The following is a 57,671-nucleotide window of genomic DNA, read 5'->3' as shown; positions in this document are numbered from 1 at the left end:
ATAACTCGTTCCTTGGGGTTGTATCATGAGTATTGCTGCCCGTTGCGTGATTAGTCCGTCCGTATTGCTATTGTTGCTGTTGCCCGGCCCCACCTTGGCTGATGAGCTGGATATGCGACCTATCCAGCCCTATTTACAGGAAATTGATCGCGTTCAGCAGGATGAGGGAACCTACAGCCCGCAGTTAGGGCAACTACTCTCGCAGCTTGGGGTTGCCTACCAACAGCAAAATCAACATCAATTGGCCATTGATAGTTTTTCCCGTGCATTGCAAATCACCAAAATCAGTCAGGGTATTTATGCCCTGGCCCAAGTGCCAATCATAGAGAAAATGCATAGCAGCATGATGGCTCAGAATCGCTGGAAGGAACTGGATGATCTGCACCAACGAGTGTATTGGTTGGTGAACCGGAACTACCAGCCTGACGATCCACACCTGCTCCCCTACTTGTTCAACTATGCAAGTTGGCTGCTGTTTGTGCACCATCATGAGTTTCTTAACGAGACCTATGTCAGGCTGCTCCAATCCGAAGCCCTTTACCAGCAAACTCACGACATCATTTTGGCCAATTACGGCGACAAAGATCCACGAATGGTGCAAAGCCTGAAGGGATTGGTCATGGCTAACTTCTTTAAATCTCAGCTTGGACCAGCTCAGTTAGAGTTCAACTTCGACAGCCTGGATATGACGCGTCAGGGTAGTTTTTACATGGGCTTACCAGCCGTTGACTATCGCACTGAAAACTATCGTGAAGGCAAGCTGGCCTTAGAAAAGATGGTGGAAATTTATGATGCCCAAACCGAATCAGCAGCCATGCAGAATAAGGTGCTGGCCAGAGTGGGACTGGCAGACTGGTATTTGATGTTCGGCAAAACCACCCATGCTTTCGACACCTATCGCGAAGCCAGGGAACTGGCTCGCCAGGGACAGGAAAACAATGCCTTTCAACTTTTTGAGCGCCCGACATTACTGCCTGATTCAAAAATATTCCTTGGTGAAGATGGCCAATACCGGGAACCCGATCGCTTTGTCCTAGCCAGTTTTGACGTCAATGCCCATGGCAAGGCCAACAATATTCAATTGCTTGATTCTATCCCTTTGGATGCCACCGCGATGCGTTCCAGAGCATTGAAATTCTTGCGTACCGCCAGTTTTCGCCCACGCTTTGAAGAAGAGGAACCAATAGAAACATTGGGGGTTCGGCTGAAACTCAGCAACCCTTAGGAGCAGCAATATGTCGATTCTACACCCCGTCAGACGATACAGAATTTCGCTAATCAGTGCGGCATTGTGTTTAGCACTCACTGGTTGTGAGTCAACATCACAACCTACGCCGCCAACACCTCTGCCATCTAAACCCAGTCCACCAAGCCAGCCCAGCAGCTCATCTGGCCAGGGACAAAAGCAAAGCCAACAACAGGGACAAGGTCAAAATCAGTCTCCACCATCAATGCCTTCCAGTGGCGGTCAACCCAGCCAGTCCCAGGGACAATCCTCATCAAATGATGGCCAAGCGCAGCACAGCCAAAGCTCGGCTGGCGCAGAGGCTTCCCAGCAGGGCAATCAGGGGCAGCAGGACGGGCAGCAATCCGGAGCTAACAGCGACCCAAGTGGCAGCTCAGGAACTATGGGTCAGCAAAGCGAGGGGATGGGTAACGAAGGGATGCAACAACCTGAAACCGGCGCAGGTCAGAGCGAGCAAGACCTAGGCGGCAATGCAAATGGTAGTGAAGAAACCAGCCAGGAAGCCAGTGATGATATACAAGGAGAAGGACAAAGCGAGTCAGATGATATCGACTTTTCAGAGGAAGTAAGTGCAGCTTCTTCGTCTTCTTCGTCTTCTTCGTCTTCTTCGTCTTCTTCGTCTTCTTCGTCTTCTTCGTCTTCTTCGTCTTCTTCGTCTTCAGCTTCACAAGCCGCTTCAGCGAGTCAAGCGCCAAACTCCCAACAAAGTGACGCAACAGACGAGCAGCTTATCGCCAGAGCCGATGCCCGCCTGGAAGGAGCCATGGGCCAATATGACCAGATGATATTGCGTGAAAATAGTTACATTCGGGATCGCACAGCCAAACAAGGTGCCCCCATGCCCGAAGCAAGCGGAAGCGAGGAAGAAGGTGTTGAGTCAACGGAAGATCAAGGTTTTGGCGGTGAAAAAGCCAGTGAAGCAGGTAGCCAAGGAAACGACTCGTCCTCCAATGGCGTCCCTGCATCGGCTGGCTCTCCCTTGCCAGAAGGAGGTACCCCCTTACCAGGTATTGGCGGCGTACCGGCAGATATTCCCAATGCCAATGAGGATGACGTGGTCGCCAGACAAATCCGCGAAGCAGCTATCAAAGAACGTGACCCTGCCCTACGCGAACAACTTTGGAATGAATATCGAAAATATAAAGGCTTGCCACTGAAAAAAGCCACCAACGAGCAATCAGGGTAAATGGGGGAACTCGAATGAAACATTTAGTTCTGTTGTCGTTAGCTTTAGTCGCATTAATGACGGGTGGCTGTGCAACCTACCAAGTGAAATCGACTAACACGACACCGGTAGTCACCCAGCAAACCTTATTGAATGAAAACCAACTGCTGGATGTTGCCATAGTGCGCTTTGACCCGGGTGAAATGCCCGAGGAAGATGACGAAAACACCCTCTACTTTGCGGAAATACGTAAAGCAGAAAGCCAATATTTTCCTTTTCAGTTAATGCAGGCCATGCAAAAAAGTGCCGCGTGGGGGCCGGTTCGCATCGTTCCTCAAAACTCTGTGCCCCTGGATTTGAATGTAACAGGAAAAATACTCTCTTCAGATGGCGAGAAGTTACGTCTGTGGATCCATGCCTTCGACGCCAGTGGCCGAACCTGGCTGGAAAAAGAATATGAAAGCCAGGCCAGTCGCTACGCCTATGACCCCAAATATAAGCAAACCGGAGAACCCTTCCTTGACCTATACAACCGCATCGCCAATGACCTGCTGCAATACCGTCAGCAATTAAACGAGCAGCAGGTTGCCTATCTGCATGAATTGGCAGCCTTGCGCTTCGCCAGTGAATTTTCTCCTCAGGTATTTGGTGACTACGTAAAGCAGGACAGTAATGGCTACGTCAGTATCAACAGGCTTCCTGCATCCGGAGACAACATGATGCAGCGTCTGCAGGCCATTCGTGAGCGTGACCAAATGTACATAGATACCTTGCAGGAATATTACTCGCAGTACGCCCGTGAAATGACTGTGGCCTACAGGGCCTGGCGTGGCCAGAGTTATCAGGAAGTCATTGCGATGCGGGAGCTCCAGGAAGAATCACGTAAACGCATTATGCTCGGTGCGGCAGCCATTCTCGGCGGCGTATTAGGTGCTGGAAGCCCAGACGCTGTGGCGCGCGCGGCCTCTTACGTTGGCGTAGCTGGCGGTGGCTACATGTTAAAAAGCGGTATGGATAAAGCGGATCAGGCACAGATCCACGTTGACGCATTACTCGAATTGGGAGAGTCACTGGAAGCCAGCATCGCGCCGCAGAGTATCGAACTGGAAGATCGTACCGTCACACTGTCAGGCACAGTAGATGACCAATACCAGCAGTGGAAAGCGCTGCTCAGGGAAATTTATCAGTTAGAACGTGGACAATCCGAACCCTAGCCCTCACAAAGAAGAGGTAGTTATGCAGGATGAAAAACCAGACAACGACAACCCGACGTCACCACCAAGTTTCTCGGTAGAAAGAGTCGGCTCTCCCATTAATCCCGGTGGCAGGTCATATATTCTGCTGCCACTGGTGCTATTCAGTCTGTTGCTGATTGTTGCCATCTTCTATCTGCCGGAATGGCTGCCCAAGGCCAACAATACAGCCCTCCCCGCGCCGGAGCCAGTCACCAGTAAACTTGAAGATAGTCCGTTTCAAGATGCGCAATTAGCGAAAGCCAGGCGTGAAGCACAGGATGTCCTTCAGCAACTGCTAACCGTGCAGCAAGAGCTCGAAAACATAGCGGTGCAGCGCTGGGCCGAGGAGAGTTTTCAGCAAGCCCTGCAATTCGCCGCAGACGGCGATAGTTACTATCAGCAACGCCAGTTCACCCAGGCGCTGGCACAATACCAGACAAGTCTGGAGGCTTTGCAGAGCCTGCAAACTCAAGGACAGCAAGTGCTGGAAGCCGCCTTAAATGATGGACAAGCTGCCCTAGCCAATGACGATGTTGACGCTGCCATCCAAGCGTTTGAACTGGCCTATGCCATGGCGCCAGAACAAGAGGCTGCCGTATCCGGTTTACAGCGCGCTCAAAATTTACCAGCGCTACTCAAACTGCTCACCGCCAGCCAATATGCTGAAGAAGATGGCAAGCTGGACGACGCCATTGAGTTTGCTAACCAGGCCCATGGCCTTGATTCAATGCATCTGGGTGCCAGCCAAACCCTGGCACGCTTACAGCAGAACAAATTGGATCGCTTGCATCGCCGTTATATGTCAAGCGGACTGTCGGCCTTAGCCAACAACGATACACAGCAGGCCATCGATGCTTTCACCCAGGCGCTTCATCTTAAGCCCAAAGACCAGGACAGTCTGGACGCCATGCGCCAAGCGAAAAGCAAGCAACTGGCGCAGCGAATTGCTCTGCTGATGCAAGATGGCCAGACACTCGAGGCTAGCGAGCAATGGCCAGAGGCCATAGAGCGTTACAAACAAGCTGATGCACTGCAATCTGGACTGGTGCAGGTAAGGGTCGCCCTGCTTCGCGCTCAGGCCAGAGCCGAGCTGGATGAGCTGCTTAGCGCCAGACTGGCTGCCCCTTTGGCCCTGCGCGATGAACGTCATTATGCCAATGCGGCCGAATTACTGGATCAGGCCAGCCGCATAAAGCAACCCGGCCCCCGCCTCAGCGACCAGATAGATGATCTGCAGCACTTGCTCATCCAGGCCAGACAGCCTGTTACCGTTCAGCTTTTATCCGACAAACAAACTCAAGTACAGCTGTTCAAGGTTGGCGGACTTGGGGTTTTCGACAGCAAGCAAATCCAGCTCTACCCAGGCAAATACATCTTGCAAGGCACTCGTGCCGGATATCGGGATGTGATGCATGAGTTTGTTCTTCAAGCCGGCGAAGCCGCTACCACTATTAGTATTCGTTGTACCGAAAAAATAGGCAGCATATGAGCAATCTGCAGATAAAAAATGCCACCCTGATCACCCCGGCAGTTTTTGAGCCTGGCAGCCGGCAATCGCAGCCTCGACGTCGTATCTGGCGCCCCTGGCTGTGGCTGGTAGCCATATTGCTTTGTGTCTTGCTGGGTGTCGCTGGCTTTTTGCTCAGTGCCACCAGCCTGGATATACAAGTCAGTCCATCTTCCAGCCAGATTCGGCTGGAAGGCCCCTATCAGATGCAAATTGCCGGGCGCAGATTGTTAATGCCAGGCCAGTATAAGCTGTATATAAGCCAGTCGGGGTACACCCCTTATGAGCGCCAGCTCGATACCGCCAGCGAAGATCACTTTCGCCTAAATGTTGAGCTGCAGCCTCTGCCAGGTCGACTCCAGATTTCCAGCAATGTCAGTGCACAGGTTTATCTTGATGACCAATTACTGGGCAGCACCGATGAAACCTTGCTTAATGTGCCGCTTGGAGAACAAAGCCTTCGTTTTGAGGCGTCGCGTTATCAAAGTCAGTCAAAGGTTGTTGAAGTGCAGGGCTATGATCAGCTGCAACAGTTTGACCTGGAACTGTTGCCAAACTGGGGAACCCTGGCACTGGACAGCTACCCCAGTGGTGCCACCTTAAGTGTCGACGAACAACCTTATGGTCAAACCCCTTTGGATATTGAGCTGTTGGCTGGTAGTCATAAACTGCAACTCTCTCACCCAGGCTATCAGAGCTGGCAGCAGCGTATTGATATCCGTGCGGGTGAAAGCCTTGCTATTAGCCAGGCCAGATTATTGCCAGCATCGGCCTCCTTGCAGCTCACATCGACACCTGCTGGGGCAAGTGTCAGCCTGGACGGCTTATATCAAGGAAAAACCCCCCTTGAACTGTCACTAAGTGCAGGAACAAATCATGAGTTGTTATTGCTGCGAGAAGGGTATCAACCCACCAGGCGCGAGATTCAGGCGAGCGCGGGTAGCAGCCAGTCATTGGCGCTGAATTTAGCGCCCCTGCTCGGCAAGGTGTCGGTAAGTACTTCGCATCAGGATGCGCTGCTGTATATCAACGACATTCTGCTTGGTCGCGCCAACCAAACGCTGGAGTTAGCCGCCCATCCACAGAAACTGCGAGTGAGTCTGGCTGGCCATGCCGACTTTATCCAGACACTGACTCCCAGGGCCGGACAAACCATCAAGGTCCAGGCCAAGCTGAAGACCCTTGAACAAGCCCGGTTTGAGGCGCTTCCAAGCCAGCTGACATTGTTGGGCGATGCCAGGCTGAAACTCTTTCATCCCCAGGTGAGCTTTGAAATGGGCGCATCCAGGCGTGAACAGGGACGTCGCGCCAATGAAACCTTGCACAAGGTCGCCCTGGCCCGCCCCTTTTATCTGGGCACCACCGAAGTTACCAACCGCCAGTACCGGCAGTTTGCCTCCTTTCATAGCTCTTCTCATGCTGAAGGAGCCAGTCTGGATGGCGACAATCAACCTGTGGTCAACATCAGTTGGCTGGATGCAGCCCGCTTCTGCAACTGGCTTTCCACGCAGGAAGGGTTACAGCCTTTTTACCTTATCGAAGACAATCAATATCAGGGCTTCAATGCCACCGCCAATGGCTATCGTCTGCCGAGTGAAGCTGAATGGGCCTGGGCATCACGCTATCAGCAGGACCATATGCAGCAATTTAATTGGGGTCAGCAACTACCTCCGCCAGCCGGTACTGCCAATCTGGCTGGCATGGAAAGCGCAGCATTAGTTGGTGACGTACTGGCCGGTTATGAAGACAACTTCAAGGTCAGCGCGCCGGTGGCCAGTTTTCACGCTGACAATAAGGGCCTGTATGACCTGATGGGGAATGTTTCTGAATGGGTACATGACGTTTATCAGATCCATTCCGGACTGAATTTCAAGGCAGATACCGACCCTCTTGGTGCTCAGCAAGGTATCCACCATGTCATTCGAGGCGCCAGTTGGGCCCATGGTCGCTTGACCGAAGTCAGACTGTCTTACCGGGATTACGGTAGCGACGCCCGCCGCGATGTAGGTTTCCGCCTGGCCCGTTATGCCGAATCCCTGAACACAAACACGGAGATTAGCCCATGAGCAGAAAGCTGAAACTAATGCTGCTGGCGATGCTACTGAGTTGTCAAACCGGACAAGCATTTGCCCCTGATCAACCCGAGTTAAACCGCGAAGGCATCTTCATCCCCTCCGAGGAAATCTCCGAAGATGCCTCGGTTTCTTTTCCCACGGATATATGAGGTTCGCTATGGAAAATCGTGTCCCCCGTGAGTTTATCTACCAGCTTTTTAGCTTACTACTGGCCATTATCCTGGTGCATGGTACCTATGTATCTTTAATCAGGCCCAAGGCCGATGCGCTGATCCAACAACAAGCCGAACTACAAAGCCAGGGACAGACCATTCAGGTTCAGCGTTCCTGGTACGTAGTGCTAAAAGATTTTGAACAGGAAAGCTGTTTTATTCTGATGCTGTGGGCTTGCGCCATCATGGGCTTTAAGGCCTGGCAGTTACAAGGCGAGAAGCGTATGTTGTCGCGCCATTGGCTAGCTATAGAACAAGGCACTACCATCCTGCCTGCCGATGCGGTCAATCTGTGCAGGCCGCTGCAAGCTCTGCCTGAGCAACAGCAGCAACTGCTTACTCCCCGCACTTTGTTGAGTGCCCTGCAACGTTTTGCGGCTACCGGCGATGTCACCGCCGCCGCCGATGCCATCAAGGAACAATGTGATACCGAGTCTGACCGACTGGACAGTGAGTTATCGCTGGTGCGCTACATAGCCTGGGCCATCCCCTCTATTGGCTTTATCGGCACGGTAAGGGGAATAGGCGATGCCCTGGGACAGGCCCATAAAGCCATTGAAGGCGATATTACCGGGGTGACTCAGGCATTGGGGGTGGCATTTAACTCAACCTTTATCGCCTTGCTTATCAGCATATTCATCATGTTTATCAGCCATCAGTTACAGCTACAGCAAGAACGCGTCGTCACCCAAACCAAACGCTACGCGGATGAACACTTGCTGCGCTGGATGAAGCAACTGGATTGAGGTGCAAGATGGACATTCTGGCGATCAACGATATTGCTTTGAGCCTTCATCGGCAAGGGCAACACATTGAACATTTGTGCCTGGTTTGCGAGCAAGACAAGCAGTTATTGTTTGACCAACAGGCCTTAGCCAAGCAGCGCTTAGTTCCTGGGCAGTGCACCAGCAGCTACTGGCAACAACTCAGCCTTGAGCCGATAAAATCCGCAGAAGGAGTGCGCCACGCGGCAGACTTAGCTCACCAGCAACTATTGACCTTAGCTGAAAAAGTCGGCGCTTCCCCCGTGTTGGTTGCGGTACCCGCCAGCCTTACTCAGACTCAACTCTCGCTATTGCTGGGTATTATGCGAGAAACCCCCTGGCAGGTTACAGGCTTGATCAATACCGCCCTTGCCAGCTTGATCAATGGCGCCGAAACCGGCGCCCACCTGCATATCGCCTTGCACAGCAAGCAGTCAGTGATAACCGAACTCACAGCATCTGACAACCTCAGCCAAGGCAATCATCAGCTAGTGAGCGGTGTAGGCTTAGATCCATTATGTGAGCATTTGATGAAACACCTGGCCAGACGTTTTATTCAGGAACAGCGTTTCGACCCCATGCATCAAGGCAGTACCGAGCAGGCTTTGTATTTATGGGTCAGGCAGTATTGCAACGGTCAGCCACCATCACCGCTTCGCATTGCTGACAGATCTCTCACACTTGATAACACAGAGCTGACGGGCGTCATCCGGCAGTTCCTTACGCCCTTGTATCAACTGTTGGACAATAGCCCCCATCAGATTTGGTTGAGTCATCACCTGGCCCGTTTACCCGGTGTGGCGGCATCACTGCCAAAAGCCAGGCTTCTCAGCAGCAGCGACGTGCCTGCGATCAGTGAACTGACCTTGCCGCAGGCAACGTCAGGCGGGATAAGTCTGATTGATAGCCTTCCCCGCACAAAGTACAGTCGTCGGCCCCTGCCACGGGCAACGCATTTACTTTATGAAGACCATGCCGTGGCACTACAAGAGGGCCACTATGGCTGGCTGAACAACCAATTAATGCACTCTGCCACCGACATGGCATTTAGCATACATCAGGGTTCAGATGGCTTTGTTCTTAGCCCTTGTGACAACTGGCAAAGCTCACTGGCAGGCCATGACACTACTCTCAGTCCAGGTACAGAGCTACATCTGCGTAGAGGCAATACAGTCCATCCAATTCGTTGTATCCGGGTTATGCCATGAGCAGAAGAAGCCGTCGCCAAACTTCTAATTTCAGCCTGGCCTTTCTGGATGTGATGTCCTGCGGCTTTGGCGCTGCGGCGCTGCTGTTTCTGTTACTCAAACACGGCATTGATGAAAATCGCGAACAATTGCAGCAACAAGATGTGTCCGAGGTAAGGCTGCTCGAAGAGGAAATTCGCGTTGGCAAAGAAGATCTGGTCAGAGCCCGCAACATCATTTCTGATGCCGATGATGAACTGGCCCAAGCGCAGGGCCTGGCCAGACAAATCGAGCAAGAACTTAAACAACAACGCAGCATGATGGAGGCCATGGATCCGGAACAATGGAATGAGGCCATCAAAAAACTGCAGGAACAGCTGGCCGCACTGGAAAAAGAAAAACAGCAACTGCTGGCCGAACAGCGTGAAGGCGAAAACGTACAAAAGTTTGTTGGCGCCGGCGACCGCCAATACCTTACAGGGCTTCGCCTGGGTGGCCAGCGCATTCTGATCTTGCTGGACGCCAGCACCAGCATGTTGGACGAGCGGTTGGTCAATATCATACGCCGCCGTCATATGCAGGAGGACATTCAGCGCGCGTCCCCAAAATGGCTGCGTGCCCAGGACAGAGTCTCCTGGCTGGTATCCCAGTTTCCCAAAGACAGTCATTACCAGATTTACCTGTTTAACACCGATGCACGAGCGGCAATTAAGAATACTCAGGGTAACTGGCTGAAAGTCAGTGATCGTGACAGCCTGAAACAGGCCATGGACGGCATGCGCGCCGCTCTGCCTGCGGGCGGCACCAGCCTGGAGCGGGCTTTTTTATCTGCCGGTGGCCTGGATCCTCTGCCCGACAATATATTCCTGATCACCGATGGTCTGCCGACTCAGGGATTGCAAGCCAACAGCCAGAATACCATCTCAGGCATTGAACGCTTGGAGCTGTTTAAAAAGGCCGTACAAGGATTACCTCAAGGTGTGCCAGTTAATACTCTACTCAGCCCCATGGAGGGCGACCCCATGGCCGCTGCCGCATTCTGGCAACTCGCCCAACATACCGGCGGATCCTTTCTTAGCCCTTCGGAGGACTGGCCATGAAAAGCCGTCGCCAGATCACCGATATCTTTAGTATTTCGTTTCTGGATGTCATTTCCTGTGGCTTTGGCGCCATCATTATTCTGATGCTGATTGTGCGCAATGTGCCGCCAGATGTTATTGAGCAGGCCGAACTGGATCAGCAAGGCTTGATACAAGACTTGCAACGCCAGTTATTCGAACTGCGCGGCGAAACCCAGACGTTAAACCGCCAGATGACCGCTAAGCACGAGCAGTTATCTCTGGAAAAAGCCCGTATAGCTAGATTACGTACCGAAATGGAACTCATGCAAAGCCGCTACGCCAGACTGTCGGATGCCCAGCAGCTGAGCGCCAGGCAGAAGGGCGAACTGGAACTGGCCAGACAAAGCCTGACAGAGGAAATGCGTCGTCTGCTGGGCGATAACTATAAACGTAAAAACGATCTGATCGGCGGTATTCCCGTGGACAGTGAATACATCATTTTCATTATCGATACCTCCGGTAGCATGGTGAATTACGGCTGGCAACGCATGATAGATGAGATCATCGCCACCCTGGATATCTACCCTAATGTTAAAGGTATTCAGATCATGAATGACATGGGCGATTACATGTTCAGCAATTACAGACGCGAATGGATCCCTGACACCCCTGCCCGTCGTAGTGCCATTATCCAGCGCCTGCGTGGCTGGCATCCTTTCAGTAACTCGTCACCTGTAGAAGGGGTATTAGCTGCTATTCGCTCCTTTTATGCCCCGGATAAGAAAATCAGCATTTATGTGTTTGGTGACGAGTTTACCGGCCGTTCCATCAAACAGGTGGTAGACACAGTGTCGCGCATCAATCAAATGGCAGAAGGCAATCAGAAACGCGTGCGCATACATGCGGTCGGGCTACCCGTGCAATTTGCTAATCCGCCGCAGTACCAAATGACCGGCATTCGCTTTGCTGCGCTGATGCGCGAACTAACTCTACAGAACGGCGGCACTTTTATTGGTTTAAATGACTTTCGTCCCGGCTACTAAGCCCTGGTAACTATTGGCAACCTTGTGCCCTGAGGCACCCCAGGAGGAAAACATGACAAGACGGCTCGCAATACTGGCACTGTGTCTGCTGCTTGGCAGTTGCTCCAGCAGCTTTAGGGTTAAAAGTCAGGTTCCTCAGCCTTTGGTTCAACCAATGCCCCTGACCATGGGGACTTACTATCCAGTGGCGTTACGTAACTACCGTTACGAAGAAAACAACGAAGCACGTGAAGATTGGAATATCGAGCAAGGTGACGCACAAATGCAAATGTTCAGCCGGGTACTGAGCGGTATGTTCAAAAACCTGGTGGAACTGCCTGCCCAATCTGGCTCTGCCGACCTGATCCTTACCCCCGTTGTGGAAGAGTTTCAATACACAGTGCCTCGGGAAACCCGCGGCAAGATTTACGAAGTGTGGTTTAAGTATCACCTGCAATTACACGAAGGTAGCGGCCGTCTGGTAGCAGACTGGTTTATGACTTCCTATGGCAAAACCCCAACCGCCTTTTCCACCACAGATGCTGATGGGTTGGAGCTGGCAATTCAGATGGCCCTGCGCGATGCCGGTGCCAAGTTACTCATGGATTTCTCCCGGGTACCGGAGATCCGTCAATGGATGGAGCAAAACCTCAATAAACATACCCTAGCTATCCGAGGAGAGAAACCATGAACCCATTCTACCTGCTTCCCTTGCTACTCTTGGCTGGTTGCTCCAGCGTCACCATTGATGAATTTCGCAGCGGTAGCACCAGTTTAAACAGTGGCGAGTCTATTGTGATCCTCGGCAGGCGACATGCCAATAACTATGAAACCGAGCCGTCGCTGATTAACTGCTTACAGGAAACCATGGCAGATAAAGGCCTTAACGTTATCCCTGAGCAGGAGTTTCTCGATGAATTTTATCCGTTCTTTGAACCCCGTACCGCACCGCTCAATCTACCGGGCATCAATAAACTCCGTAGCTACGATAAGCTGGCACAGCGTATGGAACAGCGAAATCTTCGCTATCTGATTTGGGTAGATGGTAATACAGAGACCACCTCTAGTGTCGGCTCCATCAGTTGTGCTCTGGTGCCGGGAGGTGGGTGTCTGGGCTTTGGTAGTTGGGATGATGAGGCCGGCTACGAGTCGGTAATTTGGGATCTTAAACGCGAAGTTGTCGCGGGACGCATTCATACCAGTGCCAAAGGCACGTCCTATATGCCGGCAGTGGTAATTCCAATTCCTTTGCTGGCACAGGTTGAAAGCGAGGCCTGCAAAGGACTGGGTAAGCAGTTAAGCGAATTTTTCCAACCACAAGGAGAGCCGAGCCATGGCGTACAGAATTAGTCTGTTGTTTATCCTGGGGACCATCTGTTTAGTTAACGGTTGCGCTACTAATCCGGCTACGGGTGATGCCGAGTTCGTCACTATGTCGGAGTCCAGTGAGCTGGAAATCGGTCAGGAGATGCATAAGAAGATCCTGGAAACTCAGCCTATCTATGAAGACGAAAAAGTCACCGCCTATGTAAACCGGGTCGGCCAGGCACTGGCCAAAGTTGGTGAGCGCCCGGAGCTTACCTATCACTTTACGGTTCTGGACAATCCGCAAATTAATGCCTTTGCTCTGCCCGGTGGTTATATTTATGTCAACCGCGGCCTGCTGGCCTACATGCACAGTGAAGCTCAGCTAGCGGCCGTGCTAGCCCATGAGCTTGGTCATGTCACTGCGCGTCATGCCGTGCAACAAGACACCGCCCGCACCGGCGCCAAAGTGCTGACCGTGATGTCGGTACTGACTACTGGTAGCTGGGCTTTGGGGGATGCAGCCAGTTTATGGAGTAGTGCTGCTGTAATGGGCTACGGGCGGGAAATGGAATTGGAAGCCGATGGTCTGGGAGCCCGCTATCTGTCTAAAGCCGGCTATTCTCCTCACGCGATGATTGAAGTGATCTCCACCCTCAAAGACCAGGAAAAATTTACCCGTCATCTGAATGCAAAGTCCGGCCGTCAGCAAACCTACCATGGCTTGTTTTCCACCCACCCGCGCAATGACACACGCTTAAAAGAGGTGGTAGATAAAGCAGCCGAACTGGAGAAGCACACTCAGGTTGTGGCTAAAGACCCGGCAGAATTTCGCAACACCATGGAGGGGTTGGTATATGGCCCGAGTTACCGCCGTCCGGAACAGAATAACCCTTCAGAGGAAAACCGTTTTACTCACAGCCGTTTAGGTTTTTCTCTGGTCTTTCCGGATGAATGGCAAGTGACTAATGCCGGGCACACTATAGTGGCCGAAGCGCCGGATAAAAGTGCACAAATCCATATGGAAGTCACCCGTCGCCAGGAAGAATTACCACCAGGTAACTATTTACGTAAATACTATGATGTGCCGCTTTTGATGCGTTCTGAAGACTTTAGTCAGGCCGGTATGTTGGGACACACAGGTATCCGCCCGGCGGATGACAAACTCCCCCAACCCAGCCGGGTTGCCATTTTCTATCGTGGTTCGCTTATCTATATGCTCCAGGGGGAAGTAAACAAGCCTGCGCCAGATACGGATTACGACAAGCTGTTTATGGACAGCATCCATAGTTTTGCCCCGGCTCGCGGCACCGCGGCACTGCCCAAAGCCAAAACAATCAGCTATGTGCAGGCGAGCCCCGGCACCACCTTTGCCGACATCGCCAAGCGTATGCGAATCGGTCGCTACGCCGAGGAACAACTGCGCCTGATCAACGGCTACTACCCCAGCGGCGAGCCGCAGGAGGGGGAATGGTTGAAGATTATTAAATAAACAGTGGTCGGCAGCACCCGACAATAGGGAGGTTAATTGGATGCTACGGATGATCCGTAGCATCTAAACGGGCATCATCAGAAAAGTACTGGCGGCCTTTTCAAGCTAAGGGCCTCACTTTACTCCATCATCGCCTTAATATGCACTGTCACACTGCGGCCCAGGGCGCTCATTGCATAGCCCCCTTCCAAGGTGGAAAGCATCTTGCCGTTACAATGTTTGTTGGCAATTTGCTTTAATTCGCGGGTGATCCAATCGTAGTCGGTTTCCACCAGACGAAAATGCGCCATATCGTCTTCGTAATGCCCATCAAAACCAGCAGAAATCAAAATAAGCTGTGGAGCAAAGGCATCAATTTTGTCCAGCCACTGGTTAATCACTGCCTCACGAAAACTGTCGCCGTCTGTGCCGGGAGGCAGCGGCAAATTGAGAATATGCTCATTACCCGGTCCGACATTAAATGGGTAAAAGGGATACTCATAAGAGGAGCAAAACAATACACGTTCGTCGTCAAAAAAGATGTCTTCGGTGCCGTTACCATGATGAACATCAAAATCCACGATAGCGATGCGTTCCAGCTTGTACTTGTGCATCGCCCAATGTGCCGCGACGGCAATATTGTTAAACAGGCAAAAGCCCATGGCTTTATCCCGCTCTGCATGGTGACCTGGCGGGCGCACGGCACAAAAAGCCTGCCCTACTTTATCCTGCATCAACATGTCCACCGCCATCACATTAGCTCCGGCGGCATAAAGGGCGGCTTCCAGACTACGTGGCATCATGGTGGTGTCATCGTCCAACTGCACTTTGCCCTCTTTGGGCGTACAGGCAAACAGCTTGTCCACATAAGCCTTATCGTGCGCCAGATACAATTGCTTGCGGTTGGCCTTGTCCGCCTCTGCACGCAAAATGGAATAATCTAGTCCGGATGCTATGAGCCTGTCGTTGATAGCATCCAGACGCTCCGGTGATTCAGGATGTTCATCTCCAACATCATGCAGGGCGCAAGCCGGATGACTGATAAATACCAAGCTCATAAATCAGCCTTTAACGACAGTTTTAACATCACTTCTCCAGGATCTTCAGCGGGCATACGTTTAAAGTTGGCACTTTCAAACACCCGCAACATATTTTTATTGTCCGACCGCACATAGGCTTGCATGGATTCCAGGCCCCGCATACCGGCAATACGGATCATTTCGGCCAGCAGTTGGCGGGCCATGCCTTTACCGTGATATTTTTCACGGGTCACAAAGGCCACTTCACAGCTGCTGCCATCGTCATTAAGATAATACCGCCCTACCGCCTGAATTTCTGACACCGAGCCTTGCTGTCTGACGATACACAACGCTAAGTCGCGGCTCTGATCCACACTGACCAAACTGCAGGACTTTTCCCTGGTCATCTGGGTAGGATAATAGTTATATCGATAAAACAGGGTTTCCTTGGTGTGCGAGTAGAAAAACTCCTGCAAACGGCGTTCATCAGCCGGGTTTAAAGGGCGCAAGTCAAAGCTCACACCATCAATAATCAGGGTTTTAACACTGATTTTGCCAAGCTCAGGTACTTCACGGGGATAGTCTTTCTGATAATGCGGTACCCAATAGTGTTTACGCACCTGCTCCAGTAATTGGGCTCGAAACTTAGGATGGGCAACCCGAATCAACTCCAACGCTCGCTCACGAATACTGCGGCCTTTTAACGAGGCGACACCAAATTCGGTCACCACATAATGCACGTGCCCCCGGGAAGTGACCACCCCACTGCCTTGGGTAATATGCGGCACAATACGGGACACCTTACCGTTTTTGGCCGTAGAGGGCAAAGCGATGATGGGCTTACCACCTGGGCTGATAGCCGCCCCGCGAATAAAGTCCACCTGCCCGCCTATACCACTATAAAACTGATAACCGATGGAGTCCGCTACGACCTGACCGGTTAAGTCCACCTCAATGGCGCTATTGATAGCCACCATCTTATTGTTACGGGAGATATTTACCGGTGAATTGACATAGCCGCTTGGGTAGAACTCCACATGCGGATTGCCGTCAACAAAATCGTAAAGCCGCTTACTGCCAAGGCAAAAGCTGGTAACCGTTTTACCCGGGTGGAAGGTCTTCTTGCGGTTATTGATTACACCTTTGGCAATCAAATCGATGATGCCGTCAGTTATCAGCTCGCTGTGTACCCCCAGGTCTTTATGATGTTGCAAATATTGCAATACGGCATTAGGGATCTTACCTATCCCAAGTTGCAAGGTTGCACCGTCCTCCACCAACATCGACACATACTGGCCAATCCGTTCTGTGACAGGATCGGACTCAATATCTGGCATTTGTGGCAATTCCTGCTGGCGCTCAATACTGGCACTTAATTGCGAGACGTGCACAAAAGAGTCGCCACTGGTGCGCGGCATTAACGGATTGATCTGGGCAATAACGTACTTAGCTTTACGTACCGCCGCCTGCACCACATCCACCGACACACCCAACGAGCAGTAACCAAATTTATCCGGCGGCCCCACCATAATTAAAGCGGCATCCAGCGGCAAAATATCCGTTTCAAACAGGCTGGACACTTCGGACAAGAAGCACGGTGTATAGTCAGCTCGCCCTTCGGAAACGGCTGCCCGCATTTTGTCACCGCCGATAAAAAAGGTATTTACCTTAAAAAGATCATTGTATTTAGGTTCTACCCAGCGGTGATCGGCCAGGGTCAGAATATGCACAACTTCTATATCATGCAGGCCCTGGGCATTGGCTATCAGGTCGTCTATCAGCGCATTAGGCACAGCGGCATGGGAGCCGAGAAAAATACGATTACCGGATTTTAATAAAGTCTGCCAATCAGGCCGGTTCGGCAACGCGGTATACATATGTAACTCCTTTAATACCCGGGCGATGTACAAGCTATTTTGTCACCCAGCAAGCCTTCATGGTTTGATATAAACCAAAGCGCTTCGAGTTATCTGCAACTTGCCGTAACATTAGCAGATAGACTTGGTAGTAAATAGTAATTCCATTAAATAACAAAATCTTAGTTCATGGTATTAGCTGTTGTATGAACGGAAGCGAAAAATGAGTCGAGCAGGTAATCTGCCTCTTAGGATCTTAATCATCATCCCCACAACCTTGCTGTTTCTGGTTGGTGCCATGCTAATCGGTGGCATATTTGTGCATACCAGCCTGGATACAGGCAGAGCATTTGGTCATCAGATGGCAGAAGAGCGCAGCAAGCGACTAGCCAGCCAAATATTGCAACTAACCGAACAACTGCCCGCAGTCTTAACCTTAAATGCCGAAGGTATACTAGGTGGACGCCTGGATATTCAACAACCAGAAAGCCTGGCCCCCTGGTTGTATACACAAATCCGGCAGTTTGAGCGTATCTCTTTTATTTCTGTTGCCTTACCGGATGGACGCTATATTACCGGTGCCCGCGATCCAGGCGAAAACATCCAACCGCATATTGCCGCTAATTTCATTGATGGCCGATTAAAGTTAGCGGGTTATCAGGCCAATCCTGACGGTAGCCTTGGAGCCCGTAATTCAGAATTACTTGACTACGATCCCAGACAGCGTCCCTTTATGTTGGCAGCCCTCAAAACACCGGGCGAGTTGGCCTGGGGAAGCATATACCACTATGCCGGGATGCCAGACTTTGGTATCAGTATGTCGCTGGCGGTGCTTGATGCTCAGGGTAAGGTGATTGCCGTTTGCGGTGTGGATATGGCCTTGGAACGGCTCAACGAGTTTATGGCAGATATTCCTTTGGGTAACGCTGGAGTCGCCTATCTGGCCGATGCTGAGGGTAAATTGATTGCCACCTCGTCACCCACACTGCCCTTTGTCGACCCCAACAATCCATCTAACCGCCTGCATTTGGCAACTCACCCTAGCGCACTGCTGCGTAAAGTCAGCCAATACCAGGTGGATAATAGGCCATTTGTGGGAGCCCTGGATGCCGAGGATAGCCGCTATCTAACCAATATTCGCCGTATTGATCTTGGCCATGGCAAACATTGGCAACTGGGCGTGCTGCTGCCGGAACAGGAATTTGTCGGCAAAACCGAGCAAACCACCCGTCAAGCGCTGGGATTTGTGCTTATGACCTTAGTCTTGCTGGCACTATGCGGCGCCTTGTTAGGGGGCTTTATTGCCCGACCTATTGAACAAATTTCGCAACTGGCAAACAGCCGGGCCTTAAATGCATTGCGGCAGAATAGTTTCAAAACCAGTCAGATTCGAGAAGTGCAGCATCTGTCCGCCAGCCTTGCCCATCTGGGCGATGAATTAGCCGACGCCATAGATGAACTGGAAGACCGCGTCATTCAACGCACCCAACAGTTGCAGGAAGCCAACAATAAATTACAGCAACTCTCCATTCAGGACAGCCTGACCGGCATTGCTAACCGCCGGGCCTTTGACGAGCATTTGCGCCAACAATGGCTGAATGCCAAACGCGAAAAGCAGCCTTTGTCTTTGCTACTTATCGATATCGATCATTTCAAGGCCTTTAATGACAAATATGGCCACCCTGCTGGCGATCAGGCACTTATCCAGGTTGCTGAACAACTGGCTGAGCAGTTGCATCGCCCGAATGATTTAGTCGCGCGTTATGGTGGCGAGGAGTTTGCCGTAATCCTGCCCAACACCACAGTTGCAGCCGCCGCCCTGCTGGCAGAGCAGATGCGTCAGGCCATTGCTGGCCGACCCGCCATGATTGATGAAAAGCCTTATTTTTTAACTATCAGTATTGGCTTATCCAGTGTTATACCTACTGCAGAACACAATACCAAGGCACTATTACAACGTGCCGACCAGCATCTTTACCAAGCTAAGGCCGATGGCCGGAATCGGGTATCTACGGATGAACAATAGATGGCAACTAATCAGCCGGCCGACTACAAGTTAACAGAGCAAGACGATTCCAAAGCTGCGCAAAAACAGTCTTTCTGGCTGCTGTGCGCCGCATTAGTTCTGACTAAACTAGGTGATTTGCTCGCGTCCCCCAAGATAGTGCTGACCTGGTTACTCGGCAGCGTCGGTGCTTCACCGGCGCTTATTTCTATGCTGGTGCCTATTCGCGAGTCCGGCTCAATGATCCCACAAATCGCCATTGGCGCCTGGGTAAATCGTTTCGTACATCGCAAAGGGCTCTGGCAACTAGGCGCCCTGATACAGGGACTGGCCGTTCTGGGCATGATGCTGGCATTGTGGCGTCTAACAGGGAATGCCGCCGGCTATACAGTATTAGCGTTGTTGGTGCTATTCAGTTTGGCCCGCGCGCTCTGCTCGGTCACTATTAAGGACATACAGGGAAAAGTCATTATCAAACAACAGCGTGGACGCCTGTCCGGCTATGCCGCCAGCCTCGCTGGTGCGCTGACGTTTATCATTAGCCTGCTGTTTTTCATGGACGCTACGTCTATAAGTACCGGGGCCTATCTATGGTTATTGCTGACAGCAGGTCTGCTCTGGCTGATGGCTGGACTGTTGTTTTTTACCTTGCGGGAACCAGCCGGGGAGTGCAGACCGCCTGGCAACAACAAATTTTCCGCAATTAAAAACGCCTGGCAGTTACTCAATCAAGACCGAAGGTTCCGCCATTTTGTACTTTCCCGCGCTCTGCTGATGGGCTCTGCCCTGTCCGCGCCTTTTATTCTGCTGCTGGCCCAAAACAGGCAAGCCGAGACCAGCACCTTCGCCCTCTTTTTACTGGCCAGCAGTTTGGCCTCCAGTCTATCCGCCAGTATATGGGGGCTGATGGCAGACCAATCCAGCCGCCGGGTGATGCTGCTTGGCGGCGTATTGGCGGCACTAAGTTGCATGGCTGTATGGCTGGCAGAGCTTCAGCTCAATGATGCACCGGTTTGGCTGTATGCGCTGTTCTATCTGAGTTTGTCAATTGCCCACGAAGGGGTTCGTATCGGCAGGCAAACCTATCTGGTCAATATGGCCGGTGGCGTCAAACGTACTGACTATGTGTCGGTCAGCAACACTGTCATCGGCACACTCCTGCTACTGATAGGCGGCATCACGGCCTTTGTGGCGAGTATGTCGGTTCCGGCGGTTGTCTTGTTTTTGGGCTTAATGGGACTGGCGGGTAGTTGGTCTACCTGGCGAATGGCTGAAACTTAGTAGAGCAGATTAACCTTTTGAACTTGCAGCAGCTTTTGGGTTTTTAATACAAGACAGAGTGAAGCTGGTGTCGTTATTCTGCATAAGTGAGGGACAAGTGCGTATGGAACGGACCTGAACAGCGCTGCTCAAAAGGTCAACAGGCGCTAATCCTGCGCCTTAATTTTGGCCTGAATAAACTGGCTGTGGGGGATATACAGCAGGTCCGCAATACGGCGGATAATATGCTCTTCATGGCTATCCAGGTGCCCATCAGCATAGGCCAGCTGCCAGAGGTTTTCGAGGATCTGAACTTTCTGTGTACCGCTATATTGCTGGTTTAAGAGCCGGGTAAAACTGACTAAGTCAGCCGCCTGTTCCGCATGTTGTCTGGAATCCCGAACTAACGCCTGTGCTTGAGATTCAGATACTGAAAATTCCTTTTTCAACAGTTGAGTAAGAAACTGAATTTCACTCTCTTCAAACTGATTATCGGCACGGGCGACTTCGACATACAACACAGCAGTGGCAAGATCTATTCCTAGAGCTTGGCTGGTTGACGCTGGTTCCAACCTCAACTGCAACCATTTTTTGACCTTACTGATCATAGTGCCTGTCTAGTTCACCGAACACCTGCTTCTCATCAGCCAGGTTCATAAACAGAGGTTTGCAAATGTAGTAACCTTGCATGTAACGCACGCCTTTCTCCCGTAGGTAAGTAAATTCGCCTTCAGTTTCCACCCCCTCAGCCAGAAGCTTAATACCGAGACGCTCGGTAATTAACGCCATGCCATTAAAGATGGCTTGCTTGGCGGGATCTTTGTCAATACCTCGGATTAACAGCATATCCAGTTTAATAATATCAGGCTGAAACATCGCCAACAGATTAAGACCGGAATAGCCTTCGCCGAAATCATCTATCGCGGTCATAAATCCCTGCTTTTGGTAAGTACGAAAAATATCCAGAATTTTTGCAACATCGACCTTTTCGTGTTCAGTCACCTCAAAAATAATACTCTGATAAGGGAACCCATATTTTTGGGCTGCTTTTAGCGTCTCTCTCAGGCACGCCTCAGGTTCATAAACTGCGTTTGGCAAAAAGTTGATGCTCAACCGGGTATTACATCCCAGTTCTGAAGCAATTCGAATGGCGGTGGTACGGCAGGTTTGATCAAAACTATAGCGGTTTTTTTCTGTTACTTTAGACAACACTTGCCCTGCCCCCTCCCCATTAACGCCTCTCACGAGTGCTTCGTAAGCGAAAAGGGTACGGGTATGCAAATCTACTATTGGCTGAAAAGCCATAGCAATGTCAAATTCAAGCGGTACATCACAATCACATCGGCGGCAATTGTCCATACAATCAGGTTCTTGTGCTGATTATTTTACTTGAGCATAACAAAAGTTTTCGCCAAATTGCTGACAAAATTGTGTTGCAGCCTTGATTGATGCTTCTACAGATCCTCCAACTGTCCAGTCTCCAACAGCAGCCAAGCCCAATTCAGAATCAAACACAGGGGCAATTCGCGGTGCTTCAGATGCCAGTCTGGCATAGCGCCAAAAATGGGCATAACACTGTAATGTGTCTACGGCATCACGTTCGAACATCTGTGCTAACGCTGTTAGAGCCTTAAAACTGACCGCTTCACTACTCTCATCGCTTAATGAAGCAGATGCTTGATGAGTCAGATACATTACCCAAGTTTGCAGTTGTGACTGACGCTGAGGTTTAGCACTGTCCAATACCGCGAGTTGTAGCAATGAATCTGAGGAATAGACAATGGGCATAGCGTCAGGAAGTGCTGACTGCAGTTGCACTGCTACAGCCCAGCAAGGTTGCCAATGCCTCTCTTCCAAAGGCGCTAACAATACATAGGGAGCAAGCAAAGAGTAAGTTTGTGGCCAGGGCGCGGTGACTATCACCCAGTCAAACAAACCAAACTTGCATTGAGTACTATCCCATAGAATCCACCCTTTGGGAGTCTTCTGCAAATGTGTGATTTGCACCGACGTGGCCAATCTGCAGCCTGTAAGCCAATGATGGCATGCCGCATTCATTCCTGGCACCATCACATAAATTGGCGCGCTCTCTTTTTCAGAAACAAAGGTTTCACCTCGGTGGTAAGGCGTGACCATCCAACGCCGGGCAATACCCAGACTTTCCAATTCGCTTATAATGTTTAACACGGGTAGTTGTGTTGGACGAATAAACGGCGCTCCGAGGTCAAACTGCCCCCAATGCGTACGCTTACAGGTGGTTCTACCTCCACGGCCGCGAGACTTCTCAAACACACTGACTTTATGCCCTTGTTTTTGCAAAGAAGCGGCGATCAGGCTACCGGTAACACCAGCTCCTACAACTGCGATATCCATGGCAAGGATTACTCAACGTAAAAAAAGTATGTACGTGCCAGGCCAACAAAAGATCACGCTTTAACGACTGAACTGCTGCTCCAGCAACGCAGCCAAACGCGCACCAGCCACTTGCAGGCGCTTAATCGCCAATGCTTGATCCCGCTGTTGCCGGCCAGCATCCACGACGTTGGATTGATTGGCGTACACCTGCCTTGTCAGATTAAATGACTCAGCAATCCACTGACTTAATGGCGCAGATTGCCACTGGCTTCGCTGCACGTCATCACTGCCCTCCATCAAGCTGGCCGCCAGTTGTTCGGAGCGTGGCAAGCCTTTTAATACCAGGCCGTCCCAATAGTAATGCAGACTGACTTCATCGCCTTTTACTTTCACTTTAGTGGTGTTACCGCCTTTGTCATCGGCAAAACTCACATGCATAGGCTGGTGTATATCCCCTACCAGATGTACCACAAAAGCCAAGGCTTCAGCTTGCTTATCTTTATCACCATTTTGAAGCTGAGATTGCATCTCCTTCAATACACTGACAATGCAAGGGCGCGCACAATCCCGCGACATATCAAAAACCTCTGCATCGCGCGGTATATTCACATAATGCCAGGGGCCGGTATGCGCATAGGCAGGTAGTTTCTGTTCACGGATTTTGTCCGCCCATACTGATGCTTCGCCGATATCCTTAAAACCTTTGAGCTTTAGCAAGGCATCAACTTTCTGCTGTGTAGCCGGACTTAACTGTGCATAGGCCAGCAGTGCCACAGTGCGGTGGCCTTTTTCACCCCAGGCCAACGCTTGGCCACTAAGCAGTGAAAGTACCAGGGAGACTAAAGCAAGGTAGGTTTTCATTGTGACTCCAGCAAAACATTGTGACCATTGGCGGCATCAAAAAGCAGCGCATTGGTCAAATCCAGCGACAATCCCAGGCTTTGCCCAGCGCTAAATTCGCAATCCAGGGGCATACTGCTTAGCAACAACTCGCCACCGGGCAATTGCAATTCATACAGATAATCCGCGCCTCGAAATATTTGCCGTAGCACCCTGGCCTTAAGCTCAGAGGTAGGATCCGTTTTAACCTGATGCGGTCTGAGCAGCAGGCTCAATGATGTGCCACTGGCAACACTGACATTGCTCACTAATGGCCAATTGCCAACATCACCGGCTATCCGACCATCCCCCAAATACTCTACCTTCACTGTTGCGCCTTTGCCGATAAAATCAGCCACATGTAAGCTGGCTGGGCGACTGAACAAGTTGGCAGGACAGCCCCATTGTAATAGTCTGCCCTGATCCATTACCCCCAGCTTGTCAGCCATGCTGAAAGCTTCAGATTTATCATGGGTAACCAACAAAGCGGTAATGCCCTGCTGCTTTAAAATCTGCCTGACCTGAGTGGCCAGGCTGCCGCGCAGCTCAGTATCCAGGCTGGAAAATGGCTCATCCAGCAGCAACAAATCCGGCTTTGGCGCCATCGCCCTCGCCAGGGCGACACGCTGCTGCTGACCGCCAGACAACGCATGACTGTATCGCTCACCAAGCCCTTGCAATTCCACCAACGTCAGCAAACTTTCAACCCGCTCACGCTGCTGCACTTTAGGTAAACCACGAATGCCGAAGGCGATATTTTCTGCCACGGTTAAGTGGGGAAACAGGGCAAAATCCTGAAATACCATGCCTATCCGGCGTTTCTCTGGTGCAACGCTGGAGCCAGGGCTGCTGACATTTTTCTCATGTAAGTCGATACGACCTTCGCTGATGGGTTCAAAGCCGGCAATCGCCCGCAAAACAGAAGTCTTGCCACACCCCGACGCGCCGAGTAAACAACCGATTTCGCCAGCCAGCAAACTCAGGTCAAAGCCCTTTACTACCTTGTTGGTGCCATAACTGATGGCCACATGTTCGAGTTGCAACATTATGCCGTTTCCTTATTGATGGCTCTGGACAACAAAATAACCGGCAGCAACCCGGCCACTAAGATCAGCAGTGCTGGTGCAGCAGCGTCGGCCAGACGCTCATCTGAGGCTAATTCATAGGTGCGAATAGCCAGAGTGTCGAAGTTAAAAGGGCGCAAAATCAAGGTAGCCGGTAACTCTTTCAACACATCAACAAACACCAGTAACACTGCGCTAAGCAAACTGGCCCGCAGCATCGGCAGATGCACTTTGCTAAAGACCCCTGTCGGGCTTAAGCCTAAACTTCGGCCAGCCATATCCATGCTGGGTTTAACCCGGGCAAGGCCTGTTTCCACCTGATGCAGACTAACCGCCAAAAAGCGCACCGCATAGGCAAACAACAGCGCAAACACCGTACCAGACAACAGCAGACCGGTACTGATCCCAAAAGACGCTTGCAACAACGCATCCAGAGATTTATCAAACCAGGCGAGCGGCACCATAGTCCCTACCGCAATAACAGTCCCCGGCAGCGCATACCCTAGTTTTGCTACCGTCACGGGCGCATTGATAAGTGGATCGCTTTTCAGTCGCTTGGCATAAGCAAACAGCATGGCCAGTAATAAAATGATCAATGCCGCCGTCAGCGCCAGTGAGAAGCTGTTCCAGGCCAGTCGCCAAAAACGCGCGTCCAGTTGCTCAGGGCCTGTCAGCCAGGCCCAGTGCAGCAACATGGCAAGTGGCAGTAAAAAGCCCAATGCCAGGATCAGGCCGCAAAAGGAAAACAATAACCAGCGCGTCACCTCGGACGGCCTGGTTCGGGCCTGCGTCTGACGTTTATGGCCCTGGTAGTAATATTGAATTTTACGACGGGAGTATTGCTCCCAGAGCACCAGTCCCATCACAAACAACATCAAAAGAGCGGATAACTGTGCTGCTGCCAGATGATTGCCCATGCCAAACCAGGTACGGAATATACCTGTGGTAAAGGTGCTAACGCCAAAATATTCGACCGTGCCGAAATCGGCAAAGGCCTCCATCATAGCCAGGGCCGTACCACTTAGAATGGCAGGTCTGGCCATAGGCACTGCCACTTTCAGAAAATACTGTTGCGGGCTTTGGCCCATACTGCGACTGGCTTCCAACAAACTTTGCGATTGGTCACGAAAAGCGTTTCTGGCCAGCATAAATACATAGGGGTACAACACTAGGATTAGCATGGTGATGGCACCACCTAAAGAACGGATTTCAGGAAACCAATAGTCACCGTAGTCCCAGCCAAAGGTTTCCCGCAAGGCGGTTTGCAGCGGACCGGCAAAATCCAGCAGGCCGGTATAACAATAGGCAATAATGTAGGCAGGAATTGCCAGTGGCAGCAGCAACAGCCATTCAAACCAGCTGCGACCGGGAAATTGATAGTGATGGCAACACCAAGCCAGGGAAGTCCCCAGCAGCATGGCACCCAGCCCAACGCCGAAGGCCAGCATCAGGCTGTTGAGCACATAATCCAACAGCACAGTGTCTGCCAGATGCTGCCAAACCAGCCATTGTGGCTGGCTGAGGCTGAATGTGACTAATAAAATAGGGAGCGCCAGCAGTATGGCAGCCGTCAAGGTTATGCTTCGCCAGCCACTAAAAGGACTGGGGGATCTCAGTATTGCCAAACCTTGCTCTGCCTCTGAACTGCGTGGGCGCGCATTATCCCTGTTTTATCCGTTACTTCCAACCGGCGTGATTCATCAGCATCAGGGCGTCGGTATTACGCGCCCCCACTTTTTCCAGTGGGATAGACTCGGCCTTAAATTCACCAAAACCTTTAAGCAATTCGCTGGACTCCACATCACTGCGCACCGGATATTCACCGTTATGTTCGGCATACCATTGCTGCGCATCTTTACTCAGCATAAATACCAGTAACTTGTTGGCGTTCTCTGCATTCGGCGCATGTTTGGTGACACCGGCACCAGAGATATTCACGTGGGTACCGCGATCAGATTGATTCGGCCAGAACACCTTCACTTTCTTAGCGGCTTCCACCTGCGATTTATCCGCATCAGTTAGCATACCGGCCAGGTAGTAGGTATTGGCAATAGCAATATCACACTGCCCAGCAGCAACGGCCTTGATTTGATCACGATCGCCGCCTTTGGGCGGGCGGGCAAAGTTCTTCACTAAGCCTTTTGCCAGCTCCAGCGTAGCCTGCTCACCAAGCTGCTCAATCAATGCCGACACCATAGACTGGTTATAAATATTGGTGGATGAACGCACACAGATTCGCCCTTTCCACTTGGCGTCGGTCAAGTCTTCCAGACGATTCAGCTCTTCAGGTTTAACTCTGTCGATAGCGTACATAATAGGTCTGGCGCGCTTGGTCAGGGCAAACCACTGATTGTCCTGATCACGCAGATTGGCGGGCACCCATTGCATCAACTGTTCATTAGCCTGAGCGCTCTGCAGCAAATTCGATTCTTTAGCCCACTGCAGGCGGCCAACGTCGGTGGTCACCAACAAGTCTGCCGGGCTGAATTGGCCTTCAGTAGCAATGCGGGACAGCAAGGTATCAGCATTACCGGTGATTAGATTAACCTGGATACCTGTTTGCTTGGTGAAGTCATCCAGGACCGGCTTAATTAACGCTTCCTTACGTGCAGAATAAACATTCACTTCCTGTGCCGCCTGTACGGTGGTCACAGCAGATAACAAAAGGGCAAGGACAGAAACAGGTTTGAGCATAATTTCCCTCTTACGAAGATCAAGCGGCCAGTTCGGCACAGGATAAGACGGTCACTCTATCCTTTTTGATAACAATTCTCAATAACAACGAACGTCATCCACCGTCTCAGACTCTGCCTTGGCCGCATCAAACTCAGGCTTTGCTTTGGTACATAAAATACTGGCATTCCTGCATACCCAGCTTCTGGTATGTCGCCTGAGCAACAAGATTCTCCTTTTCCACATACAAGCGGAAGCCACATACATTACCCTGCGCTTTAGCCATGTCTTGCACCTTATGATAAAGCGCGGAGTAAATTCCCTGTCGTCTGGCTGCAGGCACAACGTATACGCTTTGGATCCACCAGAACAAGCTGTTACGCCAGTCGCTCCACTCATAAGTTACCGCCAGGCTACCGACGATTTCACCTTCGCGCTCTGCCACCAGATAAAAGCCGTAATGGGGGTGCTGAAGAATGCCGTTAACCCCCTGACGCAGCGTCTGTGCTTCCAGGGTCTTGTTTTCGGTTTCCAGCGCCATCGCCTGATTAAAGGCGGTTAATGCCTCAAGATCCTGGGCAACGGCCTGACGAAGAATAAAATCGGTCATCTGTATATCCTGACAAAAGGGCGCCAACGGCCCGCTATAAGTGCCGCGCATTCTAGCCGAAGCCCCAATGCAGGCCAAGGTTGGTCACCGCCAACATCAGTCCATCAAGCGTCTGGGCAAAGTGGCCCAGGTTGGTTAAGATCGCCCCATCAAATCAGCAGCAAGAATCTGACTATGAGCGACAATCCTCTGGTGTATTCCACCGCAACCGGGCGCATTGCCGAACCAACACCAGCTAAGCAAGCCCCCAAAGGCGACGGCATTATCCGTATCAAACGCGAAACCAAAGGTCGCAAAGGCAAAGGCGTGACGACGGTTTACGGCATGCAAATGGACGATAACGACATCAAACAGCTATGCAGCGACCTGAAAAAAGTCTGTGGCACAGGTGGTACGGTTAAAGAAGGCGTGATTGAGATTCAGGGTGACAATCGCGACAAGATAAAAGCATTGCTTGAAAAGAAAGGCTTTCAGGTTAAGCTTGCCGGAGGCTAACCGCCTTTCGTCAAGACATCGTCACTGAGGATCCCAAATGGAGCATATTTCCCGCAGCGAGCTGAGTATTTTGCTGGTTGAACCGTCCGATACCCAACGCAAAATCATCAGTGCTATGCTGGCCAAGGAACAAATCGGCCGGATCGAAACCGCCGGTAACGTTCAATCCGCACTGGAACATATTCATAAACACGGCGTTGATCTGGTGGTCAGTGCCATGTATTTCGAAGACGGCACAGGATTGGACCTGCTGAAAACCATCAAGCAGGACGAAAAAACCGCCTCGGTCGCCTTTATGCTGGTATCCAGCGAGTTCAGACCAGCCAAGCTGGAAGAGTTTAAACAAGCCGGTGTTGTTGCCATACTGCCCAAGCCGTTTGAACCGATTCACCTATCCCGCGCACTGAATGCCACACTGGATCTGATCAATGCAGAAGAACTTGAGCTTGAGCTGTTTGATATCCACGAAGTACGTGTATTGTTGGTAGATGACAGCCGCATGGCGCGCAACCACATTCGTCGCGTGTTAGAAAATATGGGTCTGAAAAAGATTACCGAAGCGGAAAACGGTGCCATGGCCCTCACCTTTCTGAAAGATAACGCCTTCGATTTATTGGTTACCGACTACAATATGCCGGAAATGGATGGTCGTGAGCTGTCTGAGTTTGTTCGCTATAACCCCGATACCGCGCATATTCCGATTATTATGGTGACCTCAGAAGCAAACAGCGCCCATATGAGTAATATTCAGCAGACTGGCGTGAATGCTCTTTGTGATAAGCCTTTTGAGTCGGCCGAAGTACGTAAAATGTTAAGCTCCCTGCTGGGGCAATAACGATTAAGAAAAAACCGGCCAAGGCCGGTTTTTTTATACCTAATAAACCTATTCTTGTCCGACCTCTTCAATTTACTTCGGCATAACCGTAAGATGTTCTAAAAACAAGGAATTACGTCATGCTCTCGACGACATCCCGTATCCTCAAAATCACCTTTTTGGGCCTGCTAAGCCTTATTCTGCTGGTTCTGCTCGGTACCTATTTGTTACTGCGCGCCAGCTTGCCGCAGTTGGATGGCCAGCAAAGCCTGCCAGATTTACAACAGGAGGTTACCGTCACGCGGGATGAAAGTGGCATGGCCGTGTTCACCGCTCAGAACAGACTGGATTTAGCCCGCGCAGTCGGATTTGTGCACGGACAGGAACGCTTCTTCCAGATGGACTTACTAAGACGTAACTCAGCCGGAGAGCTATCAGCCTTGTTTGGCGAGGCGGCAGTAAACCGCGATAAGGAAATTCGTCTGCACCGATTCCGCGACCGTGCCGAGCGTATCTTAGCGACCATGCCAGAGGAACACCAAAAGATAATCCAGGCCTATACAGAAGGTGTAAACCAGGGGCTGGAGCAACTTGGCGCCCGCTCGTTTGAATATTATCTGCTAAGCCTTGAGCCAGCCAAATGGCAACCCGCCGACACCATGCTGACGCTATACAGTATGTATTTGGACTTGCAACACCATGACGGGCGCAGAGACTTCAGCCTGAGTCTGATGAAGGCCCATTTACCTGCCGACTTATATGCATTTTTACACCCCGAGGGGAGTCAATGGGATGCGCCAATAGATGACAGCCTGCGCAGTACTAGTCCCCTGCCCTCATCAGGCTGGCCGTCTTCCAATAACCAGCAGTTAGTCATGCTGGACAATCAACCAGAAGACCGCACTATCGGCAGTAATAACTGGGCCGTCGGTGGAGCGCTGAGCCCCTATCAGGCGGGGATTCTGGCCGACGATATGCATTTAGGCCTGCGCGTTCCCAATATCTGGTTCAAGGCGCAGTTTAACTGGCAACAACATGGCCAGGCCCATCAGGTCACCGGCGTTACGCTACCAGGCACCCCCCTGATGGTGGTGGGCAGTAATGGTAAGCTGGCCTGGGGATTTACTAACAGCTACGGCGATTGGAGCGATCTTATCCGCCTCAAATTAAATGAGGCTGGTGATCAATATCTTACCCCTGCAGGTTATCAACCTTTTGACTATGTCAGTCAGCAGATAAACATCAAAGGGGCGCCCACCCAGACCATTCAGGTAAAAGAGACTATCTGGGGACCTGTGGTATCCGAAGATGAAGATGGCACACCGCTGGCACTGCGCTGGGTGGCCCATGATAATCAAGGGGCTAACCTTAATCTCATCGGCTTGGAACTGGCTGAGAATGTCGAGCAAGGGGCTGATGTAGGGGCAACGGCTGGTATGCCAGCACAAAACCTGATGATGGCCGATAGCCAGGGTAACATCGGCTGGACAATCTCCGGCCCTATGCCGATTCGCTATGGCTTCGATGGGCGTTACATCGCTGACTGGAGCGATGGCAGCGCCGGCTGGTCAGGCTATCGCAGCGCCGAGGACTATCCCAAAGTAATTAATCCCACCGAACACAGGCTGTGGACGGCGAATTCTCGCGTGGTGGGCGGCGACATGTATGACAAAATCGGCGATGGCGGCTATGCCCTGGGTGCTCGCAACCAACAAATCCGCGACGGGCTGCGTAATAAAGATCGTTTTAATGAGCAAGACTTACTGGATATTCAGTTAGACGACCGAGCGGTATTCCTAACCCCCTGGCGAGACTTTATGCTAAGCAGTGTGCTGCCTGGTAGTCATCACCCACAAAAAGCCCTGGTCAAAGAAGCCCTGCAAAACTGGACAGCCAGAGCCTCGGAACATGATTTGGGGTACTTGCTGGTGCGCCAGTTCCGCTTAAACCTCAGGGACAAGGTCTATCAGGATTTGAACCGCCTTATGCTGGAGCATTCAGGGCGTTTTAACTTCAATGCGGTACGTAATCAGATGGAAGCACCATTGTGGCAAATGGTCAGCGAGCAACCTGCCCACCTCATCCCCAGTGATTTTGACAGTTGGCAGGAACTCTTTAATGCCGCACTAACCGACAGCCTGGCCAAGCTTGACGCTGATTTCGGAGACTGGCGTACGCTGACCTGGGGGCAGTTTAACGCGGTGGATATTCGCCATCCTCTCAGTGCCTTTGTACCGCTGCTGGGCAACCTCACGGATATGCCTAAGGAGTTACTGGCTGGGGATAGCTTTATGCCTCGCGTCGCACAAAGCAGCTCAGGTGCTTCCCAACGTTTAGTGGTCGCACCAGGACACGAAGACAAGGCTATCTTCCATATGCCATCCAGCCAGGCTGGCCATCCTCTTTCCCCCTATTTTGGTGTGGGCCACGAAGCTTGGCGTAGCGGTCAGCGCACCGGGCTGTTACCTGGTCCTGCGCGTTACAACCTTACCCTGCAACCAATTGGGGGTTGACAAGGGGGCCTCTGCCCCCTTACATTCGGGCTCATGAGAACGATTAATTTTTCTTTTGCGCATTTTTTTACCTCACCTGAATCCGGGAGGTAGTTGGCTGCGCAAAAGCCGAATACAGAAAGCCTCCCACCAGGGAGGTTTTTTTTTGACTTTTTTGGGGCAAATCACACCCCGTTTATCAGCAACAGGAACCACAGATGACAGACTATCAGGCACAACTGGAACAGATACGACAACATATCAGCGCGTTAGATGCGGAGTTACTCAGCTTGTTGGCTAAACGCCAGCAATACACCAATCAGGTGGCGGAAACCAAAATCAAAGCGCATATGCAGGTCAGAGATCCGGTTCGTGAAGAACAGTTGCTGATCAAACTCATTAAGCAAGGTCAGTCGCTGGGGCTGACACCTCAGTACATTACCGCCCTGTTTCATGTGATTATCGAAGATTCTGTGCTTAATCAGCAGATGCTGTTAGCGCAAAAGGCTAATCCTGACAATGCCCAGCCCTTAAATCGCGTGGCATTTTTGGGTGACAAAGGTTCCTATAGCTATCTGGCAACACAAAAGTATTTTTCCCGCCGCTCCGGTGAACTGATGGAAATTGGCTGCCCCAGTTTCGATGCCATTATCCATAAAGTGGAAACCGGTGAGGCAGACTATGCAGTGCTTCCTATCGAAAACACCTCATCAGGCAGTATTAACGAGGTATTCGATGTATTACAGCACACTAGCCTGTCGATCATTGGCGAGCTAACCCACCCGGTTGAGCACGCATTGCTGGTCGCCTGTGATACCGATATCAGTAAACTTAAGACGCTATACGCTCATCCACAAGTATTCTCTCAGTGCAGTCATTTCCTGGCTGAGCTTGGCAATATTGAGGTTAAACCTACCGACAGCACCTCGGCCGCCATGTTGAAAGTCTCCGAGATGCAGGACCCTTGCGTTGCTGCCATCGGCAGTGCACCGGGTGGCGCTCTGTATGGCCTGACCCCAATTAAGTCCAACCTGGCCAACCAAAAAGAAAACCACAGCCGCTTTATCGTGGTAGCCAGAAAACCGGTTACCGTGCCGCTGCAGATCCCGGCCAAAACCACCTTGGTAATGAGCACAGTGCAAAAGCCTGGTGCTTTGGTGGAAGCCTTGCTGGTCCTGCGGGATAACCAGATCAATATGACTAAGCTGGAATCACGGCCGATCAACGGTAACCCGTGGGAAGAGATGTTTTATATTGATGTGGAAGCCAATTTGCAGGATGGCCCCATGCAAACCGCCGTCGAGCAGTTGCGTGGCATTACCCGCTCATTAAAAGTGCTGGGCTGCTATCCCAGTGAAGAAGTCACGCCAACCCGCGTTGCTGCCGCCAACGCACTACAGGGCTGATAGCCAATTGAAAGTCATGGTCAAAGGATATGACCATGACGCTAACTTTAAAGCTAAACCGTTAGTCTTGTGCAGCCGCTTTGAGTGTGTCACCCAGAGCATCATCTATGGCTTTGGCTTTTATAAAGGCCGGGCGGTCCATCAGACGCTTTGCATAGTCTTCAAATTCGGGACGCTTAGGCAAACTGTTAAACTGCAAGCCCCAAATCACATGGGAGCCAACATACACATCGGCGGCGGAGAATCTGTTCCCGGCCAGATAGCTGGAGGCTGATACCACCTTCGCCAGCACGTCGACGGCTTTATCATAGTTACCATAGCCCACCATGGCCTGCTGCTCGTCATTGACCTCAACCTTAAGCAAACGATTCACTATCGCCGCTTCGAGAGGACCCGCGGCAAAAAACAACCAGCGATAATAAGCCGCCCTGTCATAAAAAGGCGGGGCCAATGCTGCTTCAGGAAAGGCATCAGCAAGATAGGCGCAAATGGCAGGACACTCTGTCACTACTTTCCCTTCATGGACCAGAGTGGGTACTTTTCCCATGGGGTTGATAGCCAAATACGCTGGCGTTTTCATTTGCTCGCCATAATTCAAAACGACTTGACGATAAGCCACACCAGTTTCTTCAAGCATCCAACGCACTACTTGCCCGCGCGACCAGGGGTTGGTGTAAAACACCAGGTCGCACTGATTGTCTTCAACTAGCGGCATCTGCATTTCCTTTTCTTGTTTGAATGGCGAATACAAGATAGGCAATAGTCAGTGCCTATTCCAGTCAAAAACAGTCCGAATATCCCGTCGCTTTCTCACACCCCTTTAAATCAGCGCCGTTTTACTAACCGCCAGATACATAACCAACAAAACAGAAAGCGGGATAACCATTAAGGCCAGTGCTGTAACAAGGTAACTTGACGATAACCGGAAACCAAGGGAACACAGGCTTATAAAAAAGCACAGGAGGGGAAATACGTTAGTTAAGCCGCCGACCAGATAAACGACGCAGCGGCTCTGATAGCACCATAACTTGCAACTCCTGAGGCTCAAAATACCTTACAGGTTTATGTACAGCACTTTCCAATGAGGCAAATTCCAACGCCTGATTAAAACAGGGAAGCAATGCGTTGCTTTCTTCCCAGCCAGCTAATGCACTCTGCCATTTCGCCAGCAAAGTCACGCTTTGGCCATCCAAGCTTTGGTGCAGCGATGCAGAAACAAAGCCTGGCATAGCCCTGACTTCATCCTCTGTCGTGCGGGTTAAAAACTCCACCAGCCGTTTCTGATTTTCTGGAGTAACCCGGAATACATTAATCTGGGTGAATAGCTGATTAGCAGGAAAAAGAGATGCCATAGTGAACACTCCTCAGCGGGACATTGGAACCAGTGCTTGCCACCAGCGCTCGGTAGTTAAGGAACTTCCATTGCCAAGTACTTCACCTGGCAGTGGGGTGAGCAGTCGGACCTGCTGTTTATCAGCCAATTGCTGAATACGCTCCAGGGGCTCGTACCAGGCATGAAAAGCCAAATCGAAGGTTCCGTTGTGAATGGGCATCATCACTTTGCCTCTCAGATCAAAGTGTGCCATGAGACTTTGTTCAGGCGTCATATGTACATCGGGCCAATCAGAGTCGTAAGCACCAGTCTCCATAAAGGTGATATCGAAAGGACCGTATTTCCGACCTATTTCTTTAAACCCTTGGAAGTAACCAGAGTCACCGCTGAAAAACAAACTCTCGTTGTGTGTCTTTATAACCCAAGAGCCCCAAAGACTATTATTAGCATCACTCAAACCCCGTCCGGAAAAATGCCGGGTCGGTGTGAAAGCAATCATACCTTGCTCAACACTGTGCTCCTGCCACCAATCAAAACTGATGATTTTGTCAGCAGCCACGCCCCATTTTTGTAAGTCGGACTCAACTCCTCTGGGCACCATAAAGTGTCTTGTTTTGCTCTGTAACTGACAAATTGCTGCTTTGTCCAAATGATCATAATGGTTGTGCGATATCAGCACCCGGGCAATATCCGGCAGCTCTTCAATACTAATAGGGGTGGGATGAAAACGTTTCGGTCCCATAAAACTAAAAGGCGAGGCACGTTCGGCAAACACCGGGTCAATCAACCAAAATTCCCCGTAAACTTTAAGCAAAATGGAAGAATGTCCAAGCTTAATCATATGCAAAGCATCAGTTGGCAACTCGAGCAGTTGTGCACGGGACAACGGCTTAACTGGCAACACGATGTCAGGTGCAGCATGCACTTTCTTTTCGGTAAAAAAGCGCAGCATAATACCTAAAGTTCTGGCTAGACTGGTTGGTGCTACCGCCTCTTCATTAAAAAATTTGCCATCGCGGTAGTTGGCCTGAGAGACAGGCGACACCACTCCATCGGCAACGAGATGATTATTCAAAGCTCCCCCTCCTAAAACTAACGCAACTAAGAAACCTGCCGCACTGAACCGTTTTTTCATACAAAACCAAATGTAAACTACACGGTGTAGTTTAGGCTAGGTTTAGTAAAAGTAAACTGCTAAGTGCATTTTTTTTTGAAAGAGGTAAACTGTGAAGCATCAGATAAGGTGATGTATGAAACTATCGGATCAGAAACGACAACACATTCTGGAGGCTGCTGAACAATTGTTCTACCAACAGGGCATGGAACAAACCAGTATGGATCAGGTTGCACAGTTGGCGAATGTGTCAAAACGCACGGTGTACAATCATTTTGAAACAAAAGATGCCCTATTTCAGGCCATTCTAGACCGCATGCGCGAACAGATTGGCAGCACCAAAGCTATTACCTTTATTACTGATGAAGATATCCAGCCTCAGCTCCTGCACATTGCCCAGCAAGAAGCCGACATGCTTGGTTCAGAAAAGTTTTTACGCACGGCAAGAGTGGCCTTTTTGCATATGCTCAAGCAACCGGAACTAGCAAAACGCCTGAGTGGAAGTAAGGTTGGATGTATGAACTTTCTGGAAACTTTTCTGGCGCAGGCAGTCGCTGCCAACGTACTTAAAATTGACGATATAGAGTTGGCTGCCAAACAGTTTGTTATGCAACTGAAGTCCTTTCTATTTTACCCTCGCCTGTATGGATTTGATGAGCCAGATAACGCGCAGCGACAGCATATTATCAATGAGACCGTTGCTATGTTTTTAGCACGCTATCGAGCTGACAAGTAATGAAAGTGGTAGGGCGTCAAGGACGCCCTGGTGTAACTTAACTGCGATCATCATCGGCTTTAAGCAACAGCTTCTTACTTTCCACTAAACTTTTCTTAGCAAAATCACCAAACCACTGACCAATATGGAAAAAGTCTTTGATAAAGGCGGCTTTATCGCCGGTTTCCAACATCTTCAACGCTTGGTCTAAATGGTCTCGAAAACGTTTGAGTAGCGGCAGGCTCTGTTTGTTACTGAAGATAATGTCCGCGTATAAATTGGGGGACTGCGCAAATAAACGCCCAACCATTGCCAGCTCCAATCGGTAAATAGGCGAACTAAACTGAATCAGCTTTTCCAGATCGGGATTCTCGCCGGCCAGATGTGAGCCATACACATAAGTACAGAAATGTCGCATGACCTGAATAAATGCCATGGCATCGTCATGCTCCTGGGCAGTACTTTCATTCAGAATTGCTCCCCAACTGCGCATTTGCTCAAGTAGCCACCCATAGCGCTCTGCATACCGGCCATGACACACCACAATCACTTGCTTTACCAAACTGGGCACATCCGGCCCGAACATTGGGTGCAGACCCAGAACAGGCCCGTTATGCACGTCCAGCATGGCATGCAACGGACCTGACTTGGTACTGGTAATATCTGCCAACAAACAATGTTCAGGCAGCCCCGATAGTTTGCTAATCACTTCTTCGGTCAGCTTCATTGGCACCGACACCAGCACCAATCCGGCACCGTTAAAGATTGCGTCGGCATTCTGCCAGTCATCCTGTTCCAAAATGGCAACCTCGTAACCACTTAGCTGGAACATATCCACGAACACACTGCCGAGCGCACCTTTCCCCCCAATCACCACCGCTTTGCCAAGTTCAGGATTACAACAGCGATAACGTTGATGCTGAGTTTGATAAGACTCACGCATTATCCGCCTGAGCAGATCTTCCACCAGGGCGGGTGACAATCCCAGGGCTTCGGCCTCTGCCCGTCGCTTGGCTAACAACTCAGCCTCGCGGCTGGGTACGTAGATTGGCAAACCTACCTGGCTTTTGATCTCTCCGACTTGGCGAGTAATCGCCAGGCGCTTGACCAGGAGTTCCACCAGCTGACTATCCAGCTCATCAATTTGCTGGCGCAGAGGCGCCAGGGGATCGGCATGCTCGGTCATGCTTAGCTCGCTTGTTTCATTTTCTTCATGCGCATTGGCAATATGGTTATCAACTTTTCTCTGGTCTGTTTAAGCAGCTTATCGGTGCTGGCCCAGTCAATACAGCCATCGGTGATAGACACACCATAATCCAGCTCAGCGGGCTTCTTGCCGTCGCTGCTCTGATTGCCTGCATTCAAATGACTCTCCAACATAATACCGATAATAGACTGATTGCCTTCCAGAATCTGATTCATAACATTGGCGGCAACCAGAGGCTGACGACGATAATCTTTATTTGAGTTGGCATGGCTGCAATCCACCACTAATCCAGCGCTCAGCTTGGCCGCCTGCAGTTGCTGCTCGCATTCAGATACACATACCGAGTCATAGTTGGGCTGCTTACCGCCGCGCAAAATAATGTGACCGTCAGGGTTACCCTGAGTTTGAATAATGGCCACCTGCCCTTGTTTGTTAATGCCCATAAAATTGTGGCCTGAGGCCGCCGATTGCAACGCATTAATCGCGATACCCAAGCTGCCGTCCGTGCCATTTTTAAAGCCGACCGGCATAGACAGGCCACTGGCCATTTCGCGGTGAGTCTGGGATTCAGAGGTACGCGCACCAATGGCCGACCAAGCAAACAGTTCGGCGAGATATTGTGGGCTGATAGGATCTAATGCTTCGGTCGCCACCGGTAACTCCAGCTCGGACAACCAAATTAGTAGCTCTCTGGCTTTTCGCAGGCCCGCTTCAATATCAAAGGTACCATCTAAGTGCGGGTCATTAATCAGACCTTTCCACCCCACTGTGGTACGTGGCTTTTCAAAATATACGCGCATGACGATATACAGGGTGTCTTTGGTTTCTTCATGCAGTTGCTTGAGCTTAAGCGCATATTCTTTGGCGGCGTCGATATCATGTATAGAGCAAGGTCCGCACACCACCAGTAAACGGTGATCACGGCGATGAATAATATCAGCGATGGTGGCACGTGATTGCGCAATCACCTCAAGAGCACGCTCACTGACCGGCATTTCTTTAGCTAATGCATCGGGCGTAATCAGAACTTGTTCACCGGAAACGTGAACGTTATGAATGGAATCTTTTAACATGGCGGTCATTACCTGTATGAGTGTCTTTACAAATGATAGAGGAATTTTGGCACCAAAAAAGGTGCAAAACTGAAAAAATCAGCGGTATCGAGAGGTTTTAAACAAGGAGTGTAATAAAATGTTTACTTTCATGATTATTTTTCAAATAACAGACGATTGACTTTTTATCATTTCAAGCATCCTGTTGCAAGGTGAGATTGAAAGACATTCTCTGTACGGTGTCTCTGCCCATGTGAGTTTGTAACTTTATTGGCAGAAAAATCTGCCAAACGATCATCAATTTGTCACATGACAAAGATAGCCTTGCCGCCAACCCCTTCGCTTTAGCCTTACGAGATAACCAACTTGAAAAAGCTTAGCCTAATTATTTCCCTGCCTGTTCTATTTGGCCTACTGGTGTTGTTTGCGCTGAATATGACATCGCTTTATCAAACCCAACGTATCATTCAGCGTTTTGAGGATATGGAGCAGAACACTTTGTCTGCTGAGCGGCAGACTTCAGCGATTCTGGCCAGCTTTAAGACTCAGGTGCAGGAATGGAAAAACGTGCTTTTACGCGGTTATGAACAAAAGAATCTGGATAAGTACTGGCAAAGCTTTGTAAAACACGAAACACAGATTCAGCGGGAGCTGGATGATCTGGAACGCCACTATCGGCTGCCGCCTGAAATACTCTCTGAGATACAGGCATTCAGACTAGCCCATCAAACGATGGCAGAGCAGTACCGTCAAGGCTTAGCGCAATTTATTCAGGCCAACCACGATCCTAAATTTGGCGACAAGGTGGTAAAAGGCATGGACCGTGAACCTGCTGCGCGATTAGCCAGCCTGGAGGATAAAATTGCCGGGTTGGCCAGAAGCGAGTTATCGGCCATGAAAAGTACCACCGATGCCGCGATTAATTCCATTTTGTTACTCAGCCTGCTGCTGACATTCTCTACTGTTGCCTTAGTCCTCTATGTACTTCGCCAGCAGGTTATCCGCCCCACTAAGTCAATTACTCAAGGGGTCAAAGACCTCATGAACTGTCACTATGAGTCTCCAATCCGCTATCAAAGTCAGCATGAACTCGGGGCTTTAGCGGACGCCACACGTCACATGCAGGGCAAGATGCAAACCACTGTCAACCTGCTTAGCCAAGCACAACAAGAGGTAAATCACTCGTTTGACGCCCTTCAAGATGTTAGCAAAATCATCAGCCAAGGCGCCCATGATCAGCAGTCCGTCTCGCATCAGTTGCAGCAGGGTATGGAAAACCTTAATCAAATAGTCACCAAATTACAGACAGTAACGGATATGGTGTCCCATTCCAGTAATCAGGCCAAACACAACGCCGATCAGTGCTTCCACATTTTTGATAATGCCAACAAAGGGTTTGAGCGTCTGGTGATAGATACCGAGCAAACCAGTAAACTCATCGAAGCGCTGCAGAGCAAGAGTGCGGACATCACCCGGGTTGTCAGGGTGATTAATGAAATTGCCGACCAAACCAATCTGCTCGCATTAAATGCGGCGATCGAAGCCGCGCGGGCCGGTGACCATGGTCGCGGCTTTGCTGTAGTCGCGGATGAGGTACGCTCATTGGCGCTTAAAACCCAGAATTCCACCGCAGACATCCAAAGCATGCTGAGTGGCTTTCAACAGGACTCAGCCGACGCGGTGAGCGCCATGCTAAAAGGACGCGATCAATGTATTACCAATGCTGATGAAGCTAAGTCGGCTTTGCAGCGTCTCAATGAACTGGTCAGTGATGTCAGTGGTATCGAATCTGTCGTCAGCGATCTTAACCAGGCTGCGGAAGCCCAATCTGCGGTGTTAGTGCAGATGAATGCCTGTGCATCTCAGGTGGTTGAGTCATCAGAAGCCTATATTGCGCTATCTGAACGTACCGATGTGTCAAACGCGGTCAAGCATGCATCCAACAACTTACATCAAGTGGTGGAGGCCCTGACAACCCCACTAAAAGCGCCACAGGAATCGTCCCGGATAGTCAGCAGTGCGCTTCAGGTTAGCTTACGATAGGCATCACTGAGTTGCTGGCAATAGGCATGGTCCCCCCCTTTATCTGGATGGTGCAGGTGCATTAGTCGCCGATACTGACGCCGGATGGCAGCCTGATCTGCGCTGTCATCCAGTTCCAGTATGGCTAATGCAGCACGTCGTTCATCGGGGGATAACACCCCGCTCATACGCCGCCAAAAATCATCCAGCAAACTCGTCACATCCGCTTCGCTGGTCTGCCTGAAATTATCCCAGTTAAGATAGTAAGCGGCCAGACCATCGTGGGCAGTAATGTCTGCATTGCCGGGCTGATAAGGCTGCAACTGGATGCGCATCGCGCTGATAAGAAGCTCGTTTTGCTGACGAAGACGCAGGTGATTACGCAGCTGATATAGCTGATGAAACAACACAAAGTGGGTTTGGAACATGACCAGTGGATCTGACAGTGTCAATTCGCTGGCAAATATACAATGGGGGGCGGATTTAAGCAGACTGATTAAATCATATTCACTCAGCCCCTCAGGCGCCTGTTGCAACAACTGGTGCAACAGGCCGGCAAAATCGGCGGGCTGGCTCATACAAGGTGCCGCCTGATAAAATGCTTATAGTGCTGGGTAGACATAGCTGGATTGCAGGCCCAACGGCAGCCCGAGTCCCCAATAAATCAGCAGGAAAGCCGTCCACAGCAACATAATACAGATAGAGAATGGCAGCATCAGCGACAACACCGTCCCTATACCTGTGTCTTTTACATAGCGTTGGCAATAAACCACTACCAGCGGGAAGTAAGGCATTAGCGGCGTAATAATGTTAGAGGACGAGTCCCCCACCCGGTAAGCCGCCTGGGTCAGATCCGGTGAAATTCCCAACTGCATCAACATCGGCACAAAAATGGGGCCAAGCAATGCCCATTTGGCCGACGATGAACCGACAAATAAGTTAACAAAAGCAGTCAGGAAGATAAGACCCACAATGGTTACCATGGACGGTAACTGCAAGGTTTGCAGAACTTGTGCCCCTTCAATCGCGAGCAAGGCGCCAAGATTTGATTTACCGAAAGCATCAATAAACAAGGCACAGAAGAACGCCATCACAATGTAATAGCTCATACTGCCCATGGACTTACTCATGGCGCCAATAATGTCACGGCTGGATTTAAAGGTACCTGCCACCAGGCCATACACCACACCAGGAATAATAAACAGTAAGAAGATCAGCGGTACGATACTGCGCATCACAGGTGCTGAGAAGGACGCCAAATCGCCATCAGGCGCACGCAATGGCGAGTCAACCGGCCACAATACCGCCACCAGTAGACCAATACCGGCGAGCATCACCAGGGTTGCCGCGCGCAACGCTTTGCGATCTTTATCACTCAGCTCATCAAACTTTGGAATTTCCTTAGGATCGCCGTCCACCGGCGTGGCTTGCAGGCGAGGTTCAATCACTCTGTCGGTCAAATACCAGCCAATGCAGATAATCAGTAAGCTGGAGGCACTGGTAAAGAACCAGTTATTCAGGGGGTTAACCTGCAGGCTGGGGTCAATAATGTGGGCAGCGCTTTGGGTGAAGCTTTGCAATAACGGATCAATAGCTGAAGGCACAAAATTAGCGGCAAAACCACCACTGACACCAGCGAAGGCGGCGGCTATACCTGCTAAAGGATGACGGCCCATGGCATAAAAAATCACACCTGCCAATGGAATAACCAACACATAGCCGGCATCGGTAGCGGTGTGGCTAACAATTGCAACCAGGATAATAGAAGGGGTAAGCAGGAATTTCGGCGTGGAATCCAACATCCGCTTTAAACCAGCGTTGATAAAGCCGGAATGCTCGGCGACCCCAATCCCCAACATAGATACCAGTACTACACCCAAAGGAGCGAAGCTGGTAAAGATAGTTACCATACGTGACATAAAGTCAGCCAGGCTGGCGCCAGTTAGCAGATTTTGTACTTCGATGTTTTTACCGGTACGTGGATCCAGTGCATCGAAACTCATGTTGGACAGTAAGGCTGATAACACCCAGACAATAACCAGGCTGAGTAAAAATATTACTGCGGGGTCTGGCAGCTTATTGCCGACTTTCTCTATCTTATCCAGCGCCCGGCTGGTCCAATTCGCTTGAGCTGTCATTAAGTCACTCCGTTATTGTTGTTATGGGTACGAGTCCGTATTCCAAATTATCAGGCGAAGTTTGCCACAGTAGGTCGTTCAGGCAAATCAGACAAGGCAGAATCGGCGCTATTCGCGGTATTTTTACCCAAGATGGTGTAAAAACCTTGTGACATCACATTGGCAATCAAAGCTGTAAGCCCTTACACTAATAAAAACAACAATTAAGAGCCTAAGATTGAGTGGATCTGGCCCAATTAAGATAATTAGCGTCGTTTTTGCGATTCTGTTTGTTTTCCCTACTGCCGCCGTTAAAGCGCAGGCAAAACCAGACGCAGAAGACCCCCCCAAGAAACTTAGGTATTGCGTGGATCCCAAATGGATGCCCTATGAAGCCATAGAAAATGGCCAGCATGTGGGGATGTCATCGGAATATCTGGCGCTGATTGCACAGCAGTTGGGAATAGCGCTGGAGCTTGAACCCACATCCAGTTGGCGGGAGACGCTGGAAAAGCTGGAACGGGGCGACTGTCAACTGTCGCCTATGCTGAATCGTACCGAAGAACGTAATCAATATCTGACTTTCAGCCAAGTATACTTTTATGCCCCCAATGTCATGGTGGCCAGAAAAGATCAGCCCTTTCTGCAGAACTTTGAACATGTCGGTCCTAGAGTGATGGCTGTCGCCGCGGGTTATCGACTGCATGAATATTTACGTAATCATTATCCTAATATCAAAACCCTGGCGGTCAGTACAGAACGCGACGGTTTGCAGGCAGTAGCGGATGGCAGAGCTGATTTATTTGTTGGCTCGCTCTACTCTATCAATGCCTATATTCAGCAAGATTCACTGCACGACTTGAAAATATCTGGCTGGGGAGGCCCGCAAGATGAACTGCGTATTGGCCTCACCCATGACGTAGCTAATTTACTCCCCGCCATTAACCAAGCGCTGTGGACGATAAGCGAAGAGCAACACCTGCAGATTCAAAACCACTGGAACAACCTACGTATAGTTGAAAACAGCAACCGTCGTCTGGCATGGCAAATTGGTCTTGTCACCCTAACGGCGATTCTAATACTCACCCTGTGGAACTTGTGGATCCGTCGCTACAGTCTCAAGTTGGCCGAACAGAATCAGCAACTAGAGACACTGCGTCATGAACTTGAAGAAAAAAATGCTGAACTGACCTACCTGTCTAGTCACGATCCGCTTACCAAACTGCACAATCGCCATTATTTTGATCACCGCGTATTACAGGATAATCGTAACCCTGAGCAATTAAGTCGTAGTTTGATCTTGCTGGATATCGACCACTTCAAAAACGTCAACGATACTTACGGCCACCAAATTGGTGACAGTATCTTGCAGGAACTTGCTGACGTGTTACGCCGCTGTGTACGGGAACATGATCTGGTGGCTCGCTGGGGTGGTGAAGAATTTATCATCCTCTGTCACAATGCCGCCCTTCAGGATGCTGTCGCACTCGCCAGGCGTATAACCGACACCTTGGAAGAGACCCGATTCAGTCTGGACTTAGCTATTAGTTGCAGCTTCGGGATTGCCGACTTGAAGGCCATGGAGCCCATGCAGCAGTGTTTTGAGCGCGCAGACAAAGCGCTGTACAACGCCAAAGCCCTGGGCCGCAATCGCATTTGTATTAGTGAGGAAAGTTGACCATGACGATTTGGGTCGATGCCGACGCCTGCCCTGTGGTGATCAAGGAAATAATCTTTCGTGCTGCTGAGCGCACCGCTACGCCAACCTGGTTGGTCGCCAATCAGCCCATCCGTACGCCACCTTCTAAGGTCATTCGTGCCATTCAGGTGGCCAGCGGCTTTGATGTGGCAGATAACGAGATTGTCCAGCGGGTTGAAGCCGGGGATTTAGTCATTACCGGCGATATACCACTGGCCGCCGAAGTCATGGCCAAAGGTGCGGAGGCCATCAATCCCCGTGGTGAGGTATACAGCCGGGATACCATACGCCAACGTCTGAATATACGGGATTTTATGGACACCATGCGCAGTAGTGGCGTCCAAACCGGCGGGCCGCCGCCTTTAGGTGCCAGGGAAAAACAAGCCTTCGCCAATGGCTTAGACAGCTATCTGGCCAGACAGGTATCGCAAAAACGCCCCCAGTGAACCTGAGAGGCCAGGCGCGCTGTTGTAAAGCACGCAGCGCTTCCCTATAGTCATCGCCAGGAAAGCTAACCATAAGGAAAATAATATGCGGTTATTTAGCCGTTCAGTCCTGCTTATCAGCATGCTCAGTCCCTTAGCATCAGCCAGCCAGGTTATAGCAGAGGCTCCAAAGGTCTCCATTACCAGTCAGGATGCATTTTTTAGTCATCTGAAAGCGCTGTGCGGCAAAGCCTTTGCCGGCAAAATTGCGGTGGACAACCAAGGGCCGGGCAGCATGGCTGGAAAGCCTCTGACTATGCATGTGCGAAAGTGCAGTGATACTGAATTACAGATCCCTTTTCACGTTGGTGACGATGCCTCTCGCACTTGGATAATCACCAAAACCGGCGCGGGACTGTCGCTCAAGCACGATCATCGCCATAAAGACGGCACTTATGATGAATCCACCATGTATGGTGGACACACAGTCGATGCAGGCTGGCCACAGGTACAGTCTTTCCCTGCCGATCAATATTCCAAGGAATTGTTCGTTAGTCAGGGCATACCACAGTCCATTGGCAATACCTGGCAGATGTATATTTACCCCGAGTTTTTCACCTACCGTCTGGTGCGGGAAGGTCGTGAATTCCGCGTCGACTTTGACTTAACTCAGGAAGTCCCTGTTCCAGAAGCCCCTTGGGGATACCAGGACTAGCAGTTGGATTTTCCAAACCGTTAGCGTCTGAGGTATTCCACCGAAAAGGTGCGTTAAGAGGTAAGGACGCAGAGAAAATTCCATTTAGGCAACTTCTGGAATTTTCCTTGCGTTTTAGGACGTCCGCGAGGACGCTCCACATTGGCTTTGTGTTTCTCTCGGTAAGCAACGGAGAATAGCAGGTTTAGTTGAGCAGAAAACTTTCCAGTTCATCAAGTTCCTGCTGCCATCCTTGCACATTCATTTGCTGTTGTTTGTGGGATAAGAAACCGGATTCTTTTAGCTTTAGCTGTGTTCTCTGCTCTGCTTCCTCGAGCCACCATTCAACCAGCGTAGATGTTGCTTCATTAAAGGGTAGGTCCGGTTCAGCCATCCAGCGCCAAGCCAAATAATGCGGGGCATCAACCTGCTCAATACGCATGGCATAACGGCCCGCACAGATCTCAGGGGGCCATTCAAACCAACCTACACTACCTGTTTCTAGTTGATATTCGGCTTTTGAACCGAACCAGCAGGATACTTGTGTTGGATCGCTGATCGCCGCCCAGACTCTCTCAATAGGCACATTGAATTTCAGCGCCCGGTTAATACTGTCAATCTTGCTCATGCTGTTCTCCCAAATAGACTTTGAGGCGGGACAGTCTGTCATCCCACTGTTCTGCAAAAGGTTGTAACCACAGCGCCACTTTTTCCATAGGCCTGGGGTTAAGTTCATGGATACGTTCTTTACCTGCATACCGGGCACTCACCAGCTTGGCCTTAATCAGCATGTCCAAATGTTTAGTCACCGCCTGACGGCTGATTTGCAAGCCTTCGCCTAGTTGCTTGATAGACAAGGGGCCACGCTGCCACAACGCTTCAATAAGTTGGCGACGTACGGGATCGGAAAGGGCAGTAAAAATATCCATAGCACAACCTTATGCAACCATTTGGTTGCATGTCAAACCCATTCAGAAGTTAATTTTGATGAAAACTCTATTGGTCTGTTAAAAAGTAAAAAGCCCGGCGAGTGCCAGGCTTTTTCAGTAAGGTATGTCAACGGAAGATTAATCTTAATTAAGCTTTTCTTTGATACGTGCAGACTTGCCGCTACGCTCGCGCAGATAGTACAGCTTGGCGCGACGTACCGCACCGCGGCGCTTAACTTCGATAGAAGCTACAGCCGGGCTGTGAGTCTGGAATACACGCTCAACGCCTTCACCGCTGGAGATCTTACGTACGGTAAATGCAGAGTGCAGACCACGGTTACGCTTGGCGATAACTACACCTTCGTAAGCCTGAAGACGCTCTTTGTCGCCTTCCTTAACGCGTACCTGAACGACTACAGTGTCACCTGGGCCGAAAGCAGGAACGTCTTTTTTCAACTGTTCTTCTTCAATACGCTTGATGATATCTTGATTGACTTTGCTCATCATAACCTCTCATCCTGGATTAACTGTCGTCATGCTGCAAAGGCGCTTGCTGCTGGGCAATTTCATCTTGAAACTGCCTCAATAGACGCTTTTGCTCCTCAGTCAGAGCCAGGTCGTTTAACAATTCAGGGCGTCGTTGCCAGGTTCTCCCCAGCGACTGTTTTAATCGCCACTGCCTAATTTTTTCGTGGTTGCCAGACAATAAAATCTCTGGCACCAGGCGACCGTCGAGGTTCTCCGGACGGGTATAGTGCGGGCAATCCAACAGGCCATCATTAAAAGAGTCCTGCTCAGCGGATTGCTCATGTCCCAGCACACCGGGAACAAATCGCGCTATCGCATCCATCAACACCATGGCAGGGAGTTCCCCGCCACTGAGTACGTAGTCACCGATAGACCATTCTTCGTCAATCTCGGCTTCTATGACTCGCTCGTCGATGCCTTCGTAGCGGCCAGCGACCAGAATCAGGTTTTCCGTTTCGGAAAGCCGTTTGACCCCTTGCTGGTCCAGCTTTCTGCCTTGGGGTGATAAATAAATCACCTTAGGCTTATCCCCTGCCGCCTGTTTGGCTGCATGGATAGCGTCTGTCAGCGGCTGTACCATCATCAGCATACCGGGTCCACCACCATAAGGCCGGTCGTCCACAGTACGATGCTTATCAAAAGTAAAGTCTCTCGGATTGAAACACTCTACCTGTAGCAAGCCGGATTTGACCGCCCGGCCAAACACACCCTGCTGGGTGAAATTGTCGAACATGTCAGGGAACAGGCTGACCACACAAAACTTGCGGGTCATCAGAAATCCGGTTCCCAATCCACCGTGATGGTTTTCACCGCGGGATCCACCTTCTTAACGACCTGGTCGATAAGATAAGGGATCATGCGTTCTTTTTGTCCAAAGGCGTCATTGATATTGGCTTTAACCACGAGGACGTCGTTAGAGCCGGTTTCGAACAATTCTCTGACGGTACCCAAGTTGTAACCTTTTTCGGTCACGACCTGCATGCCTACCAGATCACGCCAGTAAAAATCACCTTCTTCCAGTTCAGGAAGCAACTCAGCCGAAATCACGATTTCCAGATTCTTCAGTCTATCGACTGCATCACGGTCATCGACACCGGCCAACTTGGCAATTAAACCTTTGTTATGTTCACGCCATTGGTCAACCTTGAGTTCTTTCAATCCGCTTTCTGACTTTAAAAGCCAGGGCGCATAATCGAAAATCCCTTCAGGTTGCTCGGTATAAGAGGTGATCTTGACCCAACCTTTCACACCATAAGGTGCACCGATTTTGCCTACCACCAGAGTTTCAGACGCGTCACTCATTCCTATACCTCAGCAGTCTGGCTTAAGCCGCTGCTTTTTTTGCATCTTTAACCAAGCGAGCAACGCGGTCAGACAGGCTTGCACCTACACCAACCCAATGCTCAACACGGTTCAGATCGATACGCAGTTTTTCTTCCTGACCTTGAGCAGTCGGGTTGAAAAAGCCGATGTTTTCGATGAAACGACCATCGCGCGCACGGCGGCTGTCAGCCACCACGACCTGATAAAATGGAGCTTTTTTAGCGCCACCACGCTGTAAACGAATAGTAACCATAGTTGCCTCTAAACTCGTTAAGCGTTGACATTACCTTACTTACCTTTCATCTCTGACATAAATGCCAGGTTGAAGGGCCGCGGTATTGTACGGATTTTGCTTATAAATGCAAGGAGAAATAAGGCGTGGCAGTTGGCAGTTGGCAGTTGGCAGTTGGCAGTTGGCAGTTGGCAGTTGGCAGTTGGCAGTTGGCAGTTGGCAGTTGGCAGTTTAGTTTGACGCACTCTTACGTTGTGCCAAACAGAGACTGCCTTCTGCGCATTATTAACTGGCCATTCTAGTTAGCGGCGGGGGAACATACCGCCGGGGCCACCAGGCGGCATCATGCCCTTCATACGTTGCATCATTTTTTGCATACCGCCGCCAGACATCTTCTTCATCATCTTCTGCATCTGGGTAAATTGCTTGAGCAGGCGATTGACATCCTGAATCTGCGTACCTGAACCCGCTGCGATTCGACGCTTACGGGAACCTTTAATAATATCCGGGTTAGCCCGCTCGCCTGGCGTCATGGAATTGATGATGGCTTCCAGTTGATTAAAGTTCTTCTCGTTGGCTTTTTCCTTGATCTGCTCGGTCATGTTGCCCATCCCCGGCAACTTATCCAGCATAGACATCATGCCGCCCATATTGCGCATCTGTTCCAACTGCTCTTTGAAGTCCTGCAGGTCAAAGCCTTTGCCCTTTTGGATCTTCTTGGCCATCTTCTGGGCTTTGTCTTTATCAACCTTACGTTCAACTTCTTCGATAAGGCTCAGTACGTCACCCATGCCCAGAATGCGTGAAGCCACACGGTCTGGGTGGAAAGGCTCCAATGCATCGGATTTTTCACCCATCCCCAGGAATTTAATTGGCTTACCTGTGATATGGCGAACTGACAGCGCCGCACCACCACGGGCATCACCGTCAGCCTTGGTCAGGATCACACCGGTCAGTGGCAATGCATCATTAAAGGCTTTGGCGGTATTGGCGGCATCCTGACCTGTCATGGCATCCACCACGAACAATGTTTCTACCGGTTTAACCGCAGCATGCAGGGCCTTTATTTCGTCCATCATGCTTTCATCGACGTGCAAACGGCCGGCGGTATCCACCAACAACACATCGTAGAACTGCTTTCTTGCGTACTCGATAGCACCATTGACGATATCAATAGGCTTTTGACTGACATCAGAGGGGAAGAAACTTACCTGCACTTCGTTAGCCAGGGTTTCCAGCTGTTTAATGGCTGCCGGGCGATATACGTCCGCACTGACCACTAGCACCTTTTTCTTTTCACGTTCACGCAGGAAGCGGCCAAGTTTACCCACGCTGGTGGTTTTACCCGCACCTTGCAGACCGGCCATCATTACCACGGCTGGCGGCTGGGCGGACAAGGCCAGCTTTTCATTGGCCTGGCCCATAATAACTTCCAGTTCGCCACGGACAATCTTAACGAAAACTTGGCCTGGATTAAGGCTCTTGCTGACTTCTATGCCAACCGCTTTCTCTTTTACCTGATTGATAAACTCGCGCACCACGGGCAAGGCCACATCAGCTTCCAACAAGGCCATTCTGACTTCACGCAGCGTGTCCTTGATGTTGTCCTCAGTTAATCGGCCACGACCACTAATATTTTTAAGGGTCTGCCCTAAGCGTTCGGTAAGATTTTCAAACATATCAGGTATCATCCTTCTCGACGCCGCTGTAGCGGTGTCTGGAATAAAAAAAGCAGGCAAATAGCCGGTGCCGCGGATTATATAGGCGAAGCCAGGCAATTTCCATGCATAGCCTAACCTCACCTATTGATATCTATTCTCATTAGGCTGGTTTAGCGAAGAACGAGGGGATATACTTGGCGCCAACTTGGAGAACCGAGCTAAGTCGGCGCAACGAAAGCGGACAAGGATTCATATATAAAGATGCAAATCAATAAGGCTACAAGATGTTCCTGTTAGGTTTGGCAGTAACCCTGCTCTATTTGGGCTCAGCTGTTCATATTGCCAGCAGACTATTTCATCACGAAGGTCCTCGGCACAAGCTATCTGCTGCCTTGGGGTCTATTGCTGTCATTTTGCATTTCTGGCTGCTCACCGGCGATATTTTCAGCCAGCCGGGACAGAACATGAGTATTCTCAATGTGGCATCCTTGATCGCTTGGATGATTACGCTTTCGATGACTATCGCCTCGTTTAGCCTCCCCAACGCCATATTATTACCTGTGGTGTATGGCTTCGCGTCCCTGACGGTTTTGCTCAACCTGTTCGTCCCCGACACCCACCTTATGCATATTGAGATGCGTCCAGGTTTAATTGCCCATATCACCCTAGCATTGTTCGCCTATGGTTGTTTGATGATAAGCATGCTGTATGCGTTGCAACTAGCGTTTATCAACTTTCGCCTTAAGCGCAAACAATTGTCGCTACTGCACTCTTCCCTTCCGCCACTGATGATTGTCGAGCAAATTCTTTTCAAATTGTTGCTGGTTGGTACTGTGATATTGACCTTGTCCCTGATCAGTGGATTTGTGTTTCTAAATGATATGTTTGCCCAGCATCAGGTGCACAAAACTGTACTGTCTAGTCTGGCCTGGCTGGTGTTTGTGGTGTTGCTGGCGGGTCACTATCGTTTCGGTTGGCGTGGCCGCCCGGTTGTGATCACAACGGTTATTGGCGCCATTTTACTGACCCTGGCTTACTTCGGCAGTCGCTTTGTCAAAGAAGTTTTACTGGGAATGTAGAATCGAGTTTGGCAAACTAGAGCGTCGAACGATTCCTTATGACCTTTAGGGGCATAAGGAACCATTAAGACAACACAGGAACCCCATCTTTGGACGACATATCAACCGGCACGCTGTTTATCCTGCTTGCCATTCTCATATTGTTATCCGCGTATTTTTCCAGCTCAGAAACCGGCATGATGTCCATCAACCGGTACCGACTTAAACATCTGGTCAAGGAAGAACATAAAGGCGCCATTCGCGTTCACAAATTACTGCTAAGGCCCGATCGCCTAATCGGCTTAATTCTTATTGGCAACAATCTGGTCAATATTGCCGCTTCGGCTATCGCCACTATTATTGGCATGCGCCTGTTCGGTGATGTGGGGATTGCCATCGCCACCTTTGCCTTAACCTTAGTTATTCTGGTATTTGCGGAGGTCACGCCAAAGACCCTGGCAGCGTTATATCCTGAAAAAATTTCGTTTCCCAGTTCGATAGTGCTTCTGCCAATGCTGAAGCTGTTCTACCCCTTGGTATTTATTATTAACGGCTTTACCAATGCATTTTTGGTGCTGTTTCGCATTAGCCCTAAAAACGGCGACGAAGACAGCTTAAGCCGCGAGGAATTGCGCACTGTCGTGCATGAAGCCGGCGCCATGATCCCCAAGCAGCACCAGGATATGCTGGTAGGTATTCTGGATCTGGAAAAAGTCACGGCAGAAGACATTATGATCCCGCGTAACGAAATTGTGGGCATAGATATCAATGACGACTGGAAAGCCATTCAGAAACAACTGATGCATTCCCAACATACCCGCGTACTGCTTTATCGTGACACAGTGGACGACGCGGTAGGCTTTATTCATGCCCGTGATGCCCTGCGCTTGTTAGCTAAAGATGAATTTTCCAAATCCAATCTGTTACGGGCTGTGAGAGAAATCTACTTCACACCTGAAACAACGCCACTCCATACTTTGTTATACAAGTTTCAATCCGCCAAGGAACGTATTGGTTTGGTCGTGGATGAATACGGGGACATTCAAGGTCTGGTTACCCTGGAAGATATTCTCGAAGAGATTGTCGGTGACTTTACAACCACCATTTTGCCCACCCACAGCAAAGAAGTGAATGTTGAGGAAGACGGCAGTGTGATGGTTGATGGCAGTGCCAACATTCGCGACTTAAATAAGGAAATGGACTGGAGTCTGCCTATTGAAGGTCCTAAAACACTCAATGGTCTGATTTTGGAGCACTTTGAGGAAATCCCACCGGAACTGGTATGCTGCCGCCTGGCAGGTTATCCAATAGAAATCGTTGAGATAAATGACAATATGGTCAAAACGGTGCGGGTTAAACCCATGTACTTCAAAGAGCCCGAGCAGGGACGTGGCGATAGCCTCAACAGCTAAACAGACAAGCGGCAGTTAGGGATTATCCCCCTGCCGCAATCTTTTCTGACGAATATTAGCCTTTAGGCGCTCAACCTGATCATTCAGACTGTTCAGCCGTTCAAAAATCCCTTTGAGCTCCTCATCATAAACAAGATCGGATTGCTCAACGTGATTTTCCAACACCTGGCGCAGCTGGGCTGGCAAACTTTTACCGGGCATCTCTCCTCCTCCTCAAGAGTATTATCGGAGAAAGCGCAAAAAGCTAAAGTCAGGGAAGAATAAAAACTTAAGGAATGTATTGTCTGATCAGCGAAGCCTGGCCTGCTTCGAGATCATAGTCGAGCTGTACTATCCCTGCGGTAGCAAACAACACGGAATGATAGTGCCCACAAAGCTCATCAACCAAACTGCTGACAAAAGGCATATGGCTGACAATCAGCAGGTTTCGGATATGGGGATTTTCAGCGAGCAAAACTCGCAGATAATCGTGAAAGAGTTCAGGTTGGCCATCTGGTGTTACATCGGCCGAGTTTTGCGTGAGTTCAACCGGCACTTTAAGCATCAAGGCATCCAGGGTTTGCACGGCACGGACGTAAGGACTCACCAAGGCCATATCAATATGGCCAACAACATCGCGTAACCAGGTACCACTGCTCCCGGCTTCAGACACTCCAAGGGGAGTTAAACAACGGCTGGCATCATCAATAAAGCGATTTTCCGCTTCACCGTGACGCATGATGAAAATTTGCATTAACAGCTCAATTATCCAAAATCTCTGGAAAATATTCGGACGCATGGGTAACAAATAAAATCGACAAGTCGCCTTGGTTGCAATTTGCCACGTTATCCTATTTGATACCCTATATACCAACCAGCAGGTCTAGCACGTGATAACCAGCACCTATGATAGATGTCAGTACCGCCACCTTGTACTGGACAATGGTCTTAACGTACTGTTGGTGCATGATGTCGAAAGTCGTAAGTCTGCAGCTTGCGCCACTATTGCACTAGGACACTTCCAAGACCCCGACGCCTGCCCCGGACTGACGCATTTGCTTGAGCATATGCTGTTTCTGGGCTGTCAGGACTACCCTGCTGCCAACCATCTGGCCGACCACCTGTCTTTAAACGGCGGACATGTTAACGCTTGGACAGGCACAGAACAATCAAGTTTCTACTTCGATGCGTTGAGTAACGGTTTTGAAGAGGCGCTCGCGCAGTTCAGCGCTATGCTGAGCACCCCCCTATTTGATCAAAATGCCATTCAGAACGAGTTAAAAGCCATAGATGCCGAATTTCATATGAAAAAGCAGGATGACCTGCGGCGTCTTTATCAGGTTCACAAGGAAACTTGCAACCCCGCCCATCCTTTCAGCAAGTTTTCAGTGGGCAATCAGGAGGTTTTTGGTCGTTTTGAGACTGACACTTTGCAAAGCATGTTAAGGGATATGCATCAGCGCCATTATTATGGCAAGAATATGAGCCTGTGCTTGGTCTCCGATTTACCTTTGGATGCGCAAGAGCAGCTGTGCCGTAGACACTTCTCTGGTATCCCCATTGGGCAAAACACAGCACCTAAAGCGTATCCACCTCTTTACCTACCAGACCAGTTGGGCGTGGTACTGAAAATAGTGCCACTCAAAACCGCACGGCGCATGATTGTCAGCTTTGCCCTGGAAGACATACACCAGTATTACCAAAGCAAACCATTAAATCTCATCAGCCATTTACTCGGCGATGAAGGACCAGGCAGCTTGTTGTGCTATTTGAAAGAACGCGGCTGGGCCACCAGCCTGAGCGCTGGCGGCGGCATACAAGGGAGCAATTTCAAAGATTTCAATATTAATCTGCAGCTCACCAGCAGCGGCGCTGAACATTGGCAGGACATTCTGTTTAGCCTATTTGCCTGCATCGAATTGATTAAAGAAGAAGGTGTCAGTAAGTGGCGTTTTGAAGAACGACAAAAATTCGGTCAGATGGCATTTGACTTCCACGACAAACCCAAAGCAATAGATTTGGCATCCCATCTGGCCGTGCAATTGCATTACTATCCTCCCAAGGATTTATTGAGCGGAGAATACCTGCTCGAGAATTTCTCACCGGAATTAGTCCACGACTTATTGGGGCAAATGCAGCCAGACAATATGCGCCTGAAGTTGATATTACCGGAGCAAGAAACAGATAAACGCGCCGCTTGGTACGATACGCCCTATGCTATTCAGGCACTTCCCCCGACATTGCTACAAAAGCTGAAATCCCCCCCGGTGATCCCTTCTCTGGCCTTACCCCTGCCTAATCCTTATGTGCATGTTCGCACTTCACTGCATGATGTGGATAGACGCTATTTAACTCCAACCAAGTTACTTGAAGGTGAAAGCTTCAGTTTCTGGTTTTGTCAGGATGACGAATTCAAACAACCCAAAGGGGAGCTTTATCTGTCTTTTGACAGCAGCGCGGTTTTAGAAGGGGCCGGGCTTTGCGCTTACAAACGCATCTGGACCAATATGATACAGGAACGGCTGAACGAGGACTTTTACCAGGCCAACATTGCTGGTATGCATTTTCATTTTTACGCACATCAGGGCGGCTTCTCTCTGCATACCAGCGGATTTAGCGATCAACAGTTTCCCATGGCGGAGCAAATGCTCAGGCAAGTATTATCTTTCGATTTTACCCATGAAGAGTTTGAACTGGCCAAAGCTAAACAGGGTCAGGCCATGCAAAATAGTTTGTTGAACAAACCGGTAAACAGACTGTTTAATCACCTTTCTGTACTGATGCAGCCCCTGTCTTTTGCCTTAGAAGACATGCTGCCAATCGTTGAAACCGCAGACTTTGCCCAAATGCAGGATATACAGTCCAGACTGTTGGCATCGCTGCATTTAGAAGCCTTTGCTCATGGCGACTGGCCAGCCCGGCAGGCAGAAAATTTCGCCACCGATCTACAACAACTGCTGGCAAATCGCTTGCGTGCCAACGCACTCCCCAGAGATGTGATCACTTTAACCGACAGCTACCGTCTTGGTGTGCCCTGTCAGGGGCCTGACAATGCTGTATTGCTGTATTTTCAGACGCCTTGTGCTGATGTTTCCTGTATTGCTTTAACTATTCTGGTCGAGCAGTTATTAGCCGCTCCCTTCTTTAATGAGTTACGCACCGAGAAACAGCTTGGGTACCTGGTAGGCAGTGGTTACATGCCTTACAACCAGCATCCTGGCATAGGCTTTTATATTCAGTCCCCCAACGTTGAAATTGAAGCGCTTGTTGACGCCATACGTCAGTTTCTTACACAAAGCCCCGATGCTATTGCAGCCATGGAGGAACAAGACTGGCAACTGCTAAAACAAGGCATAGCGAAACAGCTGACCAGTAGAGACACCAGCCTGTCGATGCGCAGCCAACGTCTGTGGTTAGCCATTGGCAACCAGGATTGGCAGTTCGACCAACCAACACGTTTGGCCCAGCAATTATTGGCACTGAGTCGCGAACAAGTTTTGGAATTTTGCCAGGGGTTCACCCCCACCAAAGGTTTTGGCTCAGTCTTGCTTTATAGCCAACATGCACGTCAGGCAGAACCTAGTCTGGAGGGAAAGTTGATTACTAATTTGCTGCAATTTAAAGCAAAAGCCAATCCGATCCGATAAAAGTGAAACTTTTCAACAATCAGGGCTTTGACTTGGGGCATGACATATTTTAACGTACGGATTCAACAAGACGTTGGCAGGCCAGGACGCTAGCCAGTTAAAGCCGATTAGCATGAGTTTTTCGGCAGATTGCAACGCTAAGGACAGCAAGAAGCAGAAAATACCCGATAAACATAATTACTATAAAGCAGCAACGCTGCACAAAGGTGTCCATTGCGTCTTAATTCGGTTCAGCTTGGCATTTTCAAGGTCGTTTTGTACCTTACCTTGCTTTTTTCGCCCTGTAGCCAAGCCACTACCAATCTTTCTAATATCCAGTTCAAAAACTATTCTGTGCCTGACGGCCTCAGTCAAAGTACCGTACTGGACATCGCCGAAGACAAATATGGCTTTATCTGGCTGGCGACAGTGAATGGCCTGAATCGTTTTGATGGCTATGAGTTCAAGCAATATCACCTGGATCCTAATCTGCCCAATAGCTTACCGGATAAATTTATCCGCCAGCTTTTTATCGATGCGGACGGCAAATTGTGGGTAGCAACCAACAGCGGTTTGGCCTGTTACAACAGGCAAAGCGATAATTTCACTCGTTTTAATACCCAGAATAGTCAGTTGTCGGACGACCTTATTGTCTCCATCAGTGAGGGGCTTAACGGCGAACTCTGGGTTGCCGACAAAAATCACCTTTTCCGATTTAACGAACAGCAACAAAACTTCCAGAAAATTCAGCTCGCCGACACTGATTCTTTCCCTGAAACCAAAAGCATTCTATTTCACAATGACATACTCTGGCTTGGCAGCTACGGCCACGGCATCCAGATTTATCAGGTCAAAGAGGACCGTCTATATACGTTAAATGGCGACAATCCCTGGGAACTGGATATTCCTGCCAGCTTTCTACATGACGTCAAAATCGTTAACGGTCAATATTGGCTTGCTACCGAGCTTGGCGTGTATGTGCTGGACGATCAATTGATGGTGCAACGTCACCTGACGACTGAATCCCAACCAGCCCTTGTGAGTAATCTGGTGCAGACCATTGCTCAGGATGCCGATCAGGATGTGTGGCTTGGTACGTCCGAAGGCTTAAGCATTATCGATCCTGAACGTTTTACCGGGCTTAACATCGATCAAACTAACGATGCGCTGGTGTCATTGGATAACCGCTACGTATTTAAGCTGTTCAAAGACAGCAATGACTCTATCTGGTTAGGCAGTTTTACCGGCGGTGCCTTTCAATACAATGAGCGTACGGCATTTATCAAACACTATCAGGCGATACCACACAGCAATGTGTCGATTTCAGACAATATGGTGTGGGCGTTTTCCGAGGCACAAAACGGACA

Annotated in this window: 54 protein-coding genes (1 of these 54 cut by a window edge); 28 read left to right on the top strand and 26 right to left on the bottom strand. The window is 50.2% G+C overall.

From position 1 onward, the window contains the following. The first annotated feature begins 25 nt into the window (after positions 1-25). The 13 genes from KJY73_RS05935 to KJY73_RS05875 are packed head-to-tail and all read left to right on the top strand — an operon-like array spanning position 26 to position 14,271. Positions 26-1,225, top strand: a complete 1,200-nt coding sequence (locus tag KJY73_RS05935; RefSeq protein ID WP_214341335.1) for a tetratricopeptide repeat protein — start codon at positions 26-28, stop codon at positions 1,223-1,225. A gap of 10 nt (positions 1,226-1,235) precedes the next feature. Next, positions 1,236-2,432: a hypothetical protein gene (locus tag KJY73_RS05930; RefSeq protein ID WP_214341332.1), complete on the top strand. Its 1,197-nt coding sequence runs from the start codon at positions 1,236-1,238 to the stop codon at positions 2,430-2,432. A 14-nt stretch (positions 2,433-2,446) separates the two neighbouring features. Further along, positions 2,447-3,625 (top strand): hypothetical protein, encoded by a 1,179-nt coding sequence (locus tag KJY73_RS05925; protein ID WP_214341329.1) that lies wholly within the window; start codon positions 2,447-2,449, stop codon positions 3,623-3,625. A gap of 22 nt (positions 3,626-3,647) precedes the next feature. Beyond that, positions 3,648-5,135, top strand: coding sequence for a tetratricopeptide repeat protein (locus tag KJY73_RS05920; RefSeq protein WP_214341324.1), 1,488 nt, complete (start codon positions 3,648-3,650; stop codon positions 5,133-5,135). Further along, positions 5,132-7,219 carry a PEGA domain-containing protein gene (locus tag KJY73_RS05915; protein WP_214341322.1) on the top strand — a complete coding sequence of 696 codons (2,088 nt, stop codon included), beginning with the start codon at positions 5,132-5,134 and terminating at the stop codon, positions 7,217-7,219. Before KJY73_RS05920 ends, KJY73_RS05915 begins: the two co-directional genes overlap by 4 nt. Next, a complete protein-coding gene (locus KJY73_RS05910; RefSeq protein WP_214341319.1) occupies positions 7,216-7,377 on the top strand; it encodes a hypothetical protein in 162 nt (53 codons plus the stop codon). The genes KJY73_RS05915 and KJY73_RS05910 overlap by 4 nt, the downstream gene beginning before the upstream one ends. A gap of 8 nt (positions 7,378-7,385) precedes the next feature. After that, complete coding sequence (locus KJY73_RS05905) at positions 7,386-8,186, top strand: MotA/TolQ/ExbB proton channel family protein (RefSeq protein WP_206592886.1); 801 nt, start codon at positions 7,386-7,388, stop codon at positions 8,184-8,186. An 8-nt stretch (positions 8,187-8,194) separates the two neighbouring features. Next, the gene (locus KJY73_RS05900; protein ID WP_214341317.1) at positions 8,195-9,412 is read left to right on the top strand and encodes a hypothetical protein; all 1,218 of its coding nucleotides are present in this window, start codon (positions 8,195-8,197) and stop codon (positions 9,410-9,412) included. Then, the gene (locus tag KJY73_RS05895) at positions 9,409-10,491 is read left to right on the top strand and encodes a vWA domain-containing protein (protein ID WP_214341314.1); all 1,083 of its coding nucleotides are present in this window, start codon (positions 9,409-9,411) and stop codon (positions 10,489-10,491) included. The genes KJY73_RS05900 and KJY73_RS05895 overlap by 4 nt, the downstream gene beginning before the upstream one ends. After that, positions 10,488-11,495: a vWA domain-containing protein gene (locus KJY73_RS05890; protein ID WP_214341311.1), complete on the top strand. Its 1,008-nt coding sequence runs from the start codon at positions 10,488-10,490 to the stop codon at positions 11,493-11,495. Before KJY73_RS05895 ends, KJY73_RS05890 begins: the two co-directional genes overlap by 4 nt. Before the next feature lie 52 nt (positions 11,496-11,547). Beyond that, complete coding sequence (locus KJY73_RS05885; protein WP_214341309.1) at positions 11,548-12,165, top strand: hypothetical protein; 618 nt, start codon at positions 11,548-11,550, stop codon at positions 12,163-12,165. Further along, positions 12,162-12,824, top strand: a complete 663-nt coding sequence (locus KJY73_RS05880) for a hypothetical protein (RefSeq protein ID WP_214341307.1) — start codon at positions 12,162-12,164, stop codon at positions 12,822-12,824. Before KJY73_RS05885 ends, KJY73_RS05880 begins: the two co-directional genes overlap by 4 nt. Next, complete coding sequence (locus KJY73_RS05875; RefSeq protein WP_214341305.1) at positions 12,808-14,271, top strand: M48 family metalloprotease; 1,464 nt, start codon at positions 12,808-12,810, stop codon at positions 14,269-14,271. Before KJY73_RS05880 ends, KJY73_RS05875 begins: the two co-directional genes overlap by 17 nt. A gap of 119 nt (positions 14,272-14,390) precedes the next feature. Here the strand turns inward: KJY73_RS05875 and KJY73_RS05870 are convergent, their stop codons facing one another. Next, positions 14,391-15,308, bottom strand: coding sequence for a histone deacetylase family protein (locus KJY73_RS05870; RefSeq protein WP_214341303.1), 918 nt, complete (start codon positions 15,306-15,308; stop codon positions 14,391-14,393). Continuing rightward, positions 15,305-17,146 carry a GNAT family N-acetyltransferase gene (locus KJY73_RS05865; RefSeq protein ID WP_214341301.1) on the bottom strand — a complete coding sequence of 614 codons (1,842 nt, stop codon included), beginning with the start codon at positions 17,144-17,146 and terminating at the stop codon, positions 15,305-15,307. The genes KJY73_RS05870 and KJY73_RS05865 overlap by 4 nt, the downstream gene beginning before the upstream one ends. Positions 17,147-17,348: 202 nt before the next feature. Here KJY73_RS05865 and KJY73_RS05860 point away from each other — a divergent pair, with 202 nt between their 5' ends. Both KJY73_RS05860 and KJY73_RS05855 read left to right on the top strand, forming a co-directional pair. Next, complete coding sequence (locus tag KJY73_RS05860; RefSeq protein ID WP_214341299.1) at positions 17,349-19,151, top strand: sensor domain-containing diguanylate cyclase; 1,803 nt, start codon at positions 17,349-17,351, stop codon at positions 19,149-19,151. Beyond that, complete coding sequence (locus tag KJY73_RS05855) at positions 19,152-20,411, top strand: MFS transporter (protein ID WP_214341296.1); 1,260 nt, start codon at positions 19,152-19,154, stop codon at positions 20,409-20,411. It begins immediately after the preceding gene. Positions 20,412-20,557: 146 nt separating this feature from the next. Here the strand turns inward: KJY73_RS05855 and KJY73_RS05850 are convergent, their stop codons facing one another. The 8 genes from KJY73_RS05850 to KJY73_RS05815 all read right to left on the bottom strand — a co-directional run bounded on the left by KJY73_RS05850 (position 20,558) and on the right by KJY73_RS05815 (position 27,971). After that, positions 20,558-20,998, bottom strand: coding sequence for a tellurite resistance TerB family protein (locus KJY73_RS05850; RefSeq protein ID WP_214341293.1), 441 nt, complete (start codon positions 20,996-20,998; stop codon positions 20,558-20,560). After that, on the bottom strand, positions 20,988-21,695 hold the full coding sequence (locus KJY73_RS05845) for an EAL domain-containing protein (protein ID WP_232848402.1): 708 nt from the start codon (positions 21,693-21,695) through the stop codon (positions 20,988-20,990). The genes KJY73_RS05850 and KJY73_RS05845 overlap by 11 nt, the downstream gene beginning before the upstream one ends. Before the next feature lie 75 nt (positions 21,696-21,770). Next, positions 21,771-22,763: an NAD(P)/FAD-dependent oxidoreductase gene (locus tag KJY73_RS05840; protein WP_214341287.1), complete on the bottom strand. Its 993-nt coding sequence runs from the start codon at positions 22,761-22,763 to the stop codon at positions 21,771-21,773. A 60-nt stretch (positions 22,764-22,823) separates the two neighbouring features. After that, a complete protein-coding gene (locus KJY73_RS05835) occupies positions 22,824-23,606 on the bottom strand; it encodes a S1/P1 nuclease (protein ID WP_214341284.1) in 783 nt (260 codons plus the stop codon). After that, positions 23,603-24,670, bottom strand: coding sequence for an ABC transporter ATP-binding protein (locus KJY73_RS05830; RefSeq protein ID WP_214341280.1), 1,068 nt, complete (start codon positions 24,668-24,670; stop codon positions 23,603-23,605). Before KJY73_RS05830 ends, KJY73_RS05835 begins: the two co-directional genes overlap by 4 nt. Beyond that, positions 24,670-26,307, bottom strand: coding sequence for an ABC transporter permease (locus KJY73_RS05825; RefSeq protein WP_408611362.1), 1,638 nt, complete (start codon positions 26,305-26,307; stop codon positions 24,670-24,672). Before KJY73_RS05825 ends, KJY73_RS05830 begins: the two co-directional genes overlap by 1 nt. 58 nt (positions 26,308-26,365) lie before the next feature. After that, positions 26,366-27,382, bottom strand: coding sequence for a Fe(3+) ABC transporter substrate-binding protein (locus KJY73_RS05820; RefSeq protein WP_214341277.1), 1,017 nt, complete (start codon positions 27,380-27,382; stop codon positions 26,366-26,368). A 133-nt stretch (positions 27,383-27,515) separates the two neighbouring features. After that, positions 27,516-27,971, bottom strand: a complete 456-nt coding sequence (locus KJY73_RS05815) for a GNAT family N-acetyltransferase (protein ID WP_206592869.1) — start codon at positions 27,969-27,971, stop codon at positions 27,516-27,518. A gap of 174 nt (positions 27,972-28,145) precedes the next feature. Here KJY73_RS05815 and yciH point away from each other — a divergent pair, with 174 nt between their 5' ends. From yciH to pheA, 4 genes are all read left to right on the top strand, one after another. Further along, positions 28,146-28,466 carry a stress response translation initiation inhibitor YciH gene (gene yciH, locus KJY73_RS05810; RefSeq protein WP_206592868.1) on the top strand — a complete coding sequence of 107 codons (321 nt, stop codon included), beginning with the start codon at positions 28,146-28,148 and terminating at the stop codon, positions 28,464-28,466. A 37-nt stretch (positions 28,467-28,503) separates the two neighbouring features. After that, entirely contained in the window at positions 28,504-29,301 is a 798-nt protein-coding gene (locus KJY73_RS05805; RefSeq protein WP_214341274.1) for a response regulator, read from the top strand. 119 nt (positions 29,302-29,420) lie between these two features. Then, entirely contained in the window at positions 29,421-31,793 is a 2,373-nt protein-coding gene (locus KJY73_RS05800; protein WP_214341272.1) for a penicillin acylase family protein, read from the top strand. A 197-nt stretch (positions 31,794-31,990) separates the two neighbouring features. Then, positions 31,991-33,178 carry a prephenate dehydratase gene (pheA, locus tag KJY73_RS05795; RefSeq protein WP_206592865.1) on the top strand — a complete coding sequence of 396 codons (1,188 nt, stop codon included), beginning with the start codon at positions 31,991-31,993 and terminating at the stop codon, positions 33,176-33,178. 61 nt (positions 33,179-33,239) lie between these two features. On the opposite strand, the gene KJY73_RS05790 is transcribed toward pheA, so the two are convergent. The 3 genes from KJY73_RS05790 to KJY73_RS05780 form a co-directional block, all read right to left on the bottom strand. Further along, a complete protein-coding gene (locus tag KJY73_RS05790; RefSeq protein WP_214341270.1) occupies positions 33,240-33,893 on the bottom strand; it encodes a glutathione S-transferase family protein in 654 nt (217 codons plus the stop codon). A 259-nt stretch (positions 33,894-34,152) separates the two neighbouring features. After that, positions 34,153-34,530, bottom strand: a complete 378-nt coding sequence (locus KJY73_RS05785) for an antibiotic biosynthesis monooxygenase family protein (protein WP_214341268.1) — start codon at positions 34,528-34,530, stop codon at positions 34,153-34,155. Positions 34,531-34,542: 12 nt separating this feature from the next. After that, a complete protein-coding gene (locus KJY73_RS05780; protein WP_232848401.1) occupies positions 34,543-35,586 on the bottom strand; it encodes an MBL fold metallo-hydrolase in 1,044 nt (347 codons plus the stop codon). A 175-nt stretch (positions 35,587-35,761) separates the two neighbouring features. Between KJY73_RS05780 and KJY73_RS05775 the strand changes: the two genes are divergently transcribed. Beyond that, positions 35,762-36,361 (top strand): TetR/AcrR family transcriptional regulator, encoded by a 600-nt coding sequence (locus KJY73_RS05775; RefSeq protein ID WP_206592861.1) that lies wholly within the window; start codon positions 35,762-35,764, stop codon positions 36,359-36,361. A 37-nt stretch (positions 36,362-36,398) separates the two neighbouring features. On the opposite strand, the gene tyrA is transcribed toward KJY73_RS05775, so the two are convergent. Together tyrA and KJY73_RS05765 are read right to left on the bottom strand one after the other, a co-directional pair. Then, the gene (gene tyrA / locus KJY73_RS05770; protein ID WP_214341252.1) at positions 36,399-37,526 is read right to left on the bottom strand and encodes a bifunctional chorismate mutase/prephenate dehydrogenase; all 1,128 of its coding nucleotides are present in this window, start codon (positions 37,524-37,526) and stop codon (positions 36,399-36,401) included. Positions 37,527-37,528: 2 nt separating this feature from the next. After that, complete coding sequence (locus KJY73_RS05765) at positions 37,529-38,620, bottom strand: 3-deoxy-7-phosphoheptulonate synthase (protein ID WP_206592859.1); 1,092 nt, start codon at positions 38,618-38,620, stop codon at positions 37,529-37,531. 345 nt (positions 38,621-38,965) lie between these two features. On the opposite strand from KJY73_RS05765, the gene KJY73_RS05760 reads away from it, so the two are divergent. After that, entirely contained in the window at positions 38,966-40,642 is a 1,677-nt protein-coding gene (locus KJY73_RS05760; protein ID WP_214341249.1) for a methyl-accepting chemotaxis protein, read from the top strand. Here KJY73_RS05760 and KJY73_RS05755 read toward each other — a convergent pair. Together KJY73_RS05755 and KJY73_RS05750 are read right to left on the bottom strand one after the other, a co-directional pair. Beyond that, the gene (locus tag KJY73_RS05755; RefSeq protein WP_214341247.1) at positions 40,624-41,199 is read right to left on the bottom strand and encodes a DNA-J related domain-containing protein; all 576 of its coding nucleotides are present in this window, start codon (positions 41,197-41,199) and stop codon (positions 40,624-40,626) included. The genes KJY73_RS05760 and KJY73_RS05755 overlap by 19 nt on opposite strands. A 24-nt stretch (positions 41,200-41,223) precedes the next feature. Beyond that, a complete protein-coding gene (locus KJY73_RS05750; RefSeq protein WP_214341244.1) occupies positions 41,224-42,759 on the bottom strand; it encodes an AbgT family transporter in 1,536 nt (511 codons plus the stop codon). Positions 42,760-43,105: 346 nt separating this feature from the next. Here KJY73_RS05750 and KJY73_RS05745 point away from each other — a divergent pair, with 346 nt between their 5' ends. The 3 genes from KJY73_RS05745 (at position 43,106) to KJY73_RS05735 (ending at position 45,577) form a co-directional block, all read left to right on the top strand. Beyond that, positions 43,106-44,416, top strand: a complete 1,311-nt coding sequence (locus tag KJY73_RS05745; RefSeq protein ID WP_214341241.1) for a diguanylate cyclase — start codon at positions 43,106-43,108, stop codon at positions 44,414-44,416. 2 nt (positions 44,417-44,418) lie between these two features. Further along, on the top strand, positions 44,419-44,883 hold the full coding sequence (locus KJY73_RS05740; RefSeq protein WP_206592855.1) for a YaiI/YqxD family protein: 465 nt from the start codon (positions 44,419-44,421) through the stop codon (positions 44,881-44,883). Between the two features lie 121 nt (positions 44,884-45,004). Continuing rightward, positions 45,005-45,577: a hypothetical protein gene (locus KJY73_RS05735; protein WP_408611361.1), complete on the top strand. Its 573-nt coding sequence runs from the start codon at positions 45,005-45,007 to the stop codon at positions 45,575-45,577. Positions 45,578-45,761: 184 nt separating this feature from the next. Here the strand turns inward: KJY73_RS05735 and KJY73_RS05730 are convergent, their stop codons facing one another. The 7 genes from KJY73_RS05730 to ffh form a co-directional block, all read right to left on the bottom strand. Further along, a complete protein-coding gene (locus KJY73_RS05730; protein WP_214341235.1) occupies positions 45,762-46,184 on the bottom strand; it encodes an SRPBCC domain-containing protein in 423 nt (140 codons plus the stop codon). Then, the gene (locus KJY73_RS05725) at positions 46,171-46,485 is read right to left on the bottom strand and encodes an ArsR/SmtB family transcription factor (protein ID WP_214341232.1); all 315 of its coding nucleotides are present in this window, start codon (positions 46,483-46,485) and stop codon (positions 46,171-46,173) included. The genes KJY73_RS05730 and KJY73_RS05725 overlap by 14 nt, the downstream gene beginning before the upstream one ends. A 144-nt stretch (positions 46,486-46,629) precedes the next feature. Next, positions 46,630-46,989: a 50S ribosomal protein L19 gene (rplS, locus tag KJY73_RS05720; RefSeq protein ID WP_206592851.1), complete on the bottom strand. Its 360-nt coding sequence runs from the start codon at positions 46,987-46,989 to the stop codon at positions 46,630-46,632. 19 nt (positions 46,990-47,008) lie between these two features. Continuing rightward, a complete protein-coding gene (gene trmD / locus KJY73_RS05715) occupies positions 47,009-47,785 on the bottom strand; it encodes a tRNA (guanosine(37)-N1)-methyltransferase TrmD (RefSeq protein WP_214341217.1) in 777 nt (258 codons plus the stop codon). Next, positions 47,785-48,315 carry a ribosome maturation factor RimM gene (gene rimM, locus KJY73_RS05710; RefSeq protein WP_214341214.1) on the bottom strand — a complete coding sequence of 177 codons (531 nt, stop codon included), beginning with the start codon at positions 48,313-48,315 and terminating at the stop codon, positions 47,785-47,787. The genes trmD and rimM overlap by 1 nt, the downstream gene beginning before the upstream one ends. 22 nt (positions 48,316-48,337) lie before the next feature. Beyond that, on the bottom strand, positions 48,338-48,589 hold the full coding sequence (gene rpsP, locus KJY73_RS05705) for a 30S ribosomal protein S16 (RefSeq protein WP_206592848.1): 252 nt from the start codon (positions 48,587-48,589) through the stop codon (positions 48,338-48,340). A 281-nt stretch (positions 48,590-48,870) separates the two neighbouring features. Beyond that, a complete protein-coding gene (gene ffh, locus KJY73_RS05700; protein WP_214341211.1) occupies positions 48,871-50,247 on the bottom strand; it encodes a signal recognition particle protein in 1,377 nt (458 codons plus the stop codon). A gap of 266 nt (positions 50,248-50,513) precedes the next feature. Between ffh and KJY73_RS05695 the strand changes: the two genes are divergently transcribed. Both KJY73_RS05695 and KJY73_RS05690 read left to right on the top strand, forming a co-directional pair. Further along, positions 50,514-51,308, top strand: a complete 795-nt coding sequence (locus tag KJY73_RS05695; RefSeq protein WP_214341209.1) for a cytochrome C assembly family protein — start codon at positions 50,514-50,516, stop codon at positions 51,306-51,308. Positions 51,309-51,397: 89 nt separating this feature from the next. Continuing rightward, positions 51,398-52,699, top strand: coding sequence for an HlyC/CorC family transporter (locus tag KJY73_RS05690; RefSeq protein ID WP_214341200.1), 1,302 nt, complete (start codon positions 51,398-51,400; stop codon positions 52,697-52,699). A 15-nt stretch (positions 52,700-52,714) separates the two neighbouring features. Here KJY73_RS05690 and KJY73_RS05685 read toward each other — a convergent pair whose 3' ends face one another. Next, positions 52,715-52,900 (bottom strand): hypothetical protein, encoded by a 186-nt coding sequence (locus KJY73_RS05685; RefSeq protein ID WP_214341186.1) that lies wholly within the window; start codon positions 52,898-52,900, stop codon positions 52,715-52,717. A 67-nt stretch (positions 52,901-52,967) separates the two neighbouring features. Beyond that, on the bottom strand, positions 52,968-53,432 hold the full coding sequence (sixA, locus tag KJY73_RS05680; protein WP_214341171.1) for a phosphohistidine phosphatase SixA: 465 nt from the start codon (positions 53,430-53,432) through the stop codon (positions 52,968-52,970). 136 nt (positions 53,433-53,568) lie between these two features. Here sixA and KJY73_RS05675 point away from each other — a divergent pair, with 136 nt between their 5' ends. Continuing rightward, a complete protein-coding gene (locus KJY73_RS05675; protein ID WP_214341169.1) occupies positions 53,569-56,325 on the top strand; it encodes an insulinase family protein in 2,757 nt (918 codons plus the stop codon). Between the two features lie 213 nt (positions 56,326-56,538). Beyond that, positions 56,539-57,671 carry the beginning of an EAL domain-containing protein gene (locus tag KJY73_RS05670; protein WP_232848400.1) on the top strand. 3,364 nt of this gene lie beyond the right edge of the window, so only the first 1,133 of its 4,497 coding nucleotides appear in the window; its start codon is at positions 56,539-56,541; its stop codon lies off the right edge, out of view.

It is taken from the genome of Bowmanella yangjiangensis, assembly GCF_018531185.1.
Classification (GTDB): domain Bacteria; phylum Pseudomonadota; class Gammaproteobacteria; order Enterobacterales; family Alteromonadaceae; genus Bowmanella; species Bowmanella yangjiangensis.
Note: the sequence above shows the minus strand (reverse complement) of the source record. Positions and strands in the feature narration are given on the sequence as shown.

Excerpts from the sequence above, each read along its gene's own strand:
- KJY73_RS05935 (WP_214341335.1), top strand. The coding sequence starts at position 26 with ATGAGTATTGCTGCCCGTTGCGTGATTAGTCCGTCCGTATTGCTATTG.
- KJY73_RS05930 (WP_214341332.1), top strand. The coding sequence starts at position 1,236 with ATGTCGATTCTACACCCCGTCAGACGATACAGAATTTCGCTAATCAGT.
- KJY73_RS05925 (WP_214341329.1), top strand. The coding sequence starts at position 2,447 with ATGAAACATTTAGTTCTGTTGTCGTTAGCTTTAGTCGCATTAATGACG.
- KJY73_RS05920 (WP_214341324.1), top strand. The coding sequence starts at position 3,648 with ATGCAGGATGAAAAACCAGACAACGACAACCCGACGTCACCACCAAGT.
- KJY73_RS05915 (WP_214341322.1), top strand. The coding sequence starts at position 5,132 with ATGAGCAATCTGCAGATAAAAAATGCCACCCTGATCACCCCGGCAGTT.
- KJY73_RS05910 (WP_214341319.1), top strand. The coding sequence starts at position 7,216 with ATGAGCAGAAAGCTGAAACTAATGCTGCTGGCGATGCTACTGAGTTGT.
- KJY73_RS05905 (WP_206592886.1), top strand. The coding sequence starts at position 7,386 with ATGGAAAATCGTGTCCCCCGTGAGTTTATCTACCAGCTTTTTAGCTTA.
- KJY73_RS05900 (WP_214341317.1), top strand. The coding sequence starts at position 8,195 with ATGGACATTCTGGCGATCAACGATATTGCTTTGAGCCTTCATCGGCAA.
- KJY73_RS05895 (WP_214341314.1), top strand. The coding sequence starts at position 9,409 with ATGAGCAGAAGAAGCCGTCGCCAAACTTCTAATTTCAGCCTGGCCTTT.
- KJY73_RS05890 (WP_214341311.1), top strand. The coding sequence starts at position 10,488 with ATGAAAAGCCGTCGCCAGATCACCGATATCTTTAGTATTTCGTTTCTG.
- KJY73_RS05885 (WP_214341309.1), top strand. The coding sequence starts at position 11,548 with ATGACAAGACGGCTCGCAATACTGGCACTGTGTCTGCTGCTTGGCAGT.
- KJY73_RS05880 (WP_214341307.1), top strand. The coding sequence starts at position 12,162 with ATGAACCCATTCTACCTGCTTCCCTTGCTACTCTTGGCTGGTTGCTCC.
- KJY73_RS05875 (WP_214341305.1), top strand. The coding sequence starts at position 12,808 with ATGGCGTACAGAATTAGTCTGTTGTTTATCCTGGGGACCATCTGTTTA.
- KJY73_RS05870 (WP_214341303.1), bottom strand. The coding sequence starts at position 15,308 with ATGAGCTTGGTATTTATCAGTCATCCGGCTTGCGCCCTGCATGATGTT.
- KJY73_RS05865 (WP_214341301.1), bottom strand. The coding sequence starts at position 17,146 with ATGTATACCGCGTTGCCGAACCGGCCTGATTGGCAGACTTTATTAAAA.
- KJY73_RS05860 (WP_214341299.1), top strand. The coding sequence starts at position 17,349 with ATGAGTCGAGCAGGTAATCTGCCTCTTAGGATCTTAATCATCATCCCC.
- KJY73_RS05855 (WP_214341296.1), top strand. The coding sequence starts at position 19,152 with ATGGCAACTAATCAGCCGGCCGACTACAAGTTAACAGAGCAAGACGAT.
- KJY73_RS05850 (WP_214341293.1), bottom strand. The coding sequence starts at position 20,998 with ATGATCAGTAAGGTCAAAAAATGGTTGCAGTTGAGGTTGGAACCAGCG.
- KJY73_RS05845 (WP_232848402.1), bottom strand. The coding sequence starts at position 21,695 with ATGGCTTTTCAGCCAATAGTAGATTTGCATACCCGTACCCTTTTCGCT.
- KJY73_RS05840 (WP_214341287.1), bottom strand. The coding sequence starts at position 22,763 with ATGGATATCGCAGTTGTAGGAGCTGGTGTTACCGGTAGCCTGATCGCC.
- KJY73_RS05835 (WP_214341284.1), bottom strand. The coding sequence starts at position 23,606 with ATGAAAACCTACCTTGCTTTAGTCTCCCTGGTACTTTCACTGCTTAGT.
- KJY73_RS05830 (WP_214341280.1), bottom strand. The coding sequence starts at position 24,670 with ATGTTGCAACTCGAACATGTGGCCATCAGTTATGGCACCAACAAGGTA.
- KJY73_RS05820 (WP_214341277.1), bottom strand. The coding sequence starts at position 27,382 with ATGCTCAAACCTGTTTCTGTCCTTGCCCTTTTGTTATCTGCTGTGACC.
- KJY73_RS05815 (WP_206592869.1), bottom strand. The coding sequence starts at position 27,971 with ATGACCGATTTTATTCTTCGTCAGGCCGTTGCCCAGGATCTTGAGGCA.
- yciH (WP_206592868.1), top strand. The coding sequence starts at position 28,146 with ATGAGCGACAATCCTCTGGTGTATTCCACCGCAACCGGGCGCATTGCC.
- KJY73_RS05805 (WP_214341274.1), top strand. The coding sequence starts at position 28,504 with ATGGAGCATATTTCCCGCAGCGAGCTGAGTATTTTGCTGGTTGAACCG.
- KJY73_RS05800 (WP_214341272.1), top strand. The coding sequence starts at position 29,421 with ATGCTCTCGACGACATCCCGTATCCTCAAAATCACCTTTTTGGGCCTG.
- pheA (WP_206592865.1), top strand. The coding sequence starts at position 31,991 with ATGACAGACTATCAGGCACAACTGGAACAGATACGACAACATATCAGC.
- KJY73_RS05790 (WP_214341270.1), bottom strand. The coding sequence starts at position 33,893 with ATGCCGCTAGTTGAAGACAATCAGTGCGACCTGGTGTTTTACACCAAC.
- KJY73_RS05785 (WP_214341268.1), bottom strand. The coding sequence starts at position 34,530 with ATGGCATCTCTTTTTCCTGCTAATCAGCTATTCACCCAGATTAATGTA.
- KJY73_RS05775 (WP_206592861.1), top strand. The coding sequence starts at position 35,762 with ATGAAACTATCGGATCAGAAACGACAACACATTCTGGAGGCTGCTGAA.
- tyrA (WP_214341252.1), bottom strand. The coding sequence starts at position 37,526 with ATGACCGAGCATGCCGATCCCCTGGCGCCTCTGCGCCAGCAAATTGAT.
- KJY73_RS05765 (WP_206592859.1), bottom strand. The coding sequence starts at position 38,620 with ATGTTAAAAGATTCCATTCATAACGTTCACGTTTCCGGTGAACAAGTT.
- KJY73_RS05755 (WP_214341247.1), bottom strand. The coding sequence starts at position 41,199 with ATGAGCCAGCCCGCCGATTTTGCCGGCCTGTTGCACCAGTTGTTGCAA.
- KJY73_RS05750 (WP_214341244.1), bottom strand. The coding sequence starts at position 42,759 with ATGACAGCTCAAGCGAATTGGACCAGCCGGGCGCTGGATAAGATAGAG.
- KJY73_RS05740 (WP_206592855.1), top strand. The coding sequence starts at position 44,419 with ATGACGATTTGGGTCGATGCCGACGCCTGCCCTGTGGTGATCAAGGAA.
- KJY73_RS05735 (WP_408611361.1), top strand. The coding sequence starts at position 45,005 with ATGCTCAGTCCCTTAGCATCAGCCAGCCAGGTTATAGCAGAGGCTCCA.
- KJY73_RS05730 (WP_214341235.1), bottom strand. The coding sequence starts at position 46,184 with ATGAGCAAGATTGACAGTATTAACCGGGCGCTGAAATTCAATGTGCCT.
- KJY73_RS05725 (WP_214341232.1), bottom strand. The coding sequence starts at position 46,485 with ATGGATATTTTTACTGCCCTTTCCGATCCCGTACGTCGCCAACTTATT.
- rplS (WP_206592851.1), bottom strand. The coding sequence starts at position 46,989 with ATGAGCAAAGTCAATCAAGATATCATCAAGCGTATTGAAGAAGAACAG.
- trmD (WP_214341217.1), bottom strand. The coding sequence starts at position 47,785 with ATGACCCGCAAGTTTTGTGTGGTCAGCCTGTTCCCTGACATGTTCGAC.
- rimM (WP_214341214.1), bottom strand. The coding sequence starts at position 48,315 with ATGAGTGACGCGTCTGAAACTCTGGTGGTAGGCAAAATCGGTGCACCT.
- rpsP (WP_206592848.1), bottom strand. The coding sequence starts at position 48,589 with ATGGTTACTATTCGTTTACAGCGTGGTGGCGCTAAAAAAGCTCCATTT.
- ffh (WP_214341211.1), bottom strand. The coding sequence starts at position 50,247 with ATGTTTGAAAATCTTACCGAACGCTTAGGGCAGACCCTTAAAAATATT.
- KJY73_RS05695 (WP_214341209.1), top strand. The coding sequence starts at position 50,514 with ATGTTCCTGTTAGGTTTGGCAGTAACCCTGCTCTATTTGGGCTCAGCT.
- KJY73_RS05685 (WP_214341186.1), bottom strand. The coding sequence starts at position 52,900 with ATGCCCGGTAAAAGTTTGCCAGCCCAGCTGCGCCAGGTGTTGGAAAAT.
- sixA (WP_214341171.1), bottom strand. The coding sequence starts at position 53,432 with ATGCAAATTTTCATCATGCGTCACGGTGAAGCGGAAAATCGCTTTATT.